The following is a 56,145-nucleotide window of genomic DNA, read 5'->3' as shown; positions in this document are numbered from 1 at the left end:
GCGGCGTTCATCGGCGGCGGCGCGACGGAAACACTGAACCTGTTCCGTGGCGGGACCACCTTGGACTTCGTGCGCGCGAGGGCCATGCACGGCACTATCGGCGACATCGACCCGTCCGCGCCGGACGGCGTGCGCTACGGGGTGGTCGAACGCATCGACTCGGCGCCCGACTTCTCCACGTACACGCTGAAGGTACGGCCAGGCGTCAAGTTCACCGACGGATCCACGGTGACCGCGCGGGACATCGCGTTCTCCTTGAACCTGCTCGCGACGAGCCAGGCAGGTGGATACGCCGCCTTCGTCTCCGATTTCGACCTCACCGCGGCGAAGGCGACCGACGATCTGACGCTGGTCCTGCCGACCAAGCGGCCGATCGCGGACGGCCGTCAGATCCTGTGCCTCGGGGCCAGTTTCGTGGTCAAGGACGGCGCCAAGGAGATCACCAAGGACACCCCCACGTGCGGTCCGTTCAGGCTGACGGCGTTCGAGCCCGGTCGTGGTTCGACCCTGGTGCGCAATGACCAGTTCTACGGTCGCGCACCGCAGTTGGACGGCCTGGAACTGCTGTCCATCGCGGACAACGCGGCTCGGCTGAACGCCGTTCGTGGCGGACAGGCGGACTTCGCTTTCGACCTCGACGCGACCCTGGTCCGGACCATCGATGGCGACCCCAGGCTGGCCGTCCGGCAGACCTCGGCGCCTTCGCTGTCCGCGCTCTACTTCTCGATGAACATCGCCTCACCGCCGTTCGACAACCCCAAGGTGCGCGAGGCGTTCAAGCTCGCGGTGAACCGGCAGACCATTGTGGACACCGCGGTGTCCGGGCGCGGCCAGATCGGCAACGACCTCTTCGGCTTCGGTTACGCGGACTACGCGACAGACATCCCCCAGCGTGCCTACGACCCGGACCGGGCTCGGGCTTTGCTGCGTGAGGCGGGTGCGGACGGTTTCAGCGTCGCCTTGACGACCGGTCCTGAGGCCGGTGGCCTGGTCGAGGCCGCGACTCTGGTCGTCGAGCAGCTCAACCAAGTCGGAGTCAAGGCGACCTTGGACCAGAAACCGGCGGGTCAGCTGTTCGCGGACCTGAACGCGTATGTGCGGCTGCCGTTCGCGAGCGCGTACTCGACACCGACGCCGCCGACGCTGTACTACCAGCTCAGCTACGCCGGTGGTGCCCCGTTCGGTCTCGGCTGGAACCGGCCGGATGTCGACGCACTGATGCTCAAGGCACGGACGTCGGCGTCGGCCGACGAACGCCGTGCCGCGGCAATCCAAGCGCAGCAAGTCCTGTGGGCGGAAGGCAACGCGATCGTGCCGGTGCTCAAGCCGTACCTGAACGTCTCGGTGAGCAACCTGGTCGGCGTGGAGAAGGGCCTGTTGGAGTCCTACCCGAGCTTCGCCGAGGCGTCCTTCCAGTGATCATGGTCTTACGGCGGCTGGTCGGTGCTGTTCTGGCGCTGATCGTGCTGTCGGTCGTGGTCTTCATCGCGACATCCGTCCTGCCCGGCGACGCGGCGAGCATCGTCGCCGGGCCTACCGCGACCGCGGAGCAACGAGCGAGGGTCGCTGCCGACCTTGGGTTGGACAAACCTGTGGTGACCCGGTACCTCGAGTGGGCCGCGGGTGCCGTGCAGGGGGATCTCGGCACGTCTTACATGGGGCGCCGACCGGTCGCGGATGCCATCGCGGACCGGCTGCCCGCGAGCCTGCTGCTGGCGGGCTTGGCGTTCGTGGTTCTGGTTCCGGTGGCGCTGATCCTCGGGACTTACGCCGGAATGCGCTCGGAACGCGTGGTGTCGACGGCGTCCTTGATGCTGGTGGCCGTGCCGGAGTTCCTGCTGGCGGCCTTGCTGGTGATCGTGTTCGCCGGGTGGCTCGGTTGGTTGCCTGCGGTCTCGTTGGTCCCGATCGGCCGTTCGCCGCTGTCTTCGCCGAGTGTCCTGGTCTTACCGGTGCTGAGTCTGGCGTTGGCTGGGGCGGCGGCGTGCAGCCGGATCGTCCGGCCGGCCGTGGCCGAGGCGATGCGCACGCCGCACGTCGAAGCGGCCCGGCTGGCCGGGATCCGCGGGACACGGCTGGTGTTCCGGCATGTCCTGCCGGGGACATTGGGACCCGTGCTGCAGATGATGTTCGCAGGCTTCGGCGTCCTGGTCGGTGGCGCAGTCGTGGTCGAGACGGTGTTCGGATATCCGGGCATTGGCGTGGAGTTGCAGCGCGCGGTCGTGACGCGCGATTTGCCCATGGTGCAAGGAATCGCGGTGGTGTTGGGTGCGGTGTCGTTGATCGCGTTGCTGCTCGGTGACTTGGTGACCAGGAGGTCACGGTGAAGTGGGGCGCCACAGCGGTGGCGCTTCTGGTTGTGCTGGTCGCGGTCATCGGGCCGTTGTTCGGCGATGCACCGAACGCGACCGTCGGTGCCCCTTTCGGACATAGTGGACTGTTGGGGACAGACGTGCTCGGCCGTGACGTCCTGGCGAGAGTGCTGCACGGTGGGCTCGCAGTGGTCGGGCTCGCAGCGGGCGCGACACTCGTGACGGTCATTGTCGGCGCCGGCGTGGGCATGTTGCTCGGACTCGCGGGCGATCGGCTGTCCGAACTGACCACCCGGGTGATCGACCTGGTGCTGGTGTTCCCGCCGCTGCTTGTGATGTTGGTCCTGGCGGCGGGGTTCCCGGGCAGTGACTTGGCAGTCATGGTCGCGGTCGCGTTGACGACCGTGCCTTTCTCGGTCCGGGTGGTCCGTGCGGCCACACAGAAGGTCGCCGCGACTGGATACCTGCGGATCGCGCGGGCTCGTGGCGACAGCGTGGCCCAGTTGATCAGGTATGACGTCCTGCCGAACGTCCGTGGTGTTGTGCTGGCGGATTCCGGGCTGCGTTTTGTCACTGCCGTGTACCTGACATCGACGGCCGGATTTCTCGGGCTTGGGCGTGGCGCGCCTGCGGCGAACTGGGGCCGCATGGTGTCGGAGAACCTGCCCGGGATCACGTTGAGCCCGTGGCCTGTGCTCGCACCGGCGCTGCTTCTGGTGGCCTTCGGCGTCTCGGTCAACCTGCTGCTGGGAGGAAGCCGGTGATCGAGGTCGAGAACCTGACGATCGGGCCGGGCGTGCTCGCCGACTTCGCCATGCGGGTGCCGCCGGGCCAGATCATGGGCCTGGTCGGCAGGTCAGGATCAGGCAAGACGGCGGTGGCACACGCACTGCTCGGACACATGCGGCCAGGGTTGAGACTGGAAGCCGGATCGGTACGAATCGACGGTCAGGATCCGTTCACGACACCGGCACTGCGCGGTCGTGTGGTGTCGTATCTGGGGCAGGACCCGGCGAGTGCGCTGCATCCCGCGCGCCGGATCGGATCGTTGCTGGCGGAGACCGTCAAAGTCCGCGGAGTTCCCGCAACGGAGATTCCCAGGTTGCTTGGGCTGGTTCAGGTGCCGTCCGACAAGGCGTTCCTCCGCCGCTATCCGCACCAGATCTCCGGCGGCCAGGCCCAACGGGTGGCGCTGGCCATCGCGTTGGCCGGAGCACCACGGGTGTTGGTACTGGACGAGCCGACCAGCGGCGCCGACGCGGTGCTCGCGTCGGATCTCGTGCGACTGCTCGCGGATGTCTGCGCGAACCCTGCGATGGCCACGGTGTTGATCAGCCACGATCGTGCGGTGGTGGCCGCGTTGGCTTCGGAGTCCATTGAACTGGATCGCGGGCGGATCGTCCGAACTGGACGCCCGGTGGCGCCGGAACCCATTGTCGTGCCCAAACCTGTGCCGTCCTCGCGGCCACGCCTGGTGGTTGATGGCTTGTCCGTCCGCACGTTGAAGGGCGTGTCGTTGACGGTGAACGAAGGCCAGTGTGTGGCATTGGTCGGCAAGTCCGGCGCGGGCAAGACGACCTTGGCGTCCTGTTTGGTGGGCTTGCTCAAGCCTGACCGCGGCGAGATCCGGCTGGACGGAAAGCGGCCCCAGTTGGTCGCTCAAGATTCCGTGGCGGCGTTGAATCCAAAGGAGACCGTGCGAGCGGCAATCGCCCGCGTCACCAAGGCTGACCTTGAGCCGTTGCTTGACCGTGTGCGCCTGCCGATGACTGTGGCGGACCGGCTGCCGTCACAGTTGTCCGGCGGGGAACGCCAGCGGGTCAACCTCGCACGAGCCTTGGCAGCTGAGCCGACTGTCCTGGTGTGCGACGAGATCACGTCGGCACTCGATCATGACACAACGGTCGCAGTCCTGGAATTGCTCGCTGAATTGCGTGCCGATCTGGGTTTGTCCGTGTTGCTGATCACCCACGACACCGCAGTCGCCGAGGCTGCGGCCGACGACGTGCTGGTGCTGTCCGACGGGGTGGTGAGGAGGCGCCTTGACCACGTTCAATCCGCTTGATCCCCGGCACACCGACGACCCCTATCCGCGGTTGGCGGAGTTGCTCGGTCAGTGCCCGGTGTCCCGGCCGTTCCCCGGGGCCAAGGTGATCGTCCGGGACGCCGACGCCCGGCAGGTGCTGCGGGACGCGTCGACGTTCTCCAGTCGTGCCAACAATACCGGCGTGACCTACGGCGAGGACCAGCTGGCTCTGTCCCAGTTGGATGATCCGTACCACGGCCAGTTGCGGGCGAAGGTCCAGTCAGCGTTCACACCAAGAGCCGTGGCGCCGCTCGAGCCGGTGCTTCGGGAGCACGCGGTGAAGTTGGTTTCCAGCTTTGGCGCGGACACCGATCTGGTACGTGACTTCACCGAGCCGTTCCCGGCGATGGCGTTGGCGTCCTTCCTCGGAATCGAACATTCCCTTGTCCGGCAATGGGTCGGCCAGTTCGCGACGCTGGTCGGATACCACGCCGCACCCGGCTGGCCCGAGTTCCGCGGCACCGTCGACGGGATGATCGCCGAGAACCGGTTTCCACAGTTCACTGGATTGTCCCCGATCGAGATCCGGACGCTGGTGTACTTCCTGGTGGTTGCCGGGGTGCGGAACGTGACCTGGTTTCTGGGCAACTTGATCCACCGCTTGCTCGCCGACGGCCTCTGGCCACTGGACTCGTCCGAAGTGGCCATTGAGGAATCGCTCCGGCACGAGCCGCCCGCGTTGTGGAGCATGCGAACCGCGACTCGGCGCTGCGAGGTCGGTGGTGTTCAGATCGAGGCAGGCGAGCGGGTCTTCGTCGTGGCCGCGGCCGCCAACCGTGATCCAGCCAGGTGGCCCGAGCCGGACTCGTTCCGGCTGGATCGCTCGTCCGGCCGGGGACACCTGGCCTTCGGGTTCGGGCCGCACGGGTGCCTCGGTGCCGCTTTGACACGGCTACAGGCCAGGGTCGCGCTGGATGTTCTGCCGGATCTGGAGCTTGTGCCCGGCTTCACCTACCGCCGGACCGGGGATTTGATCAGCCGCGGACCGGCCAGCTTGCCTGTGAGGATGAGATGAACCTGATGGCCCTGTCCGATCTCGCGTCGCCGTGGGCGGTGCGCGTGGTCGCCACGCTCCGGATCGCCGACCTGATCGCGGCCGGTGTCACCGATGTCGCCACGCTGGCCGCCCGGTCCGGTGCCGATGAGGACGCACTGCACCGAGTATTGCGGTACCTGGCGTGTCGCGAGTTGTTCAAGGAGACATCGCCGGGCGTGTTCGCGTTGACGGACTCGGCAAGGCCGTTGCTGTCGGGTCATCCTTTGCGGCTTCGGGACTGGTTCGACCTCGAAGGCGCGGGCGGACGGATGGACCATGTCTTCTCGCAGTTGCTGGCGGTGGTCCGGACCGGCAAGCCCGGGTATCCGATGCTGTACGGCCGTGAGCTCTGGCAGGACACAATGGACAGTCCAGAGATCGCGGAGTCCTACGACTCGTTGATGGCCGCTCATACGCAATTCGTCGGGCCTGCTGTGGTTTCCGGATATGACTGGGATTCCGTCGGGAACGTGGTGGATGTCGGTGGCGGAACCGGGTCGTTGCTGACGCGCCTTGCCTTGGCCAATCCGCGACTGCGAGGAACCCTGGTCGACCTGCCGGAGGCTGCCGGGGCTGCTGCCAAGGGCTTTGCTCGTGCCGGTGTGGCTGACCGGTGCCGTGCGGTGGCCGGGAGTTTCTTCGATCCGCTGCCTCCGGGTGCCGACGTGTACCTGCTGTCCTGGGTTCTGCACGACTGGAACGACGCGGACACAGTACGGATTCTGCGTCGGTGTGCCGAGGTCGCCGGGCGGGTGGTGATTGTGGAGAACCTGGACACGGGGGAGTGGCCCGAACGAGCCACCGCGATGGACCTGCGGTTGCTGGTTTTGTTCGGTGGCAAGGAACGTACGCCCGAACAGCTCGACCTGCTTGCCGGTGCGGCCGGGTTGCGTCAGCTCTCGCGGTCGTTGCTGGCTGGTGGCATTTCGCTGCTGGAGTACAGCCGGTGATGGATCCGTACAGTGCGTCCGCGGAGTTCTACGACGTCACCAGCCGGGAGCTGTGGGCGCGGAAACGTCCCCTGATCATGTCCGGGTTACGCGGCGCGACCGGGACACTGGTCGACATCGGGGCAGGGACCGGGCTGGGCACTCTCGCACTCGCGGAGACCTTTCCCTCGGCGCCCATCGTGGCCATCGAGCCATCGGTGGGTATGCGGATCGCGTTGGCCACGCGGGTCGCCATGACCGGCATTGAGGTGTCCGTTGTGGATGGTTGTGTTCCCGGGGTCGAGCTGCCCCCACGCATCGGCGGAGCGCTGTGCTGCGGGGTTCTAGGGCATTTGTCCGCGTCCGAGCGGGTCTCGTTGTGGACGGTCCTGGCCGCCCGGATGGACGTCGGAGCACCGGTGGTCGTCGAGTTGATGGACGAGACCGCGCCCCCTGCTTTCACCCTCCGCATCGCCCATACCCGCGTCGGTGCCATGGAATACGAGGTGTGGAGCACGCCGAGTGATCACGGCTGGACTCTCCGATATCGAGTCCTCAGTGCCGGCCGGTGTCTGCGTGAGCTCGACGTGCCGATGCGGTGGGACCGGATCGATGCGTCGGTTCTGGCCGCGGAGGCCGTCGGCTTCCGGTGCCGCCGGATCGCACCGGATGTCCACGTTCTGACCCGGTCAGCGGGAGTGCCCGGCTAAGGTCTGCGGCATGGCTGAGCGGATCTCGGTACGGATGGAACGGGTCGACCGCACGTGGTCGGACCCGTCCGAGGAGCAGCTGTACGACCTGATCAGCGAGCTCAACCTGAGGCACCAGTTCCTGATCGTCGACCGGGTCGACGCGCCCAACGACGAGTACTACATGCAGCTGAGGATCAGCGACGACTTCAGCTACTACGACATCGAGTACCGGGACGGCGGCCCGGACGCGCATTTCACCGCGGTCGTCAGCCGGGAGAACGAATTCGGCGCGCATGATCTTGTCGCTCAGGTGATCTCCCTGTGGGCGTCCGGCCAAGACGGTTGGCGCGAGGCGTTGCCGTGGGAGCGGTGGACGCCCGCCCGGTGTGGCTGCTGTGGCGAGCTGATCGAGACGACCGGCCAGATCGACTTCGGCTTCGACCTGCCGGACGTCGCGTACGACAAATCCGATACCGAGGTGGAGAAGGTAAATCTCCGACTGGTGCGAGTGGACGGTGAAGGAGGGTTCGTCCGCTGCGTGATGCCCGTGGCGCTGACGGATGACCTGCGACTGGTGCTCGGAGTATGGGTGCGTGTCAGCGACGCCGATTTCGAGCACGTCGTATCCGTGTGGTCGGAGCAGGCTTACCAAGATCTCGTGGTGCAGGGGACCCTTGCCAACATGATCCGGCCGTGGGGCCACGAGATATATGAGGCTCCGCTGACCGCCGCGGTGCATGAGGCCGACAAAATTCCAGTCGTGGACGCGTCCGAGCATCCGGTGTTGCACCGCGTGCTGACCGAGACGTGGGAACGTGATCATGTGCTGAGCTACTTCGCCGACGCGCTGCCGGTGAGCTTCCAGGAACGGATCGGCGAGCACTGGAGCATCGAACGCAGCGCCGGGCTGTCGGCCAGGGTGGACGACCACACCGTGCGGTTCGCCGGGAGGTACCGGACTGTCCTCATTGACCAGTTCGACGATCGGGCCGGGCGGTCGGTCGACGAGTTCCTCGACGTGTTGCTGGACGGCGGTCCGCAGCTGCCGGACGACCAGATGTGCTGGCGGCGGGCCGGGGACGAGCTGCGCCACGCGCGGTGGATGGAGACCACTGTGGATGGTCACGAGCAGAACGAGGTCCACTGTTTCGTCGTGCGTCCCGGCCGGATGTTGAGAGCGGTGTGCATCCACGACGCGCCCGCGGACCACGCGTGGGCCATGCACGTGTTCAACTCCATGACCTACCGGCCCTAGAGTCTGAGCAACCCGGCGTGCACCCGTTCGAGCAGATCCATCGACGGCCGGCTGCCCACGAGTTCCAGTTCATGCACGTGAATCAGGCCCAGTTCGACGACGTCGGCGATCAGCACCCGGGCCGCGCCCAGCGGAAGTCCAAGGTGGACAGCCAGCTCCGCGGTCGACTGCGGGGTGTGGCAGGCGAGGCAGATCGCGCGATGGTCGGCACGCAGCGTGTTCAGGTCTGTCTGCCATCCGGGTGAATACGACAGCAGCGTCTCGAGTTCGAGTGAGTGCGCCGGGCGGGTGCGTCCGCCGGTCCGGGTGTACGGGCGGACCAGCCTGCGCGGCTCGACCTCTTCTGCCGCAATGGCCTCGGCGGCGTGTTCGGCCTCCCAGGATGGGATGACCGGCTCCATGTCCGGCTGGGTCGGCGGCTGGTCCTGAGCTGGATTTTCTTCGCGCACTGGGACTTTCTCCACGGACGAACGTAATTGGAAGTCGTGATCGGCCCAGGTTCGGTAGTCGCCCCAGCCTCCGAAGAACAATCCATTGAGTCGACCGTCGTCGCCCATGGCGGACCTTCACCACCCGCGTTCGTCGAACGAAGGTGTGAGTTTAGGTTGGTTTCAGATTGTGACGCAATGGTTCATCTGGCTTTTCGTTTGACCAGCGCAGTTGGTTAGTTTGTCACGTACACGGTAGCAGTGAACTGGCCATCCGTCACCTTGTCCGACTGCCCAAGGCGCAGAGCCAATTTGTCGCTTGTGGACAGATCCCTCCCGTGTGGACAGACAGTCGGGTCAGGACGTCGTCGGCGGGGCCGTTGCCCGGTTCGCGATCACCTGCTTGATCTTCTGGCACTCGGGCGCCTGCGCGGCCGCCTGCTCCATCTCCGGCGTCTCCAGCGCGGGCTGGTTGAGCGGGTTCTTCATCCCGCCGAGGCTGGCCATCTGCTTGTTGACGTCCTGCACCGCGGTGGCCACCGCCTGCTGGTTGGTCATGTCGACCGAGTCGAGCTTCGACTTGGCGCTGTCCACGGTCTGCTTCATCTGCGCGAACGCCGACCGCATGTCGTTGACCGCTGCCTGGCCGTCGGGCACCGCGGCCGTGTTGACGTCATTCAGGTTCTCAGTGGCGTCCTGCAGGCCTTCGGACATCCGGGCCAGCTGCGTCTTGTACGAGTTCACTGCCGCGGTCTGACTGCTGGTGTCCGGACGGTAGCCCGCGGCGGGCACCACGAACTCGGCGACGGCGTCACACAGGTCGCCGACGAAGCCGACCTTGGCCGGATCGGGCGCGGCCGCGGTGGTCGGCGTGGTGGGTGCCGGGCTGGTGCCTGCCGGCTGCTGCTGGCCGCTGGTGCATGCCGTCAGAACCAACGCCGTGACCAGCGCGGGGACAGCGATCAGGCGCCGCATGAGAGCTCCTTGTCCTCTGCTCGTGGGGTGATAGCGGGGTTCCCGTCAGAAACTTTCTCAATCTTTTCGCGGCCGGATGTCGATCTGGCCTGCCGGGGATCGACGAGGAGGTGAAGAGACACCTAGGACACAGGGAGAACACGATGAAGGCGGGACGACGCGAGTGGCTGGGACTGGCGGTACTCGCATTTCCGACGCTGCTGCTGTCGCTGGACATGAGCGTGCTGCACCTCGCGGTTCCGCACCTGGCCGCCGACCTGCGGCCGAGCAGCAGCCAGCTGTTGTGGATCATCGACATCTACGGGTTTCTGGTAGCCGGGTTCCTGGTCACGATGGGAACCCTCGGTGACCGGATCGGCAGGCGGAAACTGCTGATGATCGGGGGCGCGGCGTTCGGGGCGGCATCCATCGTGGCCGCGTTCGCCGGCAGCGCCGAGATGCTGGTCGCCGCGCGTGCCGTGCTCGGCGTCGCCGGTGCCACGCTGATGCCCTCGACGTTGGCGCTGATCAGCAACATGTTCCAGGACGGCAAGCAGCGCGGCACCGCGATCGCGGTGTGGATGAGCTGCTTCATGGGCGGCATGGTGATCGGCCCGGTCGTCGGCGGCGTGCTGCTGGAGAACTTCCACTGGGGCTCGGTGTTCCTGCTCGCCGTCCCGGTCATGGTGTTGCTGCTGGTCACCGCGCCGAAGCTGCTGCCGGAGTACAAGGACACCTCGGCCGGGCGGCTCGACCTGGTCAGCGTCGGCCTGTCGCTCGGCGCGATCCTGCCGGTCATCTACGGCCTGAAGGAGATCGCGAAGGACGGCCTCGGCCTGGTCAACGTCGTTGTCCTCGTGGCCGGCCTGCTGGTCGGCTCGGTGTTCGTCAAGCGGCAGCGCACGCTGGTCACCCCGATGCTGGACCTCGGCCTGTTCAAGGTCCGCAAGTTCAGTGCGGCGCTGAGCATCCTGGCTGTCGGCGCGCTGACCATGGGCGGGTTGTTCCTGCTGGTGAGCCAGTACCTGCAGCTGGTCGCCGGGCTGGACGCGGCTGAGGCCGGGTTGTGGCTGGTGCCGCAGGCGATCGCCGTGGTGATCGGTTCGCTGATCGCGCCGAAGCTGGCGCAGCGGTTCCGTCCCGAGTTCGTGCTCGGCTTCGGCATGCTCGTCGCCTCGCTCGGGATCCTGCTGTTCACGCAGGCCGAAGGCCCTGGCGGGCTGCTTGCGATCGTCGTCGGGCTGTGCGTCGCCGCGTTCGGCATGGGCCCGCAGGGCGTGCTGTGCACCGAGATGGTCGTCGGTTCCGTGCCGCCGCAGAAGGCGGGTGCCGCGTCGGCGATGTCCGAGACGGTCGCGGAGTTCGGGATCGCGATGGGGATCGCGGTGTTCGGCAGTGTCGCCACGGCCATCTACCAGGCTGGAGTTCCCGCCGGCACGCCGGACAGCCTGGCCGGTGCGGTGCAGGCGGCAGGTCAGCTGGCCCCGTCGGCGGCTTCGGACCTGATCGCCACCGCGCAGCAGGCGTTCACGTCCGGACTGCACACCGTCGCCGGGATCGGCGCCGCGATCGTCGTGGTGTTCGCCGTGGTCGGGATGATCGCGCTGCGAAAGAAGTCCGAAAAAGTCAAGGAACTGGTGAATAGTTGATCAGTCTGGTACCAGGTGGGTCATGCGAATACCTGCGCTGGTCCTCACGGCGGCACTGACCGCCACACTGCCGCTCTCCGCCTCCGCTGTGACGTTGGCGGAGAGCGGCCTTCGTGTTGTGACCACAGGTCTGGACGGCCCGTACGAGATCACCCTCGGCCCGGACGGGTTCATCTGGACGACTGAGAAGTCCGGCTTACGCGTACTGCGGATCGACCCGAGGACAGGGGAGAAGCACGTCGCCGCGACCATCACCGACGCCGTGCACACGTCGCAGGATGGCGTGCTCGGCATGGCACTGCGGCTGCCGCACGTCTTTCTTGCGTACACCTATGATTCCGATCCCGGCCCAGCTTTGCAGCGGCGAACCAAGATCGTCCGATTCACCGCGGTGGACGGGCTGTTACGCGATCCGGTCGACGTGATCGCCGGTCTGCCAGGCGGAACGGACCACCAGTCGGCGCGGCTGGTGCTCGGGCCGGACACCAAGCTGTACTACACGATCGGCGACCAAGGCGCGAACCAGTTCTCGCAGATGTGCCAACCCATTGAAGCCCAACGGCTTCCGGTCGCCGCCGAGGTGCGGGCCAAGGATTGGTCGGCGTATCGAGGGAAGGTGTTGCGCCTCAACCTGGACGGTTCGATCCCCGCTGACAATCCAGTGCTCGACGGGGTTCGTAGCCACGTCTACACCTATGGGCACCGCAACGCCCAAGGCCTGGTCTTCGGGCCCACAGGGATCCTGTACTCGAGCGAACAAGGCCCGAAGACCGATGACGAAGTCAATGTCATCGCGCGAGGCAAGAACTACGGCTGGCCGCACGTCGCGGGATACCGTGACGACAAAGCGTATGTCTACGGCAACTGGTCGGCTGCTCCGGACTGCGCGGACCTGGACTACTCCGACTTCGTCATCCCGCCTTCGGTGCCCCAGACGACAGAATCCTCCTGGCAGTCGAGTTTCGTGCCACCCATCAGGACGTTCCACACCGTGCCGAGCTCGCACGACTTCACCGACGAGAAGTGCGCTGAGGACGAGCAGTGGTACATCTGCTGGCCGACCGTGGCACCGGCAAGCCTGGACTACGCCAGGGGAAGCCTGCTGATGCCCGCCCTGAAGGACGGCACTGTGCACCGGTTGCGGCTCAGCCACGACGGCACGCGGGTCTCTTCGGTGGAGCCGCTTTTCCGTACTGTCAACCGATACCGGGACACCGCCGTGAGTCCTGACGGCAAGACGGTCTATGTCGCCACGGACAGCGTTGGCCAGACGAGGGACGCCGATGGCAAACCCACCGACGTCCTCGCCAATCCCGGGTCGATCCTGGAGTTCAAGCTAGATTCGTAGGCCCCAGCTGCCACGGTACGTCTGGCCAGGATCAAGCGTGATCAACCCGTCGCCGGAGTTGAACGCGTTGGGCGCGGATGTCATAGGTTCGATGCTGATGCCGGCGCGTGCGGGCCGCTCGGGCGCGCCGTCATCGGTGTAGACCTGGATGAACTTGTGCGTGTCGTCGACCCAGACCTGGATCTGGTTGACCTCGGCGGTCGCTACACCGTCCTTTCTGACTAGGTCGGTGTAGCACGTGTCGAGTTTCGTCGTGCCAACCTGTTTCGGGGTACGGAAGTCGTACGGCGTGCCGTCCACACTGGCCCGTCCGATCGGGATCAGCATGTCGTTGTTAGTCAGGTATGTCTGTGCTGGCACGGTGAGTGTTGCCGCGTTGACGTCGACCTTGAAGTAGGGGTGATAGCCGGTCCCCAGTGGTGCAGGTTGTTTCCCGGCGTTGCGCGCGGTCAACGTGACGTGCACGCCTTGGTTGCGTATCGCGTACTCGAGTTGGAACTGCAGTGTGAAGGGATATCCGTACTGCGGGTGCAGTGTGTAGGCGAGGATGACGCGGTCCCGGTCGTGTTTCACCGGAGTCCACGGAACCCAGCTGACCAGGCCGTGAATGGCGTGACCGCTCCAGTTCTCGCTCGCCGGTGTCTGGTATTCGGTGCCCCTGAACGTGTACGTGGCGCTGTCGATCCGGTTCGCCCACGGCAGCAGGACTTTGCCGAAGAAGCTGTCACCGAGCTGGCCGGCGTCGTGGGTCAGCAGGAGTTCACGGCCGTCCACCTGCCAGGACCTGAGCGTCGCCCCGACTTCGGTGACCACGAGCTTCTGCTTGCCGCTCGCGATCGGGAACTGCCGCCCACTCGGCAGAACGGCTGCTTCCTGCGCGGACGCGGTGGCAGGTAAGGCAAACGGAGCAACTGCGGCCGCGGCGATGACGCCACGGCGGGAGATTTCCGACATATAGCCATCATCCCGGATAACGTTCCCCATGGCGATCGATCAGAGCATCAAATGCCGGTGGGTGGACAGCTCCTTGAAAAGCTTAGGAGCAGACGCCGGTTCGCCAGGCCCATGCGGCGACCTCACCGCGGTTGCGGACTCTGAGTTTCCGTTGGACGTTCGCCAAGTGCGTCTTCACGGTCGCCTGTGTCACGTACAACTCGGCGGCGACTTCCTCGTTGGTCTTGCCCAGGGCAACGAGCTTCACGACGCCGAGTTCCCGTTCGGTCAGCGGCTCGAGGAGCGGCTTGTCCGCGTTGTCCGGCTCTTGCCCGCGCTGCGGAGCGAAGTGCGACAGCAGTCGTACGGTCACCGCGGGCGAGATCAACGCGTTCCCGTTCGCGGCCGCCCGGACCGCCTCGACGAGCAGGGCGGGGGACATGTCCTTGAGCAGGAAGCCGGAGGCGCCGTTGCGCAGCGCCCGGTAGACGTACTCGTCCAGGTCGAAGGTCGTCGCGATCAGGACGTTGAGCGGCTCGCGCACATCGGGTCCGGCGAGCAGCCGGGTCGCTTCCAGACCGTCCAGTTTGGGCATTCGGATGTCGAGCAGGCACACGTCCGGCCGGAGCCTGCGGGCTTCCGCCACCGCTGCCTCGCCGTCGCGCACCGACGCGACGACTTCCATGTCCGGCTGTGAGTCGAGGATCATCCGGAACGCCGATCGCATCATCTCCTGGTCGTCGGCGATCAGCACACGGATCGTCATGACTTAGATGATGGCAGTACGGCCGTGACCGCCCAGCCGGCACCCGTCGACCCCGCGTTGAGGTGGCCGCCGGCGGACTCGACGCGCTCGGCGAGACCGACGAGGCCGAAGCCTCCGCTGGGCAGGCCGTTGGACGCCGCTATGCCGTCGTTGGTCACCGTTACATCCAGGGATCCGCCGGAATCGACCGCGCTGACCTCCACCCGGGTCACCTCGGCGGCGTGCCGCAGGATGTTGGTCAGTGACTCCTGGACAACGTGCTTCGCCGCGTCGAGGGTCTCCTGCGGCAGCTCGCGAGCGGCCAGGTCCGAGTCGATCGACACGGTCACCGGGGGACCGGCGAAGTTCTCCGCGGCCGCGGCCACCACCGAACCCAGAGTCCGGTGTGGACGTACCGGCGCCGAGTCGTCCCTGAGCACAGTGATCATGCTGCGCATCGACACCAGCGCCTCGGAACCGGCCTTCTCGATCCTGGCGAGCATGTCGTCGAGCGCCTCGGGGGACGGGGCCATGCCCGCCGCCGTGGTGAACCGGACGGCCTTGGCCTGCGCCACGATCGCCGTCACGTGGTGGGCGACGAAGTCGTGCAGATCACGAGCGTATTCCAGGCGCTGGGTCTGCCGTTCCAGTTCGAACCCGACACTGCGCCTGCGGTCGTACAGGCGCATGTACATGCCGAGCAACACCAAGAAAGCCATCCCGGCGACGATGACCGCGATCATGTACTCGATGCGGTCATAGTTGTCCAGGCGCAACGGCAGCACGGTGGCAGCGCCGAAGAGCAGCGTCGTCAACCACGCCGCGCGCAGTGGCCGGAACTGGATCACCACTCTGACCACGAGGATCGCCAGCCCGAGCAGTTCGATCGTGCCGAACGTGTTGTCCGGCGGCACCGGCAGCCGCGGACTGATGATCGTGAAGGCGATCGACACCGCGGCGATGCCGCTGACGACCCACGCGGACAGGGTCGACATGAGCAAGGCCGCCAGCGGCAGCAGGCCGCAGATCACGATCCCGATCGCGCCGGGCACGGCGTCGACGCTCAGTCCTTCGAAGATGACCACGGCGACCGCGGCCATGACGAGAACAGCCGTAGTGACGCGCTGTACCCAGGACAGGCGGTCGAAGAAGCCCAGCATGGCGGCAACGCTACGACACGTGTTGACCACCGGGCCTCATTCCTTCGGCTGATCGGCGCCCACATCACTCGCCAGTGTGGTTGATCCATTCGCCGATCAGCTTGCCCAAGATCGGCAGGGTCAGTTTCGGCTAGATGAGAACGGTGTGTGATGGATCAGCGAACGGTCGCCGTGGCCGACCAGCTCGGCAAGGTCTACGGAACGGGCCAGGCAGCCGTGACGGCGCTTGGCGGCGTGTCGGCTCAGTTCCGGCGGGGTGAGTTCACGGCGGTGATGGGACCGTCCGGTTCGGGCAAATCGACGTTCATGCACTGCCTGGCCGGATTGGACACCCCGACGTCGGGCCGGGCGTGGATCGGCGGCGTCGATCTGTCCTCGCTGACCGAGGCCAAGCTCACCAGGCTGCGGCGGGAGAAGATCGGGTTCGTCTTCCAGTCGTTCAACCTGCTGCCCACGCTGACCGCGTGGGAGAACATCGTGCTGCCGCTGTCACTGGCCGGCAAGCGCCCTGACCAGGCGTGGACCAAGCAGGTGATCGACGCGGTCGGGCTGGCCGACCGGCTCAGCCACCGGCCTGCGGAACTGTCGGGCGGACAGCAGCAGCGCGTGGCCTGTGCCCGTGCGCTGATCTCCCGTCCCGAGATCATCGTCGCGGACGAGCCGACCGGTAACCTCGATTCCCGCAGCGGCGCGCAGATCCTTGGCCTGCTGCAGATGTGCGCACGCCAATGGGGACAGACGGTCGTGATGGTCACGCACGACCCGATCGCCGCCGGATACGCCGACCGTGTGCTGTTCCTGGCGGACGGGCGGCTGGTGGACGAGATGGCCCAGCCGACCGCGGACCGTGTCCTTGACCGGATGCGCCGGTTCGACGCGCAGGCGGTGCGCTGATGCTGCGGATGGCGATTCGTTCGATCCTCGCCAACAAAGTCCGTTTCGCACTGCCAGTGGTGGCCGTCATGATCGGTGTCGCGTTCGTGACCGGCTCGCTGTTGTACGGCTCGTCAGTGCAGAAGGCTCTTGAGGGCGTCAAGCCGGACTATTCGGTGCAAGTGGAGGCGCGGCAGTCCGTCGAAGTGGGTGTGACCGCCGATGTGGTGTCGAAGCTGCGGAATGTGGCCGGTGCGAAGGATGTCGTGCCAGTCGCCGAGGGCGCCGCGTTCGTTGTGGACAAAAAGGGCGCGTTGGTCGGCCCGCCCTTCTACGCGAGCGGGGTCACGTTCGACGCGGCCAACTACAAGCTGACAGCGGGGCAAGCGCCCAACGGCGTCAACGAGGCCGCGATCGACGACTGGACCGCTCAACGCACCGGGTACAAGGTGGGTGACCAGGTGCGGGTCGTTGTAGGGGGCACCGCACGCACCGTCCAGGTGGCTGGCATTTTCACCGCCTCGGACACGCGGATCACCCAAGGCGGCACGCTGACCGCGTTCGATGACACGTCGTCGCGCGCCTTGTTCGGCAAAACCCCGGACAGCTACACGGCAGTCAAATTGACCGCGGCTCCGGGCACATCCGAGTCCACGCTCGCCGCGAACGTGATGGCTGTCATCCCCGGGAACGACTACATCATCGACACAGCAACCGAGACCGCCAAGCTCCAGAGCGACTCGAAGCTGACCGAGATCCTGCTGATCTTCGCGGGGATCGCGCTGTTCGTCTCGGTTTTCCTGGTGGCCAACACGTTCACCATGTTGTCGGCCGCACGTGCCCGTGAGCACGCGTTGCTCCGCGCGGTAGGTGCGGAACGCCGGTACGTGATGCGGATGGTCCTCGCGGAGGCCGTCGTGCTGGGGCTCGTCGCCACAGTCTTGGGTTACCTGCTCGGTATCGGAGTCGGTTCTTCGCTGGGCTCGCTGTTCTCGGTCACCGATGGGCCGCCGATCGACCTGGACGTGTTCGGTGTCGCGCCGGTTCTGGCCGCGCTGGGCGTCGGAATCGGCGTGACGATCCTCGCCGCGTACATCCCGGCCCGCCGTGCCGCGTCTGTTCCACCGATTGCCGCGTTGCGGACCGGCTTGCCGCCAACCAGCAAGCCCTTGCGCCGTCGCAACATCGTGGGCTTCGTGGTGACCGGCGTCGGTGCGCTGGCCACGCTCGCCGGAGCACAGTCCCAGGACTTGGTCTACATCGGTGCGCCGCTGTTGCTGATCGGGCTGATCATCCTGACACCACTGTTCGGTGTCTGGTTGGCGGCGTTGTTGCGCCGTCCGATGACTCGGATCGCCGGCATCCGCGGAACGCTGGCTGTGGAGAACACTCGCCGAAACCCACGCCGCACGGGCACGACAGCCGGCGCGCTGATGATCGGGCTGGCTATCTGTGCCGCGGTGACGGTTCCGGTCGCCTCGATCCGCGCGGAGGAGGGCAAACGCGCGGACACCGGCGACAGCGCGGACATCCGGATCAGTGCCGTGGACTACTACGCCAAGATCGGCAAGGACACCGCGAGCCAGGTCGCCAAGGTGCCCGACGTGCGAGCGGTCACCCCCATCATCTCGGTGGACGCCGGGGCGGACCGGGACACGCTGAGTGCGGCTGGCGTCGACCCGGCCACGGCCGGGCAGTTCTTCTCGGTCACCATGACGTCCGGCTCGCTCGCCGATCTTGCCGACGGGATCGCGGTGAGCAGCAAGCAAGCGAGCGCGCACAACTGGGTGGTCGGGAGCGCGGTGCCCGGCAAAACGGCCTTGCCGGTTGTCGCGATCTTCGATGCGCCCAAGGGGTTCCAGTACGATGCGCTCGTCGGGGCCTCCCACGCCGACCCGGACGCCACACCGAGCGCCGTGCTGATCAAAACCGCGCCGGGCAAGGCGGAGAGCGTTCAGTCCGCGATCCGCACCGTGCTCGACAACCCGACCCTGGTGGTACAGACGAAGGCCGAGTACGTCGACTCCGCGGGCGCCGATTTGGACATCTTCCTGAACATCCTGTACGCCCTGCTCAGCATCTCGGTGTTGATCGGCGCGCTGGCGGTGGTGAACACCATGACGATGTCCACACTGGAACGCATCAAGGAGATCGGCCTGTTGCGTGCGGTCGGCCTCGGCCGCGGCCAGGTCGGCACGATCCTGCGGCTGGAATCGGTGATCATCGCCGTGCTCGGCGCGATCGCGGGCCTGGTGGCCGGATGCGTGATCGGTGCGGTGGCTGTTTCCAGTCAGGGCGGGAGCATTCCCGTTGTGCTGCCATGGGATCGGCTCGGCTTGTTCGTCGCCGTCACCGGGGCGATCGGCATCGTCGCGGCGCTGTGGCCGGCGTGGAAAGCGACCAGGATCCCGATCCTGGAAGCGATCCACACCGACACGGAGTGAATGCGGGGACGCGGCCCCATGCCCCTTTGATGGGGCCGCGTCATCCGGGTCAGCCGACGGTGAACGTGTTGGTCGTGCCGGTCAACGGGGAAATCGCGCCGGTCCAGCCGTTCTTCCAATCACCGTTGTGGACGATCCGGTACGTGCCCGCCGGAGTGCCCGTCGGGATGGTCCACGTGATCACGGCCTCGGAGTTGGCGATCCCGACCCGCTTCCAGTGGTACCGGGTGGACCAGTCGCCGTCGTCGGCGACCCGCGTCCACGTGCCGTTGACGAGTTGTTGCACCTCAAGGAATGTGCCGTTGCGGCGCAGGTTGTTCTTCGGGTGGCCGGTGACGAACACCGTGGTGACGGTCTGGCCGGTCCGGTAGGCCGCCGCCGGTTGGGTCAGGACCTGGCCGAAGGTCTGAGACGGGGCCTTGTCGTCGAACACGACACCGGTCTGCAGGTTGATGTCGGTGAACGGCGGCTTGCCGGGTGCCGGGCCGGCGGGCAGCGCCGACCCTGCCTTCATCGAGGCGGCCAGTTTGCCGAATTCCTGTTGGTACGCCGGGGTTGTGTTGCGGCCGAAGAGGGTTGAGCCGCCTTCGTACTGCTGGAGGTCGTACTCCTCCGGGGTGGTGACGTATTGGCTGTACTCGTTGGCGTAGCCCTGAATCAGGACGTTCTCCAACGGCACACCCAGTTCCTGCGCGACACTGCGGCGGATCCGCAGTCCGGCGACGATGGTGACCTCGCCGGGCACCGCGACCAGGTGCAGCTGGCCGAGCTTGACGATCTGCAGCGGCACGATGTTCGGCGTGGCCTGGATGATCCCGGTCGGCACGAGTGAGGCCTTCGGGTACTGGCAGTCACGAAGCCATTGCGGCACTTCCATTTGCAGCGGCTCGAACAGCTTCTTCCACGGGCTGGTCATGCCTTCGTCGAACCCGGGTAGAGCGGGGCCGTCCTCGACGCTCCCGGCCATGGTCGACGCGCCGACAACACCGGAACACGTGGTCGCGGCCTTGCCGCCGGCGGCGTACTTGGGGTCGACGGCCGTGTTGCCCATGTCGACGAACCGCATCCGGTAGTCCACCGCACCGGTGATCGCGGACTGCGGTCCGTTGTAGACCTCCTGTGCTTTGTGGTTCTGCCGTTCACCGATGATCCGGGTGTTCTCCACCTCGTTCTCGGTCGGGCCGGAGCCAGGCTTGAGGTTGAGGTTCGGTGACATGTCACCGGCGTTGGTGTTCGGGAAGGCCGCGACGAAGCCCGGCTTGTTCTCCAGGTACCGCACGCCTTCGTGGTCGTGCTCCCACTGGTACGCGGCGTAACCCTTGTTGTCCGGGCTGATCAGTGTGTTCGCGTTGGTCATCGAGGTGTTGTGGGTGGCGAACCAGTTGATCGCGCCCACGTCAGTGTTGCCCTGCTTGAGCCGCAGCACGGTCATCGCGGGGTCGATAGCGTTGGGGAAGAAAGCCTTGTCCGACGCGGCATTCGCGTTGAACGCCACCCGGGAGCGGTTGACACTGGCGTTGGTCAGCTCGCCACGGCCGATCGACATCGAACCGGGCTTGAGATCCTCGTGCGCCTCGACGATCGACTCGACGATGCCGTCGGTGACGGCGTTGAGCGTCTGCGGCTGCATGCCGAGGATGGAGAGGTTGTACGCGAGGTTATGCGAGTACCCGCCGGGGCCCGCGTGCGTATGCGTCGCGGACAGAAGGAGGTTCTCCTTGGTGTACAGATCGCCGTAGCGCGGCTTCAGCTTCGCCAGCACAGCCTCTTGAACAGCCCGGAAGATCATGGCCAGATCGGCGTTGACGTACGCGACCCGCTTGTTCGTCGCCCGATCGACCACGATGTAGGCACGGGAGCGCTGCCGCTGATGGATGCCGGTGGTCTTCTGATCGAACTTGGAGTAGCCCATCATGCCGTTCTCCGCGGCGGGCCCAGTGACATCGGAAATACCCCGGCCGATCAGGTACGGCTCAGCGGCCGCGGTCGCCGGTAGTCCCGTGAACACCAGCGCCGCCGCGAGCACCGCCAGCATGCCCGACCTTCGCATCCGAACCTCCTGGCCTGTGCCGTGGATATACGCGAAAGGAATTCACCTTTCTCGGCACCCTAGGTGATCCAGACCACTCACCACAAGACACAGAGTGATCAAGGGTGTACGGCGGAGAGTCGGTTCGGGCCGCCCGGAAGGGCAAAGGACGCAAAAACTGTCGGTAGGGGTGAGTAGCCTGCGGGTATGGGGATGACGGAGATCAAGACACTCGAAGAACTGCGGGAACTTTCCGGTGAGGCGATGGGGCGTGCGCACCTGAAGATCCTCGACCACATCGATCCGCATGCCCGGACGTTGATCGAGCATTCGCCGTTCGTGCTGCTGGCGACGTCGTCGACGGACGGGACCTGCGACGTCTCACCGCGGGGCGACCCGGCGGGCTCGGTGTTGGTCCTGGACGACCGCACGCTCGTCCTCGCCGACCGGCCGGGCAACAAGCTGCATGACAGCCTCACCAACATCATCGCCAATCCGCACGCGGGCCTGCTCTTCGTCATCCCCGGGATGAACGAGACCCTTCGTGTCAACGGGCGCGCCAAGCTCGTGTCCGACGCGCCGTTCTTCGATTCCTTGGTCGTACAGGGCAAGCGGCCGCACCTTGCCATCGTCGTCCAGGTCGAGCAGCTGTACATGCACTGCGCCAAGGCTTTTCTGCGGTCGTCGTTGTGGAAGCCGGAGACGTGGCCGGATCGCTCGCAGCTGCCCAGCCTCGGCCGGATCCTCAAGGATCAGATCGCGGAGCTTCCGGTTTCCGCCGACGAACTGGACGCTACGCTGGAGGTGGGTAACCAGACCCTCCAGTACTGAGCCATCTGCGCGCCTTCTCGACCGCTTCCAGCGTGATCTGGTGGCCGCCTTGGTGGCGGTGGACGGTCACGTCCGCCGATCGTTCCCGCAGGCGTGCCACCAGTTCGTCGTTGGACGGCAACGGTGCCATCGGGTCACGCGTTCCGTTGGACAGGAACACCCTGGTACGGCTGAGATCCAGCTTGGGCGGTTCGGGCACCGGTGACATCGCGGCGAACGCGGCCATCTCGGTCAACGCGTCCGGCCGCAGCAAAACCGTTGCCACACCGATGTTCGCTCCATTGGAGAACCCGACGCCAACCAGCCGACGGTCCGCCAAGCCATAGTGTTTGACGGCCTGGACAACGAAGTCCGCAAGCTCGTTGGCCCGGAAAATCACGTCCTCGTGGTCGAAAACGCCTTCGCTGAGCCGGCGGAACCAGCGGGGCATGCCGTTCTCGCGGACCTGACCGGCAGGGGCGAGAATCGCTGAACCGGGGCTCAGCTCGGCGCCGAGGCCGATCAGGTCGGACGGGGTGCCGCCCGTGCCGTGCAACAGCAGCAGCACGGGTTTGGCCGGATCTCCTTGCTCGTAAAGGTGTTCCAGCGACAGCGACGTCATCGCGCGGCCAGCTTCTCGGCGACCTCGGGGTTGTTCTCGTCCGGCAGGTTCAGCTTCACCAACCCGGCTGCGATCTCGTCGCGGTTGGGCTCCAGCCACGGCGGCAGCTTCAGCGCGCGGCCGAGCTCCAGCAGCGGCTCGTCCACGGTGAAGCCGATGTCGTCGGTGGCCACCTCGAACAGGGTGCCGCCCGGCTCGCGGAAGTAGATCGAGTGGAAGTACTGCCGATCGAGGATCGCGGTGACGTTCACGCCGTCGTTCACCAGCTCTTCGCGCCAAGCCTGCTGAGTCGCGTCGTCCGGCACACGCCACGCCACGTGGTGCACCGTCCCGCCCGCGACCAGGCCTTTCGGGGCGTCCGGGGTGACGAGTACGTCCACCAGCGCGCCGGGGCCGCCGTCGCCCGCGGCGAACCGCAGCCGGTTGCCGTCCTGGTGCTTGAACGTCAGACCGAGGCCGTCGGTGAGCATCTTGGCGGTGTCGGCCTCGTCGGACACCGACAGCGTGACCGAGTGCAGGCCACGGATGGCGTGTTCGCCCGGCACCAGCGGCGTGTCCCACGGGTTACGGGGGTCGGCCTGCTTGTGTGCGACGAGCGCGATGGTCAGGCCGTCCGGGTCCGCGAAGGTGAGCGTGTCCTCTTCGTCGCGGGTGGTGATCCGGCTGGCCCGCACGCCGGCCTTGGCGAGGTGCTCACTCCACCAGCCGATGGAGCTGGCGGGTACGGAGAACGAGGTCGTGGTGGCCTGGCCGTTGCCTTGGCGGCCCTTGGCGACCTCGTTCCACGGGAAGAACGTCATGATCGTGCCGGGGCGGCCCGCCTCGTCACCGTAATAGAGGTGGTAGACGCCCGGGTCGTCGAAGTTGACCGTGGTCTTGACCAGCCGCAATCCCAAGGTGCGGGCGTAGAAGTCGACGTTGCGCTGCGGGTTGCTGACGATGGCCGTGACGTGGTGCAGGCCGTCCGTCTTGATCGCCATGGCTGCCTCCTGGCTCGCTCTCTGCGAAGAATCTATCCTGAAAACATCTTGCAAGCAAGATATATTCCTGTGAGCGATCGCGGTATGGTGTGCGCATGCCGGATGTCGGGGATGACGAGATCGTCACGTGGTGGGGCCTGGTGATCGAGGGCTACCAGGCGACACAGGAACGCCTGCTCGCCGAGATCGCCGGCCGCCTTGGCCTCGCGGCGGGCCCGTTCGACATCCTGCTCAGGCTGCTCCGCTCACCAGGGCACCGGTTGCCGATGACGCGCTTGGCGAAGGAAGCGGCGTTGAGCAGCGGCGGGTTCACCAAGGTTGCCGATCGGATGACCGACGCGGGCCTGATCCGCCGTGAACCCAGCGAAACCGACCGGCGGGTCACGCACGCCGTACTCACCGATCATGGCCGTGACATGGCACAACGCGCGCGCAAGGTCACTGCGGAGGTGCTGCGGGCGCGTGTGCTGGAGCCGTTGGGGGAGAAGCGTTCGACCGAGCTCGCCGACGCGATGCGAACCTTGCGAGCGATGAATGGAGTCCCGGAGTAGGGGGAGATCTGCGCGATGGATCGCCGACTGCGAACATACGAACGTGCCAATGGCGTCAGACCATGACCAGTCGCCCGCGACGGGGCTGAGTTTCGCGCTGGCAGCCGGATGGACGGCGCCCGCGACGGCGCGCAACAAGATCCGTGAGTGGCTTGAGGCGCATGAGTGGCCGGCTGCGCACGTCGACGATCTCGTACTGTCGATCAGCGAGGCCGTGAGCAACTCCGTCGAGCACGGCTACGGCGTCGCGGTCGACGGCGCATTGCCCGACCCGCCTGGCTTGATCGAGGTCGAAGGTGCGATCGTGCAGGAACCGGGTGGGTACCGGCGGGTCGTGCTCAGGATCATCGACCACGGCCGTTGGAAGAAACCCGACACCGGGCCGACCAATCGGCGACAGGGTCTGCGGATCATGCGGGCGTGCACCGAAGAGATGACCGTCGCTCACACGGCAGACGGCACGACAGTCGTCCTACGCAGCTGGCCGATCCCGATGCCATTGCCGCAGCACTGAATCAGCCGGCCTTCTCGTTGAGCGACATGACGAACCGCGCGACCATCGCCGGATCGGGCCGCTCCGCGCCGTGGAGTTTGGCCACGACGACCGTGTCCTCGCCGACGCCCGGGTCGAGGGCCGCGTGCCATCCGGTGCCCTCGTCCCATAGCAGGGCCAGATCGCGGCCAGGGAACTGGTCAAGCCGGTGGTCGAGCGCCACGTAGACCTGTGCGGGCCTGCTGGTGTCGACGCAGCACGACTCCATGCCGACGCCTAACCGTGCCGCCACTGACGCCACGTACTCCCGCAGGCCGCGACTGTACGAGTCGTAGTGGTCCACGAGCGTCTCGGTCATCGCATGCCTCCCATCCCCACTGGCCACATGAGAACATCCAGACCCCTTGTCCAAACGGGTCGCCACGATCTACGCACCTGGACGCCACAGCGATGTATGCCCGCCGCGGGAGGGGGGCCGCGGCGGGCGGGGAGACGGACTCAATCCTCCAATCGCAGGTGTGCCTGCACTGTCCTCTGTGGAACGCGATGTTCCCGAGGCGGTGCGCGTTCCCGCTCGTCCACCCGGCTTGCCGGGGCCGACGGCACCGCGGTCCACCGGTCCCGTGGCGGCACCACCGGCCAGTGTGGACGATGGGAACGTGGTGCGGGAGAAGGGAAGTTCGCCTCGACGATGGCGTCGAACTCGGCCCGCAGCCAGTCGCGGTCTGCGAGCATGATCTCCGCGAACTCCCTCTGCCGCGGCAGCACGCTCCGGTCCGGCATTCTCGATCACTCCCAGGACGGCTACACCGGGTCTTTGACCGACACTTTTCTTATAACCACCGGAGAAGAGCGTGTCAAGTGTCCAGTGAAGGTCCGGCGTCGGCCAGGAACCGTTGCACAGTGCGGAGTTCCCGGCTGGATCGGGTCCGGCTGATCCGGCCGGTCCAGTTCGCGGGCGAGTTGCCCGGCGTCGGCCATCCCGCTGGAGGAGACGGAGACCTCTCCAGCGGAGCGCCGGTGGCACCTTTTCGCCGGAATGATGCTTCGGTCAATTGAATATGCCTATATTCATCGCAACAGCTCTCCACCCAATTGAGGTTCACCGTGTTCATCGACCCGACCGCGCCCCAGGACAAGCCGGAGACCGCACAGATGCTGGTCATCCACAAGGTGTTGCGCCGTGAGTTCGCCTTGCTGCCCAAGCTGGTCGCCGCGGTCGCGGCGGGCGACGTCCGGCAGGCGAAACGAATCGCCGAGCACGCCAGCCTGATGTTGATGTTCCTGCATCACCACCACGACAGTGAGGACCGGCTGCTGTGGCCCGCGATGCTGGCCAGGGCACCGATGGACGCGTCGACCGTGGCCAAGGCCGAGAAGCAGCACGAAGTGGTGGCCGCGTTGACAGACACCGTTCAGGCGACCGTCGACCGGTGGAAGGTCGCCCCGAGCGACAGCACGCGCGACGAGCTCGTCGGTGGCCTGCACCAGCTGTACGGCGCCCTGGTCGAGCACCTGGACGACGAAGAGGCCGAGATCCTTCCGCTGGCGCACGAGCACGTCACGGTCGCCGAATGGGACGCGACCACCCGTGACGCGGCCGAGAACATGCCCAAGAACCCCAAGATCGGCCTGTTGATGGCCGGGCTGGTGCTCGAGGACGCCACCGAGGCCGAACGGGTGTGGTTCCTGCACGAGCTGCCGCCGCCGGTCCGGCTGGTCTGGCGGGCGGTCGGTCAGCGGATGTACAACCGGCACATGCAGCTCGTACGGCAGGCCCGATGACCCGTAGCTACCACTCGCCTCGGCGCGAGCTGGCCGCGTCGGTCACCAGGAACGCCATCCTCGACGCCGCCGAGGAGCTGTTCGCCGAGCTCGGCTACCCGCGGACCACGATCGCGAAGATCGCCGCCGCGGCCCAGGTGTCGGCCAACACCGTGTACCAGAGCGTCGGCGGGAAACCGCAGCTGGTCAGCGCGATCGCGGACCGGTCGGCCAACGACCCGCTGATCGAGCGGAGCCTGCGGGCGATCGCCGAGGCGACCAGCGGCCACGAGGTGATCAGGGAACTCGGTGTCTCCGGCGGCCGGCTGGTGGCCTCGCAGATCCGTGCCATCTCGGTGGTCTGGGACAACGCGATCGCCGATCCGCTGGTCGCCGCCGTGGTCGAGCGCACGAAGGAGCTGTTCTTCATGCGGCTGAACCGGATCGTCGCCCGGTTACGGGCGCTCGACGCGTTACGCCCGGGTATCGGCGACGAGCGGGCCGCGCAGATCCTGTACTTCTATTTCGGCTCGGAGTCCTGGCGTAGCCTGCGTTCCTTCGGCTGGTCGTGGGAGCAGGCCACGGATTGGCTTGTGGCACAAGCGGAAGTGGCGTTGCTGGCCGAACGCTAGTGTGCCGCGCAGGGATCGCTCTGGGGTAGCTCAGGCACGAACTGTGCCCACTCCTCAGCCGTGAGGTTGCGGGAAAGGCTGCCGCAGATGGTGCCCGCGACCCGTTCCGGATCCCTGTCCCACATGATGATCGTGCCGTCCCCGGCCGCCGTGGCCACAGTTGTGCTGTCGGGGCTGAACGCGATCGCCCGGACCCCGGCCGTGTGCCCGGTGAGCCGGGCGGACACCGTACGGCGTTCGACATCCCAGAGCAACACGGTGTTGTCCACACTGGAGTACGCGATGGTCTTGCCGTCCGGGCTGAACGCGAGCCCGTGGAAGTAGGCGTCCTTGTGCCCGGTCAGACGGGTGATCTGGGCGCCGGTGGCGACGTCCCACAGGATCACGGTCTGGTCCGCGCTGGACGAGGCAAGGATCCTTCCGTCCGGGCTGAACGCGACTGACCTCGCCCAGCCGCCGTGACCCCGTAGCTGGACGGTCCGGGTCCGAGTCGCCAGATCCCACAGGGTGACGAGATTGTCATGGGTGGCCACGGCCAGCAGACGTCCGTCCGGGCTGAACGCGGCACCGGTCGACACGTCGCCGACGCTCAGCGTGGCGAGTCTGGTGCGGTTCGGGACGTCCCACAGGATCGCCGTTTCGTCCTTGCCCACTGTCGCGGCCGTTCGCGCGTCGGCGCTCAGCGCGACGTCCATGATCCCGCTGGTGTGGCCGGTGAGGCTGGTCGGTGGCGCTGATATCGCCGCATCCCAGATCTCAAGGCTGTGGCCGGGCCGGCCGGGAGCCTCCGTGCCGGTGACGATGGTCCGGCCATCGCGGCTGATCTCGACGCCGTTCACCAAGTTGCCGCCCGCGCCCACGATCCGCTGCGGAGCGTGCGTCTTGAGGTCCCAGAGTGTGCTGTGATCGGGACCGACGGCGGCAAGGCTGCCGCCGTCCGGCATGAAGGCGAGGTCGTGCACCGGCTTGCCGGGCTGGCTGGCCAACGGCGGAGCGGCCGGGTCCCACAGGATGATCTTGCCTTCTTCGCCCGCTGAGGCGAGTTTCGTGCTGTCAGGACTGAAGGCCAGGGCGTAGACGCTTCCCTGGTGACCGACGAGCACGCCACGGGGCACGCGGTTCGGCACGTCCCACAGCCGGACGACGAGGTCGTTGCCCGCGCTGGCGACAGTCCGGCCGTCGGGGCTGAATTCGACGGCGATCACCGCCTCGCCGGTATGCCCGACAAAGCTGGTGAGCTCGGTACGGCTGGCGACATCCCAGAGGGTCACGGCAGGACCCATGCCCGCGGAGGCGAGTGTCTTGCCGTCCGGGCTGAAGCTGAACGCCTTGGGAGCGCCGATGTTTTCGGCAAGCGTGGCGACGCGCGTGCGAGTTTCCATGTCCCACAACGCGATGACCTGGTCGTCTGCGCCAGTGACGAGTGTCTTGCCGTCGGGACTGATCGCGAGCGCGGTGACGTTGTCTTTGTGGTCGGTGAATGTAGCCACGTTTGTGCGTTGTGCGACATCCCAAAGCCGCACTGTCCGGTCGTTGCCAGCCGTCACAGCGAAGCGAGCGTCAGGTGTGAACACGACCTCTCTGACGATGCCCGTATGTCCCTCGAGTGCGCCAATGGGTTGACGTTTCTCCAAGTCCCACAACACAACTCGTTTGTCGTCACCGCCGGACGCCGCGATCCTGCCGTCCGCGCTGACCGCCATGGCCTTGAGCCACGTTTCGTGCTGCGTCATCGCGGCGATGCGGGTGCGACGCACGGGATCCCACAGGGCAACGGTTTTGTCTCGCCCCACGCTGAGCAGCGTGCCGTCCGGCCGGAACGCGACATCCGACGCGGCGCCCTCGTGCGCCTGGATCTCCGTGCGGTAGTCACGGTGCGCCGACATGCTCATCAACGCACTACGCGCTTCGAGGGTCGGAGCGGTGCGATAGGCCTGCAGGCTGAGCAGCTTCGCCCGGCCTGGGTCGGACTCGGCGATCGTCAACGCCTGCGTGGCGAGTTGCCGTGAGATCGCGATTCGCTGCGCTTGCTCGGCTTCATCTCGTTCTCGTATCGCGATCACCGAGATCGCCGTGACGACCACCAGCAACACGGCCAGACCGGCGGCGAGATAGCGCAATTGCCGGGCCCGTCGCCTGTCCTTGGCGGTTTCCCGTTCCTCCTGATCGACACTCGCGTCCAGAAATGCGCGTTCGACCGGATTGAGTGTGGTGATCTCCTTGGCGGCCCATTCTTTGGCGACGACAAGCCGGGCGCCGCGATAAAGAGAACCGGGATCCTTGTCGAGTGCGGACCATTCCTGTGCGGCTTCGGTCAGATGCCGATGTGTCCGCAACCCTTCCCGGTCGGCGGCCAGCCATTGCCGCAATCGCGGCCACGCCCGGATCAACGCCTCGTGCGCGATTTCCATGGTGTTGTCGGCGACCGTGATGAGCCGTGCTTCAGCGAGTACGTCGAGGACATCGGTGGCGTCGGTGTCCACTTCGGATCGGGTGATCCTACGTTTGGTGTCCTCGGTGCCTTCGCCGAGCGCGGTCAGCCGCAGGAAAAGGTCGCGTACCAGCTGTTTCTGCTCTTCGGTCAGGCCTGAGTAGACAGTCTCGGCGGTGTGCGCGAGTGCACCGTCGATGCCACCGGCTGCCTGGAACGCGGCGAGTGTGAGCGTGTTTCCCTTACGGCGTCGCCACGTCTCCAGTAGTGCATGCGACAACAGCGGCAGCACACCGGCGTTGCCCGCCGCCTGGGCGACAAGTTCCGCCAGCAGGGCGCCCTCGACCGTGCATCCGGCCCGGACCGCGGGCTGGACAATGGCCCGCCGCAACTCATCCGTCGTCATCGGACCGACCGCGACCTGCGCATCCGCCATCGCCGCAACCAGATCCGGGTGCCGCGTGCAGTGGCCGTAGAAGTCCGCCCGCACACCGAGAACAACGCGAGCCCTGCTGTTCGGGCTGTTCACGGCGGCGAGCAGGAGTTCGACGAACCGGGTGCGTTCGGCCTCGTCGCGGCAGAGCGTGAACGTCTCCTCGAACTGGTCGACCACGATCAACACGTCTTCGTCGACGGCCATCCGGACGGCCCGGTGCAAGTTCTGGACGTCTGCCCGCAGATCGGTGTACAGCTGCCCGGGAGCGGTTCCAGCGAGCCGTGCTATGTGGACAGCCGTCTCCTCGACCGGGTGCGGGCCAGGGGTGAACAACACCACAGGTCCCGCCCACCGGGGCACAAGCCCGGCGCGCAGCAACGACGACTTGCCCGCGCCGGACGCGCCGAACACGGCCACGAATCGCTGATGGGTCATGCGTTCCGCGAGCTCGTCGACCAGTCGCTCCCTGCCGTGGAACAGATCCGCGTCCTCCGGCTGGAACGCCGCCAGGCCCACGTACGGCGACTCCGCGTCCGATTCCTCCGGCGCTACCTCGGTTTGCGCGGACTCAGCCGCGACTTCATGCCACCGCTGTTCCCATTCCGCCTCATCGCCGCCGCATGCGCGCACGTACGCCAACGCCACGTTGAGGCTCGGCAGCTGCCGGCCGTTGGCGGCGCTGGACAGCGTCGTCACGGAGAAGTGGGCGCGCTTGGCGAGCTCCCGGTACGTCGGGTTGCCGGCTTTCTGCCGCAGCAGCCGCAGGTCGGCGGCGAAGCGCAACAGCGCCGAATCGCCCGTTGCCAACGGGCGCTCAGCTCTCGGCATGGTGTTCCTCCAGGCAGCCCACATCGGCGCGCGTTGTTCCCGGTTTGTTTGTTCGGCGCGCGGCCGTCGATACGGAACAACCTATCCGCGTTTAGATCAAGCAGCGGCAGCCGGGTAGCCGGCCAGCGCCGGATCGATCGGATCTAGAGGGACGAGGAACAGATGCATTGGCAGCATGAAGACCGCGAGTGGTATCAGCGTGAAGTGGGGCTCGTCACCATCTGATCGGCGGGCGCTGGACACACCCGAGAGTGACTGGGGGTTCTCGGGTGTGGCCTGTTGGCCAGTCAGAGCCATTCGAAGGGCACAGAGTCAATTGGCCCGGGGATCCCAGTGCGGGCGCAGGAGACCCACGAGGCGCGAACCTCCCGGCCAAGCCGGTCCACCTCCTGCCACGACGCGCAGCCGAGCATCGGCGAGCCTGCCCAGGCCCGGGACGACCCGAGAACCAGTGGCAACTCGACGCAGTGGGCGGCCCCGAAGGCCGAGCCAGCCGGCCGCCAGGCCAGCCGATAAGGGAAAACCTTGGCTCCGCGAGCCTTGAGCCCGGCGGCGTAGCCCAGCTCGGGATCGGCGAACGTCCCACTTCCCATACCGCCGCCGAACGCGGCCATCTCGTCGGCGTTCCAGCCGTAGACGACATCGACCCCGGTCAGATCGCGCGGTTCCCAGCCGGTGGAAACGGGCCGGAAAGGCAGCGGAACAGTGCTGCCCGCCGATATCGGATGGGCCGATGCGACGCGGTGCAGAGCTCGAATTATTTCCTCGGCGGAAACCGATCGGGGATCGCCGTCGAGATAACCGAGAAATGCCTCGCCGATCTGCGCGGCGTCGTCCAAAGAAAGTGGCTCGGTACTCCGAGGGTCACTGTGGATAATGGCGCGCCGGAACAATCGCACGGGATGGTCGAGAAGCATTCGAATGGACATCGCCCCGGCGGACTGCCCGAAAACAGTCACCTGAGAAGGGTCGCCGCCAAAGTGTGAAATGTGGTCCTGGACCCAGTGCAAGGCGGCGATCTGATCGTGCAGCCCGAGATTGCCCGGACTGATTCCGTCCGCGAACAGATACCCGAACGCGCCCAGCCGGTAGTTGACGCTCACGACAACGACATCGCCCTCGGCGGACAGCGCGGACCCGTCGTACCAGTCGAACAACCCGGCACCGCTCATGAACCCGCCGCCGTGCAGCCACACCATCACCGGACGTCGACCGTCATCCAAGGCGGGCGTGGTGATCGAGAGGTTCAGGCAGTCCTCGCCCTGCGGGCGTACATCGTGCGGGGCGCCCATCACGTGTGCGAGGCGCGACCGGGGCTGCGGGCAGATCTGGCCGCTTGACTGACCGGTGTTTGATTGACCACCGTTCACCCGTTTCGGCAGTCCGAACCGGTCAGCTTCGGCATAACGGATCGGCCCGGTGCGGACGACCACGATCCACCTCCACTCGGGACTATTGTCGTGCCATGAAAACGCCACGCCTGCTGGACGGACGCTTGAAACTGCGGCACCTGGTGCTGTTGGACGCGTTGCTGCGCCAGGGAAGCGTGGTCGGTGCCGCGGCGCAACTGCACGTCACCCAACCGGTGGCCACCCGCGGTCTGCACGAGCTGGAGGAGATCCTCGGCGTCACACTCTTCGACCGCGGTCCACGTGGCATCACACCCACGGTCTACGGAGCCGCTTTCGCCGAACACGCGCGAGCCGTTCTCGCGCAATTGACTGAAGCGGGCAGGCACATCGTCGAGCTCGCCGACGCCGAGCGCGGCACCGTGATCGTCGGGACTCACCTCGCGGGGTCGAACGTGTTGCTGCCAAGGGCGATCACCAGGATCAAGCGCGACCGTCCATATCTGACAGTCATCGTCCGGGAGGCCGCGCCGGAGCCGCTGTTGGTCGAGCTGGTGGCCGGGCGCGTCGACATGATCGTCGGACGGCTCACCGCGGCATCGGACGAGCAGATCGAGCGGCGCAAGCTGTACGACGAGTTCGTCGACCTGATCGTCCGATCCTCGCACCCGCTGGCCGGGCGGACCCGGATCGACCCGGCCGAACTCGGCGAATACCCGTGGATCCTGCCCGGCGCGGAGACCGTGCTGCGCCGCGAGCTCGAGGAGTTCTTCGCCCGCAACGGGATCCCGCTGCCGGCGAACCGCGTCGAGACCACGTCCTTCCTGACTGTCCGGGAACTGCTGCTGGAGAACGACGTCATCGCCGCGCTGCCGAGCCTGATCGCGCGGGACGAGCCGGAACTGTCCCGGCTGGACGTGTCGCTCGAGCAGATCGGCCACAGCGTGGGCCTCACGCTGCCTGCCCGTACGCTCAGCCCGTCCGCCGAGGCCCTGATCGACAGCCTGGCGTCGGTGGCGGCCGAAATGGCGGGCGAGGAGCATCGCTAGGACAACCCGAGGAAGCGGCGCGCGTTGCGGGTCGTGATCAGCTCTCGTTCCTCGGCTGACAGGAACTCGCTCTTGAGAACCACGCCACCGGCGGGACGTTCGCCGAGCGGGTAAGGGTAGTCGCTGCCCACCATCACCTGTTCGGCACCGACCGTGTCGACCAGCAACCGCAGGGCGCGCTCGTCGAACACGACCGAGTCCACCGAGAACCGTCCAATGTAGTGCGACGGCGGGTACTGGGACGTGCCGATCACGTCATTGCGGTGGTGCCACGCGTTCTCGAACCGGCCGAGCCAGAACGCGAACGACCCCCCGCCATGCGCGAAACAGATCTTCAAACGCTCGTCGATCCGGTCGAACACGCCGCCAAGGATCAACGCCAAGATCGACAGGTGGGTCTCAGCGGGCATGCCGGTCAGCCACTGCGCCATCCACCGGTCCGAGCGAGGCGAGCTCACCATGTCCCACGGGTGCACGAAGACCGGGACACCCAACGACGCACAATGCTGCAGGAACGTGACGACGCCGACGCTGTCCAGATCCAGATCGCCGATGTGGTTGCCGATCTCGACACCACGGTGTCCATTCGCGACGCACCGGTCGAGCTCGCGGCACGCGGCGTCCGTGTCCTGCAAGGGAACCTGGCAGAACGGAAGAAGGCGGTCGCGTGCCGGTGCCACGATCTCCAGCGCGAGGTCGTTGAAGATCCGGGAGATCTTCGTCGCTTCCCCGGCTGACCGGCCGTAGTTGAAGAACGCGGGCGTGGGGGAGACGACCTGGATGTCCACGCCGTCGACGTCCATGTCGGCGAGGCGCAGACCCGCGTCCCAGCAGTTGGCCTGGATGCGGCGGAACTCCTTGGCGCCAAGCATGATCATCGCGTCGGACTCGGACTCCACCCGCAGCCACGGGGAATCGGGACCCAGATCGAGCGAAGGCCAGCCGTTGGGCACGTAGTGCGTGTGTATGTCGATCATGTCAGCCTTTGCCAGGGTGGAGCGCACCGCACTTCGGGCAGGTCCGCGCTGCTGGGGAGGAGTAGAACTGGTCGAAGACCGGCGGCAGGTCGGCGACGATGTCGCGGACCTGGAGCTCGACCTCGTGGATGAGGGTGTCGCAGTCCATGCAGTACCACTGGAACCGCTCGAGGGTGCCTTCCTCGCGGACCCGTTCGATGACCAGCCCGATGGACTCGGGGTCTGGTCGCTGCGGGGAATGGGGGATCGAGCCGGGCAGCAACCAGGTCTCGCCTTCCCGGATGTGCACGGTCCGCTGTCCCGCGTCGGTCATCAGGTTGACGTGCATGTCGCCCTTGATCTGGAAGAACCACTCCTCGTACGGGTCGAGGTGGAAGTCCGTGCGCTTGTTCGGGCCGCCGACGATCTGCACGATGAAGTCGTCACCGAGGGCCATGGTCCTGTTGTTCACCGGCGGGGCGAGCAGGTGGCGGCGTTCGTCGATCCAGCCCTGGAAGTTGATCACTGGTGGCAGCTCTGGCATGGTGGTTCACCTCGGTGTGCGTGCGATGGCCTGGATCTCGATCAGCAGGTGCGGGTGCGGGAGCTGGTGGACGGCCACGGTCGTGCGGGCCGGGCCGTCCTCGTCGAAGTACTCGGCGTAGACCTCGTTGTAGCCGCCGAAGTCGTTCATGTTCACCAGGAACGTGGTGATCTGGACGATGTCGGCCAGCTCGGCATCCACTTCGGCCAGTATCCGGCCGATGTTCTCGATCACCGCCCTGGTCTGCTCGCGGATGTCCACATTGGTCGTGCCGAACTCGTCGACCTCGACGCCCGCGAACGAGTTGTCCGGGCAGCGGGAGCTCGTCCCGGAGACGAAGATCAGGTCACCGGACACTTTGACGTGCGGGAACCGTCCGCGTGGCGTGGCGAGGCCCTGGATCGTGCGCGCGCCGGTCATGAGACCGATCCGATGAACGACACCGGCCCGAGGCCCTCGATCTGGCAGTCGACCGGGCCCGCGGTCAGCCCGATCGCCGCGGTCGCGGCTCCGGCCAGCACGATGTATCCAGCTCGCAACGGAATTCCCCTTCGCTTGGCGACATCTTCCAACGCGCCCAACGCTCGTGCCGGGTCGCCGAGGATCGCGTTCGTCGAACCCGTGACCTCTGTGGACCCGACGGACAGGCGCACCGGCCGGTTGTTGACGTCACTGAACTTCTGCCATGGACCGATCGCGTACCCGGCCGCGGAGGTGTTGTCCGCGACCACATCGGTGTACGTGAACCGGAAGTCCCGATACCGCGAGTCGATGATCTCCACCGCCGCCGCGACAGCGTCCACACAGGACTCAATCGGCACCGTTCCGTCGACGTCCCTGGCCAGCCGGTAGGCGATCTCCGGTTCGACCTTGGGATGGATGAACTGGCCGATGTCGACCATGCTGTCGTGCGAGTGCCGCATCCCGCTGGTGAGCCTGCCGACGATCACCTCGGACACGCCCATCTGGGCCATCTTGGCCTGGCTGGTGAAGCCGAGTTTGACTCCGGTCAGCGACTCCCCGCGGGCCAGGCGGCGCTCGACGAGCTCCTGCTGGATCCGGTACGCCTGATCGATGTCGATCTCGTGCGTGTCCGCGAGGCTGAGGATGTCCTTGCCGCGCACCTGCGCCTCGTCCAGCCGCTGCGCCAGTTCCCCAATCACAGGACCGTTCACAGCGCCACGCACACATTCGTCGGTTCGGTGTAGAACTCCATCGCCGACATCCCGCCTTCGCGGCCGATGCCGGACATGCCCATGCCGCCGAACGGCGACCGCAGGTCACGCAGGAACCAGGTGTTCACCCAGGACATTCCCACGTTCATCGCCTGCGCGACGCGGTGCCCGCGCCGCAGGTCGTTCGTCCACACCGAAGCCGCGAGGCCGTAATCGGTGTCGTTGGCCAGCTCGATGGCCTCTTCCTCGGAGTCGAACGGGATGAGCGCGGCGACCGGTCCGAAGATCTCCTCGCGCAGCGTCCGGTCCGTATTGGACAGACCGGTCCACAGTGTCGGCTCGATCCAGGATCCGCCGTCGAGCTCCGCACCGAGCTGCGGCACGCCGCCACCGGTCAGCACCTTGGCGCCTTCCTGTTCGGCGAGCGCCAGGTAACCACGCACCTTGTCCCGGTGCTGTTCGGAGATCAGCGGGCCGGTCGTGGTGGTCTCGTCGCTCGGGTCGCCGAGCTTGAGGGCACGGGCACGCTCGACCAGTCCGGCGGCGATGTCCTCGAAGACCGGCCGCTGGACGTACACCCGCTCGGTGCACAGGCAGACCTGCCCGGTGTTGGTGAAGATCGCCCGGCTCAGCCCGGCCACCGCTTCGTCCAGGTCGACGTCGTCGAACACCACAGCCGCGTTCTTGCCGCCGAGCTCGAACGACACCGGTCGCACGCGTGGTGCGACCGTCTGCATGACTCGCGTTCCCGTGGCCGTGGACCCGGTGAACGTCACGCCATCGATCCCGCGGTGGCCAGCGAGGGCCGCACCAGTTGCGCCGAAACCGTGCACGACGTTGTACGCGCCCGCGGGCAGCCCGGCGTCCACCAGGACTTCGGCGAGCAAGGTGGCGGTCGACGGCGTGAACTCGCTCGGCTTGACGACCACGGTGTTGCCACAGGCGAGTGCGGCGGAGACCTTCCAGGTCAACAGCAGCAGCGGGAGATTCCACGGCACGATCACCGCGACCACGCCCAGCGGTTTCCGCACGGCGTAGTTCAATGCTTGCCGGCCACCGGGGAGGTCAGTGAGAAACGATTCCTGCCCGGCCGAGGAAACGACATCGGCATATGTCCGGAAATTCGCCGACGCCCTGGCGACGTCCAGTTCTCGCGCCAGCACGACAGGTTTTCCGGTGTCCGCCACCTCGGCGGCGACGAACTCGGCAAAGCGGGCCTCGATCCCGTCGGCGGCTCGGCGCAGGACCGCGGCCCGCTCACGGACAGGGGTACGGGCCCATTCGCGTGCCGCGGCACGCGCGGCCGCGACGGCCTGGTCGACGACGGCGGCGCTGGCCTCGTGCACGGTTGCGAAGGTCAGTCCGGTCGCCGGGTTGGTCTTGTCGAAGCGCTGGCCGGGTTCCGGATCGATGAACCGTCCGCCGACGAAGGTGCGGATCGCTGTCATGCCTTCACTCTCGCCCGCAACGTCATGCCCCACAAATGCGTATCCAGGCTGCCGGTATAGCCACATGGCTATGGCTCGATATAGCCATCCGGGTATGGCTGCCGAGCCGTTGGGTATTTGTGCGGGAATGTCGTCCGGGTCAGTCTTCTCGCCATTACCGCACTCGACCCCGGGTAGGCGAACATGGGCGAATCAACCGCAACGCCGCAACGGAAGGTCGCGCTGGCGACACTGACTGGTGCGACGTTGGAATGGTACGACTTCTTCCTCTACGGCACCGCGTCGGCGTTGATCTTCAACCGGCAGTTCTTCCCGTCGCTTTCTCCGGCGGCGGGCACGCTCGCCGCGTTCAGCACGTTCGCCGTCGGGTTCATCGCCCGCCCACTCGGCGGCCTGGTCTTCGGTCATTTCGGTGACCGGATCGGCCGCAAGATGACGCTCGTGGTGTCCCTGATGCTGATGGGCATCGGGTCGACGCTGATCGGCGCGCTGCCCGGCTTCGCGGTGATCGGGGTGTGGGCGCCGATCCTGCTGGTGGCGCTGCGTGTGGTGCAGGGCATCGGTCTCGGTGGCGAGAACGCGGGCGCGAACTTGATGGCACTGGAACACGCGCCGGAGGCCAAGCGGAACAGGTACGCGGGCTTCCCGCAGATGGGCACGCCCGCGGGCCTTGTGCTGGCCAACACGGTCTTCCTGGTCACCAGTTCGGTGATGCCCGCCGCGGCCTTCACCTCGTGGGGCTGGCGGATCCCGTTCCTGCTCAGTGCCGCGCTGGTGATCGTCGGCCTGGTCATCCGGCTGCGCGTGACCGAGACGCCGTCGTTCGCCAAAGCGGTGGAACGCAAGCAGATCGTGCGGTTCCCGTTGAAGGAGGCCTTGACCGTCGGCACGGGCAGGCTGGTGCTGACCGTGCTGCTCAGCATCGCCAACTCCGCGGTGGCTTACCTGTTCCTCGTGTTCAGCTTGTCCTACGGCACCGCACAACTCGGGTTGAACCGCCAGTTCCTGCTCATCACAGTGACCGTGGCGTCGGTGTTGTGGTTCGCCACCATTCCACTGTGGACGTCGATGGCGGACCGCCGTGGCCGTCGCGGCATGTTCCTGTGGGGATCGGTGGCACTGCTCGTGTGGGCGGCGGCGTTCTTCCCATTGCTCAACTCCAAGAGCACGGCTGTCGTGGTCATCGCTCTGGTCGGAATGGGACTGATCATCCCGATCACGCACTGCGTGCAGGGCGCCATCGTGGCGGACACGTTCCCCGCTCATGTCCGGTACTCGGGTTCGTCGCTGCTGTTGCAGCTCGCCGCGTTGCTGGGCGGTGGTCTCGCCCCGGTGATCTCGACGGCGATCCTGAACTCGAGCGGCGGCACAGGCGGCGTTACCTTGTACATCTCCGGGATTTGCCTGATGAGTCTGCTGGCCGCGGTCGCCGTGTTCCGGCTCGCGCCGGTCGCGCCCAAGGCTGTGGTGAGCCCGGCGACCGCGTAGATCCCGTCGATGGGCGGCGGCCGGGGTCGCCGCCCATCTTCTCGTCGCAGAGATCCTGGTCACTTCTGCTGACCATCTGGGCCGCCGACATCCCTGCCGGGCAACGTGATCGGCAATCGACTGTCCACAAGTGACAATCGCGCTGATGTGATCTCGTCCGTCCGATATGCGAATGTGTAGGGCATGAGAGCCCTGATCCGGTCCTGGCCGCTGAGCGTCCCGCTGTTCGCGCTGGTCGTCCTCGCGTTCACGTGGGGCGTCGACCTGCCCGTCATCTTGGTGATCATCGTGGCGTTGGCGCTGGCCGGCGCCGTGTCCACGGCGGTGCACCACGCCGAGGTGGTCGCGCACCGGATCGGGGAACCGTTCGGCTCGCTCGTGCTCGCCGTGGCGGTCACGGTCATCGAGGTGGCCTTGATCGTCACCCTGATGGTCTCAGGTGGCCCGGAAACGGCGTCGTTGGCGCGGGATACCGTCTTCGCGGCGGTCATGATCACGTGCAACGGGATTGTCGGTATCGCTTTACTGATCGGTGCGACGCGGCATCGCGTGATGGTCTTCAACGCTGAAGGAGCAGGTGCCGCGTTGGCGACGGTCGCGACTCTGGCGACGCTGAGTCTGGTGCTGCCGACGTTCACGACGAGCAAACCAGGCCCGGAGTTCTCGACAGGTCAGCTCGTGTTCGCCGCCGCCGCGTCGCTGGCGTTGTACATCTTGTTCGTTTTCACGCAGACCAAGGAGCACCGGGACTTCTTCCTGCCGGTCGGTGTCTGCGCGGAGGAGGAACACGCGCCGCCGCCGGCCGCGAAAGCCGCGTGGATCAGTCTCGGGATGTTGCTGGTGTCACTGGTCGCGGTGGTCGGACTGGCCAAAGTGGAGTCGCCGGCGATCGAAGCGGGCGTGGCGGCCGCCGGGTTCCCGCAGTCCTTTGTGGGTGTTGTGATCGCGTTGCTGGTGCTGCTGCCGGAGACGTTCGCCGCGGTCCGTGCCGCCGCGCGAGACCGGATGCAGACCAGCCTCAACCTGTCCTTCGGTTCGGCGATGGCGAGCATCGGGCTGACGATCCCCGCCATCGCCGTCGCGACGATCTGGCTCGACGGCCCGTTGGTGCTCGGACTCGGGTCCACGCAGATGGTGTTGCTGGCGTTGACCTTCGTCGTCGCGATCCTGACCGTGGTGCCGGGTCGGGCGACGCGGCTGCAGGGCGGGGTACACCTCGCCCTGCTCGCCGCGTTCCTGTTCCTGGCGATAAACCCCTAGCTGCCCCAGGTGCTGTTGTTCAGCCCGGTGCCGAGGTAGACCTGGTCGAACGTGTTGCCGTCGGCGTCGTCGGTGTACGTCATGAAGATCTGGCCCCACGCGTTGACGCCGACCGCGGGTTCGTCCTGACGACCGGTCACGTTGGTGTTCGCGGTGATCCGGGGCTGGCGGCCCGCGGTCGAGCCGTCCGGGTTGAGGCCCTGGACGAAGATGTCCTGCGCCTGGGCCCAGTTCACCACCGCGGCCCGCTGGTCGTCGATGCCCACCTGCGGATCGGTACCGGGGACGTAAGTGTCCACTGTGGATGACGCCGCGCCGGTCGCGGAGAACGACCGGACACCGATCTGGCCGGTCCCGGTGTGATCGGTCTCCCAGCCGACCACGTAGTCACCGTTGAAGTTCGCCGCGATGGACGCGCGCCGCTGCTGACCGTCGCCGGTCACGTTGACAGCGGCCTGGGCCAGCTTCACCGCACCGGTCGGGGTGAAAGCCTTGCGTGCCACGTTGAAGTTGGCGTTGGCGTCAGTGTCCTCGTCCCACACCACGATGGCGTTCTGGGCCGCGCCCATCGCCACGTCCGGACGCTGGTGCGTGCCACCGGCCGCGTTGACCTGGACCTCGTACGCCTTGGCCGTGATCGAGTTGAAGCCTGACAGTCGGACGGTCGGTGCCGTGGTGGTTTGCTTGTCCTCGAACGCGACCGCGAACCCGGCGCCGTCCGGGTCGGCGGCGACCGCGGGGTTGATCTGCTGCCCGTCGGAGGTGGCGTTACCCACGGCCGAACCAGTGACGGTGCCCGCGGCGTTCAATGTGCGCACGGCGATCTGGTAGTACCCGTTGCCGTCCTTGTCATCCGCCCACACCACGACTGCTGTGCCGTCGTCGTGCAGCGCGACATCGGGATGCACGTGGCTCCAGTTGCCTTCCCCGCTGTCGGAGAGCTTCTTTTCGTACAGGGACGCCCCATCCCGGTACACGCGAATCCAGATATCGCTGTGTACCGGGTTCTCCGGTGCCGTGGTGTCGCGGTCGTCTTCCCAGACCACGGCGACATAGCCCGATCGCACGGCGGAGATCGCCGAGTTGTCCTGGTCGCCAGTGGAAGTGCTGTTCGCGGCCGCCCACGTGATCGTGCCGTCGGCGAAGGCCGTTCCGGTCAATCCGAGCATGGCGATGGCCGTGATCGTCAGTACACGCTTCATGTTCGTCCCCCTCACGGCGCCTGCAGGCCGGGGTTGCCGGCCTCGATCACATAGCTCTGCACGGTCTTGACCGGCATGTCCCGCACGCTGACCTTGTCAACGGCCCGGTAGTCCACGTTCATCCGGGTCGGCGTGATGGACGTGCGCACGTACCCGCGCAGGTTCTTGTAGAACTTCACGTGCGGGTTGGTCGGTGTGACCCCGGTGTGGGAGGCGTCGCCGTCACCGTCGGACGAGATCGAAGTGGTCACCAGCTCGGTGCCGATCACCTTGTCCTGAGTGGTGTAGTTGTTCATCAGGTTGGCCGCCCACGAGCGGTGCACGTCCCCGGTGAGCACGACGGTGCTGGTGTTGCCGCGTGCCTGCCAGCCGTCCTGGATCCGCTTGCGGTTCGCGGTGTAGCCGTCCCACGCGTCCATGCTCCGCTTGCCGTCGGCGGCGAGCCGCTGCGCGAAGAACACCTGCTGGCCGAGGATGTCCCAAGTACCGAACTTCTGGCCCATACCGTCGAGCAGCCACTGTTCCTGCGCGTTGCCGGTGAGCGAACGTGTCGGCGCGTCCGCGTCCGGGCAATTCTGCGAACCGTCGCCGCACGCCTGGTCGCTGCGGTACTGACGGGTGTCGAGCATGTGGAACGTCGCCAGGCCACCCCAGTTCACCCGGCGGTACAACTGCATGTTCTCGCGCACAGGAGCCTGCGCGGAACGCAGCGGCATGTGCTCGTAGTACGCGCGATACGCGGCCTCGCGGCGGGCGCGGAAATCCCCAGCGGGCGCTTGACCCTCTTGCCGCACAAGGTTGGCGTAGTTGTTCTCGACCTCATGGTCGTCCCACACCACAAGCCACGGCGCGGCGGCGTGCGCGGCCTGCAGGTCGACGTCCATCTTGTACAAGGCATGCCGTACGCGGTAGTTCGCGAGGTTGGTGATCTCAGCGGACGGAGAATGCGTACGCACGCGGCCGGTCGCCGCGGCGCCTTCGTAGATGTAGTCGCCTAAGTGCAGGATCAGGTCGGGGCGGTCTTCAGCCATTCGGCGGTAGGCCGTGTAGTAGCCGGTCTCGTAATGCGCGCACGACGCGAAGGCCATGGTCAGAGCGGAACCCGAGCCGAGTGCGGGCGCGGTGCGGGCGCGGCCGACCTGCGAGATGTGCCCGTCGGCCCGGAATCGGTACCAGTACTCACGATCCGGCTGCAGACCGGCGACCTCGACGTGCACGGTGTGCGCGGAGGTCTGCACGGCCGTGGCCGAGCCGGACGCGGCGAGCTGGCTGAAGGCCTGGTCGAGGCCGACCTGCCACTCGACGGTGACCGGGGTGTTCGGCATTCCGCCGAGGCCGTCGGCGTTCAAGGGTCTCGGTGCCAGACGTGTCCATAAAACGAATCCGTCAGCGGTGGGCTCGCCGGACGCCACCCCGAGGGTGAAGGGGTAGGCCAGAGCGTTCGCGGGGGTCGCGCCGATCAGCGGCGCACCCGCGGCGGCAAGGCCACCAACGAGGAACGTCCTTCGATGCAGTCGGGTCATAAGGCCTTTACTACCGGCGCTCAGCAGCCCGTGGAAGCGTCGATGCGACTATTTGCAGGACATTGCTTTCACGTACGACCAGTCGTCCCGAAGAGTCCATATAGCAATATTCGTATGTGGATACGCCCTTACGGTATGTAGGGGCGTTAGCCCTGTCAGGTCACGTGGGGTGACCGGAGTCGGTGATATCCGGTGTGGACACTCGGAAACCACCCTGAACTGGGGCTACCGTGCCGGATATGAGCCACCAGCCCGAGTTTCCCCACGTCCACAGCAGTGAAGACCGTGCGATGGGCCATGCCCGGGTCGAGTTCGCCGAGATGCTGTTCGCGGAGGCCCCGGACGTCGGCGCGTCCCCGCAACCGTCCTCGGAGCTGACCGCGCAGGTCCAGGCATCGGCGTTGCTGGCGGTCTACTACGAGATGCGGCACGGCAACGATCTGCGCGCGGCGCACATCCGTGCGTTGGAACAGCACCGGCTCGCCTTGGCGGAGTTCGCCGGGGGACGGGCCGAGGTTCCCGCGTTGGTCCCGGCCGGGTCCGGCGGAGAGCCGGAGTTGCCGCCCGCCCGCGATCCGGTCGACTGAACCCGGTCCACAACGGACTGATCAGCGCGATGACCGGCGACCCGCCTGCCCGGATTTCCGTGCCCGTGGCCGGCCTTTCTTCGCCTGCTGGAAGGGCAGGGCCTCGACGAGCTCGTCCGGCGCGGTCAGCCGCCAGGCCTCGTAGACCAGTTCGGACAGCTCGTCGGCCTCGATGCGCTCGAGGTAGACCACGACCCAGCCGAAGCCGCCCGAGGTGAACTGTTCCTCGAACACATCCGGGCGCTCGGCCACCAGCGCCAGCTGCTCGGAGATGGTCTGCTTCAGCCCGACCGTCTGCGTCCGCGGCCAGTAGTACCCGAACTTCTTGCCGTGCACGCTGAACGACGTCCACTTGCTCGCCTCGGACCGCTCGACGTCGGTCAGCCCGTCGACGATCCGGTGGAACTCATCACTGTGCACAGCCACGCCTACCCCCAAAGTCCGCCCCGGCATTTTATCGGGACCCCTCCCGGTGGTCCGTGGGTACGGTCACGCCGCGACAGGGAGTGGGTGATCGAGTGATGCGGTGGCTGGCGACCGCGGTGGTGGGTCTCGGCCTGGCCGGTGCCGGATGCGCGCCGACCGGCCAAGCGCCGCCCACACAGGCCTCGCCGCCACCGCCTCCTCCCGCGACTCAACAGCTGGTCCGCTGGTCAGACGCCATGTGCGGCACGGCGAAGGCGATCGACAGTGCTCGTCCGAGCGCCGTGCAGTTCGCGAGCTCCACACCGGATGCCACCCGCGCGGACGCGTTCATCCGTGAAGTGGCCACGTGGGTCGACGGCACGAGCAAGCAGCTGCAGGACCTCAAGCCCACCGGTATCGAGCCGGTGGACTCCCACACCTCGAAGCTCCGGACCTGGTTCACGGGCCTGGAGAAGAAGTCCGTCGACGGCATGAAGGCAGGCGAGGCCGACAAGGTGGCTCACGCCGGTCCGCTGGCCCAGGAATTCAGCACGTCGGAGCCTGCTGAAGCGGGATTGTCCGCGCTGGCCGAACGCACCCCGGAGTTGGTGGCGTCCTACAACGTGGCTCCGGGTTGCACGCCCGTTCGCCAGGCCGGGCAGGATGGGCGGGAGCGGGACCTGGTGCTGTGGGCGAACATCATGTGCGCCACGACCAAGGAGTTGTCCACGCTGCGAACCGACCCGCTGGCCGATCCGGCCGTGTCCGATCCACGGTTCCAACGGGCCGCGTGGGCGTCGCTGGGGACGTACATCAGCTCGGCGGGAAGCCCGCTCAGCGACGTCAGCACCCAGCTGAGCTCGGTGAAGCCGATCGGAATCGCCGAGGCCGACGCCTACCAGGCCGCGTTGCTGTCGGCGGTCCAGTCGGCCATGGCCAAGCTGCCGCAGGGCACCAGCTCGACAGAGCTGTTCCAGCTCCCGATCGACCAGCTCAAGGCGAAAGCCACCGAGGTGGCGGGAATTCTGGCGACGGCGAAGCCCAAGGAGCCGGGCCTGGACGCCATTGTGGCCAAGGACGAGAAACTCAAGGCCGCCCACGGCCTTGCGCCGTCGTGTGAGAGTCCTCAGCAGACGCCTGCGACGGCGGCGAACGGGACGGACCTTTCAGCGTGTCAGAGCGGGAAATGCCAGGTGCAGATCACCGGCTCAGCCGACGTGACCGCGGGCGGGCACACCTTCAAGGTCTCGGTGTCCAGCGCAGGCGTCACTGTGACGGACGCCAGCCGCGTGCTGAACCTCGGGCCGGGTGGCCAAGGGTCGTTCGGTGACGCCACCAAGACGATCGCGGTCAAGCTGGTGAGTTTGACCGGGAACGCTGCGATCGTGGACATCACGGCGTCCTGAGATGTGGACAGTGGTGCCACCCACTGTCCACATCAGACTCTCGCCTTTCCGGTACCCCACTATGGACAGACCGGTGATCAGGCTCGCGACCGGAGCTAGTGCGGCGTCACCAAGGGTTTCGACGCGTCGATGCAGTACGTGGAGAGCATCATGGTCTGCACAGTGCCGACGTTGCGGGCATTGTGCACGACGCCGGTCGGGATCAGGAACGGATCGCCTGACTTCAGGCGCAGCGGTGGCCGGTCGTCGAACTCCATCAGCACGTCGCCTTGGATGATGTAACCGACTTCCTTCCCGCCGTCGTGGGAGTGCCTGCCGGACGCTTGGCCGACCGGGATCTCGAACCTGGTCTGGATGATCTCGAAGCCGGCGAACGGTGCCTCGGTGCGCTGCAGCTCCACTCTGATCACGCCGCTGGCGGCGCCTGCTGACGTTGTTGTCGTGGGTGGCGGATTCTGTACTCCGGCGGTTGGCGAGCATGCACACGTGGCGAGGCCGAACGCGCCAAGCGCGGCAGTGCCGCCGGTGCGCAGCAACGAGCGACGGTCAATCATGAACCCAGTGTGGCGCTAGCAGGTGAATGATTTGTTCACGCGTTGTTGCCGGGCCACCCGCGGATCAGGGCGCCGAGTGCCTCAGCGGGGGCGTCCGGGATGGCTGCGGCCTGGGTGGCGGTCGCGCGTAGTTTCGACCGCTCGGCGAGCAGCCACGTTCGTGCGGCTGCCGCTGAGGCGAAGGTCAACCCGCCAGCTTCGGTTGTGTTCTCCCGGGTTGTGGCTCGTTGTAAGGCATTGTGCGCGGTGGCGGCGTAGAACCTCACGAGCCTGGTCAGAACGTCATGGCACGCGCGCTCGCCGTCGATGGCGTACGCGCGGCTACGGGCGAAGTCCCGGATCGGTGTGAGCAATCGGTAGTGATCGCCGGGGCCGGACTCGAGGAAATGGCTGTCGGCGAGCGCTTCCAGCAGGTCCTCGGTCTCGTCGACGGGGAGATCGAGCGCCACTGCCGCCGCGGTCAATGAGATGTCCGGGCCGTCCGGAATCGCCAGCAGCCGCAACGCTCGCGCCTGTTTGGTCGGCAGGTTGTGCAGAGCGGCCTCGTAGGCCGCCATACCGATTTCGGCGGTACGGAGGCGGTTTAGTGCCGTCCTCAGACTCCAACCGGGCCGTGCGGCGACTCGCGCCGCGATCGTGTGCAGCAGGTGCGGCAAACCGGCCGTTCGACGCGCGAGGAGCCTGGCTTCCTCCGGTTCGGTCTGTGTCCGTTCGACGCCGACGATGTGGCTGAACAGGTTGACGGAGTCCTCTTCGGACAGTCCGGTCAGCTTGTGCCATGCCGCGCAGGTCAAGCCGGGCAACCGGTGCCTGCTGGTGATGATGACGGCGGGCCCGTTGCTGCCGGGCAGCAGCGAGTGGACCTGTTCGATGTCCGAGGCGTTGTCGAGGAGAAGCAGAATCCGGCGGCCGGTGGTCAGCGAACGCCACAGCGCTACACGTTCGGCCCGAGAGTCCGGGATGGTCGCTGTGGAGCTGCGAAGCAGGACTGCCAACGGGTCGGCGGTCGACTCGAGGTTCACAAAGTACTGTCCATCCGGGAACGCCTTGGCGACTTTGTGTCCGATGTGGATGGCCGCAGTGGTCTTGCCGACCCCGGCGAGACCGGTGAGCCCGATGATCGGCATGGTGGTGCCGGTGTTCGTCAGCGTCGTCGCCAACTGGCCGACCAGGGCATCGTGCCCCGTGAACGCCGCCAGGTCCGGCGGGAGCTGGGCGGGACGACGGACCGGCTCGGACACCGTCAGGCCAGGGTCGGACCGCAGGATCCGATGCTGCATCCGCTGTAGTTCGGGCCCGGGATCGATGCCCAGTTCCTCGGCGAAGAGCCGCTGGGACTCCTGGTACAGCGTAAGCGCCTCGGCCTGCCTGCCCGACCGGTACAGCGCGAGCATGAGTAGCTCACGCGGGCGTTCCCGCAGCGGATGCTCCTTGATCAGCGGCATCAGGCCCGCCACGGCCTCCGCGTGCCTGCCCAGTTCAAGATCGGCCTCGGCGAGATCCTCGGTGGCCGCGAGCCTGAGCTGAGCCAGCCGAACACGCTCGGCCTCGACGTACTCGCCATGGATCCCAGCCAACGGAGTGCCCTGCCACAGCGAAAGCGCGGCCCGCAGCTCCAGTGACTGTGCCTCGAAGTCACCGACGCGCCGTGCCTCCCTGGCTACGTTGATCCGTCGCAGGAACGCCGCAAGGTCCAGATTGCCCGGATCTGATGACAGTGCGTAACCGCCCCCGACGGTCCTGAGTGTCGTCGCAGGACGGCCGTCACCAAACGCCCGCCGCAGCCGCGAGATGTACGACCGCACCATCCCCGAGACACCCGGCGGTGCCGAGTTGCCCCAGATCGCGGACACGAGGTCGGCTTGCGTAGCCACAGCACCATCGCGCAGCAACAACAACCCGAGGACCGCACGCTGCCGTGGCGTCCCGAGATCCACCTCGGTCTTGCCAATCCACGCCCGCAACGGCCCTAGCACCTCGAACCGCAGTTCACCCCGCACCGCGCGTCGCCCTCCCGGTATGTTGCCTGTTCGCGAGGGTAGGCGCGCGTTCACCGAACTGCCCAGGTGAAGCCTTACGGTTCGCTGACGTGTTGACCAAGTCTCGCCATTCGGGGACCGAAACAAGGCGTCTGGCACCCATCCCGGCAGACGGTGCCGAGATCATCGCCCGTTCGTGGCAGCGCATGGCCCGGCAGGTCGAAGGCTGGGCGCGGCTGTTGCTGTGCTGGTGCCGTGACAGGATGCGGACATGTCTCGTCGTACGTCGATTTTCTTGACGGCCTTCGGTGTGTGGTCGTGGGTTATCTGGATTACTTTTGCCAAGAACCTCTGGGACTCCGACCGGGCGTGGGCGGCTGACGGGTCGCCGACGGGATACTTCATCGTGCACGCGGTGCTGACCGTGGTTTCGTTCGTCCTCGGGACGATCATTGGCGTCATTGGCTGGCGCGGACTTCGAGCGCGTCGGCGGGAATCCGCGTGACGGTCGGCTGATCGTCGGCCATCATGTACGGCTGTGGAGTCCACTCGAGTGGACCGCTGGCTGTGGGCGGTCCGGCTGACCAAGACCCGGACGGACGCCGCGGCGGCGTGCCGTGGCGGACACGTGCGCGTCAACGGTCGGCCCGCGAAGCCCGCCACCACTGTCACACCAGGTGACGAGGTGCGCGCCCGCGTCGGCGCCACCACTCGGGTCGTCGAGGTCGTCCGGGTCATCCAGAAGCGGGTCGGCGCCCCTGACGCCGTGACCTGCTACATCGACCGCACACCTAAACCACCGCCGATCGCGAGCGCTCCGGTGGCCGTCCGCGAGCGCGGCGCCGGCCGGCCGACGAAGCGCGATCGCCGAGTCCTCGACAAGTTCCGATCAGGATTTTGATGCCAGATTCACCGCCCCCATACGAGATACGCGCGCTGTACACCGGCACGACGGTCACGGTCTACCAGGCATACCGCCCATCGATCGGCATACCGGCCGTCCGCGATGGCCGCTTCCCAGCCGAGTGGAAGCGCGACCGAATGACGTGGATCAAGCCCTCCTTTCTGTGGATGATGTACCGCTGCGGGTGGGCTGAGAAAGAAGGCCAGGAAACGGTCCTGGCCATCGAAATCACCCGCACCGGGTTCGAATGGGCACTGAGCAACGCCTGCCTGTCGCACCACAAGCCCGGCGTGCACCCCGACGAAGCCACGTGGAAACGCCAGCTCAAGACGTCACCAACCCGGGTGCAGTGGGATCCCGAACGCAACCTGCACTTGAAGCCGTTGTCGTACCGGTCCCTGCAGCTGGGCTTGGCCGGCGAGGCCGCGCACAAGTTCGCCGACGAGTGGATCGTGTCCATCACGGACGCGACACCACTCGCCCGCGAGATCCACGGACTCGTCCGCGAGAGAGAGCTGGACGCTGCCAAGGAGCTTCTGCCGAGGGAGCAGCCGTACCCGATCGCGGACGAGGTCCTGGCCCATCTGCGTTGAAGGCGCCGCGCGGCGACCACCGACGACCTGGGCGGAGCTGTTGAGGTCTGCGCGTCAGTTGCATTTACCTCGGTATCGCCGTTCGCAGTGGACTTCTTCGCTACCCGCTCAGATCGGTCAACGGCGGACCCGATAGCGCAGGTGAAGCACCCGGTTGCCCTGAATCACCACGTCAGGATCCTCCAACAGGTGCTGCGCGTGGACCGACCCGAAGTAGCGCTTGCCGGACCCGAACACGACGGGTACGACGTCCATGCGCACCTCGTCGACCAGGCCCGCGGCAAGCGCCTGGCCACCGACGTCGCCAGCGGCGACCTCGACCATGCGGTCGCCCGCAAGCGCCTGAGCCTTGGCCATGGCTGCCTCGACGCCGTCGACGAAGTGAAACGGCGCCTCAGGGTCCCAGCCCTCGGGCGCCGGCCGGTGCGTCACGACGACCGCGTGGTCGACCCCGCCCGGAGGCTTCCCGTCCCAGCCGTCGGTGATGTCGAAGACGTGGCGCCCGGCGATCATCGCCCCGATCTGGTCCCAGTACGGCCGGGTGTAGTCGTAGGACGTCTGCGACACCTTCAACACGCCGCTCTCGTCCAATGGGACGTCACCGCTGGTCAACCAGTCGAACAGTGGTCCGGGCTGGTCGTTCTCGTCGGCGATGAAGCCGTCCACCGACACCGAGGCGTACATGACCACCTTGCCCACGGAGCTCTCCTCTGCTTTGGGGTGCCCGCAAAGCTAGCGTGTCGTGGGCTGTCGCTCTTGTAAGGAATCAATCGGCAGGCAGCGGCCAGCTGTCCAGCGTGTGGCCGGGATGTTCGCGCAGGAACCGCCGCCGGACTTCGAGGTACCGGGTCGGCGTGAGCCCGGTGAACGCCCGGAACTCGTGGCCGAAGTGGGCCTGGTCGAAGTAGCCTGCGCCACCGGCGAGCTCGGCCCAGTCGATCGGTTCGGCGGGGTTGATCGTCAGCACGGCGGCGGCGAAGCGGTGGGTGCGGGCCAGCCGCTTCGGCGTGACGCCGATGAGCTCCTTGAACCGCTGTGCCAGATGAGTGCTGCTGACACCGGCTGCCACGCTCAGGTCGCCGACCGGCACCGCCCCGCCGGTCGCCGCGATGACGCTGCTCGTATGGCGGACCAGCCCCAGGCCGCGGGCCTCGCACAGCCGTCGCATCAGCTCGTCCTCGAGCAGCGTCAGCATCTCGTGCGGTCCGTCCGCCGTGGCCATCCGGTCTCGCAGCTCAGCAATGGCGGACCGGCCCCAAACCTGCTCCACGGTCACCGGCCGGTCACACAGCTCGGCCGCGGGCATCGGCAGGAACGGCGCCAGCCCCCACGGCTTGACGTGCGCGCCGACGGACCGGGTCCGGAGTGGATAGCTGAAGTCCCACGCGCGGGTGGGCGTGGTGACCACGCAGCCGTCGGCGTACTCGGCCGTCTCGATGTCGGTGCCGCCGCGGATGCGGAACGGCGCCCCGAGGTTGACGATGAGCAACGCCGCCGGCGCTGGCGGCAGCGTCAGCCGGGCATACGGCGGCGCACCCTCCAGGTAGTAGAGGTCGTCGATCAGCCCGTCCAGCGGCGGTCGCGGCACTCTGGACACGTACTTCACGCCCACAGCATCGCCGACGCCCCGCCGGCATCGCGCGCCGGGATGGTCCAGCCGCACTGCCGCAGCATCGAGCCGGCACCCATCGACTTCGCCACGAAACTTCTTGGGCACAATGACTTGACCACGTGCTCCCCGAAGCAATCCCTGCGGTGGTCTTCCGCTCGCCGCGAACGAGTGAGCGCGGTCGGATCGGTGTGCGATGGCGGCCACCCGTTCGGCGAGCCGGTCGGCCAGTTCGTTCAGTGCCCGCGATCGCAGGGACGGATCGCGGGACCAACCGTGGTGTCGAAGGTGGAGCGAGCGGCAGCGATCGCGGCCTGCGCCTCGGCGCGGCCCGCGGAAACGTAGGCACCGACGACCTCACCGGTGGAAGGGTCGATCGACTCGTGGACCGAGCCGGTATCGCTCCACTCGCCGTTGATGAGATTGCGGGCGTTGCTGGTGGTCGACATTGTTGTCCTCTCGATTCTGCTCAGACGGGGTGCCGGTCAGTTGGTATGTGCCGCGGTCGTGCGGCCACGGGTTTCTGCCGGATAGTGCTTGCGCAGGTCGGAGGTCGTCATTCGGTCGAGCATCCGGTCGGGCAGGAAGCGGAGGCACCGATGAGGAACGCGTGCGGCGAGCGCGGCGACGTGGTCAGGGTTGGTGATGTCGAGGATCATCGGCTCGACGTCCGCAGCGCGCAGGGCTTACCGTCGCTGTCGCGACGCACGCCGGCGAGGACGTCGAGGCCGCGGCGACTCCGATCAGCAGGTGCGGATCCTGGAGCTTGTCGGCAAGCATGTGGCGCAAGAACTCTGTGACGGCATCAACCTCCGCACCGTTACCGTCGACGAATCGAAAAGGCGTCAATGCGTCACCGGTCTCCTCGCCCCACCTGTCCCTGCAATCTCCAGCTTTGCCACATCCCGAACCGTCGCGCCGCGGTCCATCCATACCTCCCACAAGCCGTCATGATCAACGGCCCGAGATGACAGCAGATCTGGGCGATCACTCGCAGTGCTGCTTGTGGACGAATCGGGCTTCACCAGGGTTCACCCGTCATTGCCCGTACGCGCCAAGGGAGGCCCGAACCAACCATCTATTTCGGTCAACGGGGCATCAGGTGTCCGGTCCTGCGACCGGACCCGGCGCAGGAGTCGCGGCTGTTGGCCGTCATCGTGAACCTCTACGACCGGCTGCGCGAAGCTGCCGAGCGCGCCTGGCTTGGTGAAGCCAACGGCTTGCAGATGAGTCGCGACGCAGCCAGTCAGAGGCTCGCGCAGATGCGGAAGCTCCGGACGCAGACCACGGTTGTTGCGCTGCCTACGATGAGCGTCCCAACTTCCGTCCAGGCGCTGGCCAAAACGCCACCGAAGAAGGAACCAGCCTGTGAGCATCATCGGCAACGTAATCACCGCCGTCGTGGCTTTGCTCGGTGTTGTCATTGGCGGATGGCTGACAGTTCGCAATCAAGAGCGATCTTGGCAACGAGAACACTCCCGTCAATGGCGAGACATTCGTCTGGCCGCCTACAACGAGTTCCTGGCAGCGTGCCGTCAGTACATTGCGTTCACACTTGAGCCAACCGCCAAAATCACTGCGGTCCCGCACCCCCGAGAGCCTGGCCAGATGATGCCGTTCTTCGACGAAGCAGGGAGGCCCTACAAGGAGAAGCTGGAGTCCGCCTTCACCGCTGTCCGGCTCGTCTCTGAGCTTCCTGACACCGTCAGAACCGTCGTTACCGTCGTCAACCGTGCTCGTCAGATCGCGGCCGCAAGGGCCACCCATTCTGAGGCTGATCTTCCTTCTGAACCCTTCAAAGTTCTGTGGTCGGCAGAGCAAGAATTCTTGGTTGCTGCTCGCCTGGAACTTGGCTTGTCCGCAATGCCCCGAGCTCCAGGAACTAACTGAGCAAAGGTTCGTGGGACGGACGGACACGGGTGCGCGGGGCTCTACACCGACGAGAAGAACTTGTGTAAGACCGGGCCGAGTACCTCCGGGTCGGCGACATGGGTTTGGTTGGCGATGACCTGACGTTCGGACGCCGGTAACGCGCTGGCAAGTCGATCGGCGGCCGCGTCGAAGAAGCCGGGTTGGAGTCCGCCCATGTGGGGGTCGGGGACGCCGCCGGTGGCAACGAGGACAGGTTGCGTGATGGACTCCAGCCGTGCTGCAGGAACTGGGCCGTCGCCAATGCAAGCGGCGTCGTACGCCAAAGTGGGGGCGAGTGTCACCAGGTCGAGCCAGACCGGTGATTCGCGGGCTTCGGCGATGTCATCGGGTGAGGATCCGGCCAAGCCCATGAAGAGTGCGACGGCGTCACCACGTCTGCCCTCGGACAGCGCCGCGACGAGTTGATCAACGTACTGCGACCAGACCTGGACCATGGTTTCGTCTGCCATGTAAGGGACTTCGTACACCGCAAGGCTGGCGACGGGCAGGCCGGATGCGACCGCTTCGAGGGCGAGCGCCCCGCCTGAGGACACGCCGAACACATGGGCTGGACCACCGGTCACGGCGATCACGGCGGCAAGGTCTTCTGTTTCACGCTCCAGGGAATAGGGCAGCGTGTCGCCGCTCTCGCCGCGGCCCCTTCGCGCGTAGTTGAGCACGGTGAACCACCGCGCCAGGACGTCTGCCAGCGGCGCGTTCTCCGAACCGTCGTCGAGGCCGCCGCCGACGAGCACGACCGGCGGGCCCTCGCCGGAGACGGTGTACGCGATCCGGGTTCCGTCCGGGGATTCCAGGTGGTTCACGGTTGACTCCTCTCGGTGGATTCACGCTAGCCCAGGGGTCTGACAATCCGGCGAGAAGACGCCGATGGGCCGATCATCCCGCCAATCGTTAGCTAGGCTCACAGTGCGCGTCGCGCGCCTCAGGAGTCCGTTGTGGACATTGTGAACCTGGGATATACGAGGAGATTCTCCATGACTGACGGTTCGAACATCGGTCGGCGTAGCCTGATCGCCGGGGGAGTGGCCGCGGTGGCCGGTACCGGCCTCGCCGCGCAGGCCTCGGCGAGCACCCTGCCACCGAACGAACTGAAGGGCTACAGCCTTCCCTTGAGCGCCAAGGGCGAGGCCAACATCGTCGGCGCGCCGCCGTGGAACTACGTCGGCGATCTGGTCGGTGTGGAGTTCTGGACGACCCCAGAAGCCGCACAGGCCGCGCTGCCCGCCGGACTGACGCCCGACCCGACCACCTCGGGCCACGGCTACGCGCTGTTCATCGACTGGCAGTTCACCACCGGCGACCGGCAGGACTACCTGGACCCGGTGCGCAGCCAGTACTCCGAGTTCCTCGTCCTGCTGGACGCCCGGTTCCAGACCACGAACGTGGCGTGGTGCCCGTTCATCTGGGTCGACAACGACGCATCCCTTGCCAGGGGCTGGTTCCAGGGCTTCCCGAAGAAGATCGGCCAGGTGCACCAGACCCGCGCCTACGCCGTGGGCAGCAAGGCCGCTCCGGTGCTCGGCGCGGGCGGGACGTTCGCGGGAACGCTGTCGGCCGCGGGCCGTCGCCTGGCCGAAGGGCAGGTCACGCTGGCCAACACCATCCCGAACCTGCCCGCGTTGTCCCGGCCGATCGTCAACCTCCGGCATTTCCCGCGGTTGAAGGCCGGTCAGTACGACAACCCCGCGGTGCACGAACTCACTTTGTCTATTTTGGACGGAGTGCAGCTCGGTACCACATGGGCGGGCACCAGCAAGCTCCAGTTCTTCCCCGCCCCCGGTGAGGAACTGGCCGACCTGCGGATCATGCGCACCGGGCAAGGGTTCCGCAGCACGCTGTCCTACTCGGTGTCCGACCTGAGGATCCTCACCGGTCCCGACGCGGGCTGAGCAAAGAGGTGGGGGACCCGGGCGGGTCCCCCACCTCATCAAACTCCGACGACCTGCCAGGCGGTGAACGGGGCATCCGGCCCCGCCGCGGTCTGGCGGCGCTCGTACAACCGGCAGTCTCCGCCGACGACCAGCAGCCGCACGATCCCGGCGTTGTCCAGCACAGCGGCAGGCCCGATCTCGCAGTACCCGCCGAGATCAGTCCACGGCCCGAAGTTCCCAGCGGTGTCTTGTTTGCTCATGCTGATGCCGTAGTTGTCGTTGCGCGCGAACGCGAACACGCGCGGACCACCGCCGGTACCGGACCCGGAGCGCACACCGAATGACGGGCCGATCCCGCCTTGTCCGTTGATGTGTTCCAGTCCCGACCAAGTCCCGCCGGGGCTGCTTTCCCGGCTGATCCCCAACGCCCCGTCACCGTGTTCGCGGATGACCAGGATCCCGTTGTCGTTGCCCTGCATGGCAGGGCTCGGCGTGCCTACCGTCTCGACAGCGGGGAAGTCGAGGTCGGGGCTGGTGCCTTCGCCCGGCGGCTGCGTCCAATGCGCGATCTGGCCGTTGTTGTCCGCGAAGACGTTCAGCAGATCGTTGCTGCTGAGGAACACGGTCGGCTGGCCGAGAACGTCCGGGCCGCCGCTGATGTGGTCCCAACCGGTGATCGGGCCGTTCGGTGTGGACTGGAAGGCGTTGCTGATCCCGCCCGCCGAGTTGAGCGCGTACATCTCAAGGCAACCGCCGACGTTGCGCCCCAAGGCCGGTACTCCGATGACGTCGCCTGGCGAGCCGAGGCTCTCCCACGTCCCGAAACCGCCTCCCGGCGCGGTCTGCCGGGTGGTCCTGATGTCGAAGGTGTCCCAGCTGTACACGGCGAGCTGCACGGTGCCGTCCTGGTTGAGCTCCATGGCCACACCTGGCACGAAACTGCCCGATATCAGGATGGTCGGTGCGGACCACGTGGTGCTGCCCGCGTTCTGCCGCCACGCGATCACATTGTCACCGCCGACGACGACCGCGTGCAGCGCGCCCGTCCCGTCCTTGATGACGAACGGCTCAGTCACAGGGAACCGCTGGTGGTTGCGTAGCGCGTGCCCGTCCCACGCGTCCTGGGGCGGCTTGAGGTACTTCTTGTACTCGTTGAAAGCGGCCATTTTCGCCCCGGCCAGTGCCGGTGGCACGTTCACGGGCGAGTTTTCCGTGTTGTAGCAGCGGTAACGCAGCAGCAGGCACTGCTGTGTGGGAGCTGGGCCTTCGTAGGCCTTGACCGCGAGCTGGCCGAAATAGGCCGCCGCGATGTGGTCGACGTGGTCGCCTCGGTATCGCTGGTCCGGCGCCGGGTCCTGGATCCGGATGGTGGTCGGCTGGAAGAGCATCAGCATGTCCACCAGTACCGCGAGCAGTTCTTCGCTGTTGTAGTCCTGAACCTCGGTGACCGGGCTGCCGGTCGGCACGATCGTGATGGACCTGAAGGCCGGGTCGTCCCACATGTTCATCAGCGCGCGCAGGTACAGCGGGTCGCCGCCGTCCGGCAGGTTGATCCAGTACAGCTGGACGTGTGGGGCGCCTTGCAGCGTGTTGCGCTCGATCAGCTTGCCCGCGACGGTGATCGCGTCGATGGTCCAGTTGTTGGGCTGTCCGGCCAGCACGGCATAGGCCTCGCGGGTTCCGCCGTGCAGTCGCGCGGCGAATTCCTCCCGGGTGAGTCCCTGTTCGGGCCACCCGTTGTCCTCGTCGGCGGTGAGGTAGATGGTCCGGCTCGGCAAGCCCGCGGTGATCGAGGGGTGCAAGTCGGGGTTGATGAAGATCAGTTCGTCGTCCGAATGGGCGAGAATCGTGAGATAGCTTCCGCCTGCCGGCACCGCCATGGCGTCGGTGC

General features: G+C 66.6%; 55 protein-coding genes (1 of these 55 cut by a window edge). 27 read left to right on the top strand and 28 right to left on the bottom strand.

The window, feature by feature from the left end; genetic code table 11:
* The 8 genes in view from B9C43_RS08845 to B9C43_RS08810 are tightly spaced (at most 10 nt apart) and all read left to right on the top strand, a layout consistent with a single transcriptional unit that may run on beyond the window.
* Positions 1–1,419 carry the 3' portion of an ABC transporter substrate-binding protein gene (locus B9C43_RS08845; RefSeq protein ID WP_084425405.1) on the top strand. It extends 105 nt beyond the left edge of the window, so only the last 1,419 of its 1,524 coding nucleotides appear in the window; its start codon lies off the left edge, out of view; its stop codon occupies positions 1,417–1,419.
* A 2-nt stretch (positions 1,420–1,421) separates the two neighbouring features.
* A complete protein-coding gene (locus tag B9C43_RS08840) occupies positions 1,422–2,327 on the top strand; it encodes an ABC transporter permease (RefSeq protein WP_084425671.1) in 906 nt (301 codons plus the stop codon).
* Complete coding sequence (locus B9C43_RS08835) at positions 2,324–3,076, top strand: ABC transporter permease (RefSeq protein ID WP_084425404.1); 753 nt, start codon at positions 2,324–2,326, stop codon at positions 3,074–3,076. The genes B9C43_RS08840 and B9C43_RS08835 overlap by 4 nt, the downstream gene beginning before the upstream one ends.
* Positions 3,073–4,377 (top strand): ABC transporter ATP-binding protein, encoded by a 1,305-nt coding sequence (locus B9C43_RS08830; RefSeq protein ID WP_143446188.1) that lies wholly within the window; start codon positions 3,073–3,075, stop codon positions 4,375–4,377. Before B9C43_RS08835 ends, B9C43_RS08830 begins: the two co-directional genes overlap by 4 nt.
* Positions 4,355–5,413 carry a cytochrome P450 gene (locus tag B9C43_RS08825; protein WP_084425403.1) on the top strand — a complete coding sequence of 353 codons (1,059 nt, stop codon included), beginning with the start codon at positions 4,355–4,357 and terminating at the stop codon, positions 5,411–5,413. Before B9C43_RS08830 ends, B9C43_RS08825 begins: the two co-directional genes overlap by 23 nt.
* Positions 5,410–6,384 carry a methyltransferase gene (locus B9C43_RS08820; RefSeq protein WP_084425402.1) on the top strand — a complete coding sequence of 325 codons (975 nt, stop codon included), beginning with the start codon at positions 5,410–5,412 and terminating at the stop codon, positions 6,382–6,384. Before B9C43_RS08825 ends, B9C43_RS08820 begins: the two co-directional genes overlap by 4 nt.
* Positions 6,384–7,073: a class I SAM-dependent methyltransferase gene (locus B9C43_RS08815; protein WP_084425401.1), complete on the top strand. Its 690-nt coding sequence runs from the start codon at positions 6,384–6,386 to the stop codon at positions 7,071–7,073. The genes B9C43_RS08820 and B9C43_RS08815 overlap by 1 nt, the downstream gene beginning before the upstream one ends.
* Before the next feature lie 10 nt (positions 7,074–7,083).
* Positions 7,084–8,310, top strand: a complete 1,227-nt coding sequence (locus B9C43_RS08810; protein ID WP_084425400.1) for a DUF2199 domain-containing protein — start codon at positions 7,084–7,086, stop codon at positions 8,308–8,310.
* On the opposite strand, the gene B9C43_RS08805 is transcribed toward B9C43_RS08810, so the two are convergent.
* A complete protein-coding gene (locus B9C43_RS08805) occupies positions 8,307–8,867 on the bottom strand; it encodes a DUF742 domain-containing protein (protein ID WP_084425399.1) in 561 nt (186 codons plus the stop codon). The genes B9C43_RS08810 and B9C43_RS08805 overlap by 4 nt on opposite strands.
* Positions 8,868–9,095: 228 nt before the next feature.
* A complete protein-coding gene (locus tag B9C43_RS08800; RefSeq protein WP_084425398.1) occupies positions 9,096–9,713 on the bottom strand; it encodes a hypothetical protein in 618 nt (205 codons plus the stop codon).
* Positions 9,714–9,856: 143 nt separating this feature from the next.
* Here B9C43_RS08800 and B9C43_RS08795 point away from each other — a divergent pair, with 143 nt between their 5' ends.
* Together B9C43_RS08795 and B9C43_RS08790 are read left to right on the top strand one after the other, a co-directional pair.
* Positions 9,857–11,341 (top strand): MFS transporter, encoded by a 1,485-nt coding sequence (locus B9C43_RS08795; protein ID WP_084425397.1) that lies wholly within the window; start codon positions 9,857–9,859, stop codon positions 11,339–11,341.
* A gap of 22 nt (positions 11,342–11,363) precedes the next feature.
* The gene (locus B9C43_RS08790; protein WP_084425396.1) at positions 11,364–12,689 is read left to right on the top strand and encodes a glucose/sorbosone family PQQ-dependent dehydrogenase; all 1,326 of its coding nucleotides are present in this window, start codon (positions 11,364–11,366) and stop codon (positions 12,687–12,689) included.
* Here the strand turns inward: B9C43_RS08790 and B9C43_RS08785 are convergent.
* The 3 genes from B9C43_RS08785 to B9C43_RS08775 form a co-directional block, all read right to left on the bottom strand.
* Positions 12,678–13,643, bottom strand: a complete 966-nt coding sequence (locus B9C43_RS08785; RefSeq protein ID WP_084425395.1) for an aldose 1-epimerase family protein — start codon at positions 13,641–13,643, stop codon at positions 12,678–12,680. The two genes, B9C43_RS08790 and B9C43_RS08785, sit on opposite strands and share 12 nt — an antisense overlap.
* An 82-nt stretch (positions 13,644–13,725) precedes the next feature.
* A complete protein-coding gene (locus B9C43_RS08780) occupies positions 13,726–14,388 on the bottom strand; it encodes a response regulator (protein WP_084425394.1) in 663 nt (220 codons plus the stop codon).
* Positions 14,385–15,527, bottom strand: a complete 1,143-nt coding sequence (locus tag B9C43_RS08775; protein ID WP_143446187.1) for a sensor histidine kinase — start codon at positions 15,525–15,527, stop codon at positions 14,385–14,387. Before B9C43_RS08775 ends, B9C43_RS08780 begins: the two co-directional genes overlap by 4 nt.
* Positions 15,528–15,677: 150 nt before the next feature.
* Between B9C43_RS08775 and B9C43_RS08770 the strand changes: the two genes are divergently transcribed.
* Positions 15,678–16,421, top strand: coding sequence for an ABC transporter ATP-binding protein (locus B9C43_RS08770; protein ID WP_084425392.1), 744 nt, complete (start codon positions 15,678–15,680; stop codon positions 16,419–16,421).
* Positions 16,421–18,844, top strand: coding sequence for an ABC transporter permease (locus tag B9C43_RS08765; protein ID WP_084425391.1), 2,424 nt, complete (start codon positions 16,421–16,423; stop codon positions 18,842–18,844). The genes B9C43_RS08770 and B9C43_RS08765 overlap by 1 nt, the downstream gene beginning before the upstream one ends.
* Positions 18,845–18,893: 49 nt before the next feature.
* Here B9C43_RS08765 and B9C43_RS08760 read toward each other — a convergent pair whose 3' ends face one another.
* Positions 18,894–20,894: a neutral/alkaline ceramidase gene (locus tag B9C43_RS08760; RefSeq protein WP_200825462.1), complete on the bottom strand. Its 2,001-nt coding sequence runs from the start codon at positions 20,892–20,894 to the stop codon at positions 18,894–18,896.
* Between the two features lie 186 nt (positions 20,895–21,080).
* Here B9C43_RS08760 and B9C43_RS08755 point away from each other — a divergent pair, with 186 nt between their 5' ends.
* Positions 21,081–21,704: a pyridoxamine 5'-phosphate oxidase family protein gene (locus tag B9C43_RS08755; protein WP_084425389.1), complete on the top strand. Its 624-nt coding sequence runs from the start codon at positions 21,081–21,083 to the stop codon at positions 21,702–21,704.
* Here B9C43_RS08755 and B9C43_RS08750 read toward each other — a convergent pair.
* Both B9C43_RS08750 and B9C43_RS08745 read right to left on the bottom strand, forming a co-directional pair.
* Positions 21,667–22,305 carry an alpha/beta hydrolase gene (locus B9C43_RS08750; RefSeq protein WP_084425388.1) on the bottom strand — a complete coding sequence of 213 codons (639 nt, stop codon included), beginning with the start codon at positions 22,303–22,305 and terminating at the stop codon, positions 21,667–21,669. The genes B9C43_RS08755 and B9C43_RS08750 overlap by 38 nt on opposite strands.
* Entirely contained in the window at positions 22,302–23,285 is a 984-nt protein-coding gene (locus B9C43_RS08745) for a ring-cleaving dioxygenase (RefSeq protein WP_084425387.1), read from the bottom strand. The genes B9C43_RS08750 and B9C43_RS08745 overlap by 4 nt, the downstream gene beginning before the upstream one ends.
* A 95-nt stretch (positions 23,286–23,380) precedes the next feature.
* Here B9C43_RS08745 and B9C43_RS08740 point away from each other — a divergent pair, with 95 nt between their 5' ends.
* Entirely contained in the window at positions 23,381–23,836 is a 456-nt protein-coding gene (locus tag B9C43_RS08740) for a MarR family winged helix-turn-helix transcriptional regulator (protein WP_033386925.1), read from the top strand.
* A gap of 49 nt (positions 23,837–23,885) precedes the next feature.
* Complete coding sequence (locus tag B9C43_RS08735) at positions 23,886–24,350, top strand: ATP-binding protein (protein ID WP_160096412.1); 465 nt, start codon at positions 23,886–23,888, stop codon at positions 24,348–24,350.
* A 1-nt stretch (position 24,351) separates the two neighbouring features.
* Here B9C43_RS08735 and B9C43_RS08730 read toward each other — a convergent pair whose 3' ends face one another.
* A complete protein-coding gene (locus tag B9C43_RS08730; protein WP_084425385.1) occupies positions 24,352–24,687 on the bottom strand; it encodes a DUF6292 family protein in 336 nt (111 codons plus the stop codon).
* Positions 24,688–24,827: 140 nt separating this feature from the next.
* The gene (locus B9C43_RS08725) at positions 24,828–25,112 is read right to left on the bottom strand and encodes a hypothetical protein (RefSeq protein WP_084425384.1); all 285 of its coding nucleotides are present in this window, start codon (positions 25,110–25,112) and stop codon (positions 24,828–24,830) included.
* A gap of 324 nt (positions 25,113–25,436) precedes the next feature.
* Here B9C43_RS08725 and B9C43_RS08720 point away from each other — a divergent pair, with 324 nt between their 5' ends.
* A complete protein-coding gene (locus tag B9C43_RS08720) occupies positions 25,437–26,114 on the top strand; it encodes a hemerythrin domain-containing protein (protein ID WP_084425383.1) in 678 nt (225 codons plus the stop codon).
* Positions 26,111–26,725, top strand: coding sequence for a TetR/AcrR family transcriptional regulator (locus B9C43_RS08715; RefSeq protein ID WP_084425382.1), 615 nt, complete (start codon positions 26,111–26,113; stop codon positions 26,723–26,725). Before B9C43_RS08720 ends, B9C43_RS08715 begins: the two co-directional genes overlap by 4 nt.
* Here B9C43_RS08715 and B9C43_RS08710 read toward each other — a convergent pair.
* Both B9C43_RS08710 and B9C43_RS08700 read right to left on the bottom strand, forming a co-directional pair.
* On the bottom strand, positions 26,722–30,420 hold the full coding sequence (locus B9C43_RS08710; protein ID WP_160096410.1) for an nSTAND1 domain-containing NTPase: 3,699 nt from the start codon (positions 30,418–30,420) through the stop codon (positions 26,722–26,724). The genes B9C43_RS08715 and B9C43_RS08710 overlap by 4 nt on opposite strands.
* A 287-nt stretch (positions 30,421–30,707) precedes the next feature.
* Positions 30,708–31,853, bottom strand: a complete 1,146-nt coding sequence (locus tag B9C43_RS08700; RefSeq protein ID WP_200825461.1) for a carboxylesterase family protein — start codon at positions 31,851–31,853, stop codon at positions 30,708–30,710.
* A gap of 32 nt (positions 31,854–31,885) precedes the next feature.
* On the opposite strand from B9C43_RS08700, the gene B9C43_RS08695 reads away from it, so the two are divergent.
* Positions 31,886–32,818, top strand: a complete 933-nt coding sequence (locus B9C43_RS08695) for a LysR substrate-binding domain-containing protein (protein ID WP_084425379.1) — start codon at positions 31,886–31,888, stop codon at positions 32,816–32,818.
* On the opposite strand, the gene B9C43_RS08690 is transcribed toward B9C43_RS08695, so the two are convergent.
* The 5 genes from B9C43_RS08690 to B9C43_RS08670 are packed head-to-tail and all read right to left on the bottom strand — an operon-like array spanning position 32,815 to position 36,941.
* A complete protein-coding gene (locus tag B9C43_RS08690) occupies positions 32,815–33,795 on the bottom strand; it encodes an amidohydrolase family protein (RefSeq protein WP_084425378.1) in 981 nt (326 codons plus the stop codon). The genes B9C43_RS08695 and B9C43_RS08690 overlap by 4 nt on opposite strands.
* A gap of 1 nt (position 33,796) precedes the next feature.
* Positions 33,797–34,318, bottom strand: a complete 522-nt coding sequence (locus B9C43_RS08685; RefSeq protein ID WP_033386903.1) for a 3-hydroxyanthranilate 3,4-dioxygenase — start codon at positions 34,316–34,318, stop codon at positions 33,797–33,799.
* A gap of 6 nt (positions 34,319–34,324) precedes the next feature.
* Complete coding sequence (locus tag B9C43_RS08680; protein WP_084425377.1) at positions 34,325–34,738, bottom strand: RidA family protein; 414 nt, start codon at positions 34,736–34,738, stop codon at positions 34,325–34,327.
* Positions 34,735–35,493: a 2-keto-4-pentenoate hydratase gene (locus B9C43_RS08675; protein WP_084425668.1), complete on the bottom strand. Its 759-nt coding sequence runs from the start codon at positions 35,491–35,493 to the stop codon at positions 34,735–34,737. The genes B9C43_RS08680 and B9C43_RS08675 overlap by 4 nt, the downstream gene beginning before the upstream one ends.
* Entirely contained in the window at positions 35,490–36,941 is a 1,452-nt protein-coding gene (locus B9C43_RS08670; RefSeq protein WP_084425376.1) for a 2-hydroxymuconic semialdehyde dehydrogenase, read from the bottom strand. The genes B9C43_RS08675 and B9C43_RS08670 overlap by 4 nt, the downstream gene beginning before the upstream one ends.
* 183 nt (positions 36,942–37,124) lie before the next feature.
* Here B9C43_RS08670 and B9C43_RS08665 point away from each other — a divergent pair, with 183 nt between their 5' ends.
* Together B9C43_RS08665 and B9C43_RS08660 are read left to right on the top strand one after the other, a co-directional pair.
* Positions 37,125–38,429: an MFS transporter gene (locus tag B9C43_RS08665; RefSeq protein WP_084425375.1), complete on the top strand. Its 1,305-nt coding sequence runs from the start codon at positions 37,125–37,127 to the stop codon at positions 38,427–38,429.
* Between the two features lie 183 nt (positions 38,430–38,612).
* Positions 38,613–39,689 (top strand): calcium:cation antiporter, encoded by a 1,077-nt coding sequence (locus B9C43_RS08660; protein WP_084425374.1) that lies wholly within the window; start codon positions 38,613–38,615, stop codon positions 39,687–39,689.
* Here B9C43_RS08660 and B9C43_RS08655 read toward each other — a convergent pair.
* Both B9C43_RS08655 and B9C43_RS08650 read right to left on the bottom strand, forming a co-directional pair.
* Entirely contained in the window at positions 39,686–40,891 is a 1,206-nt protein-coding gene (locus B9C43_RS08655; protein WP_084425373.1) for a hypothetical protein, read from the bottom strand. The genes B9C43_RS08660 and B9C43_RS08655 overlap by 4 nt on opposite strands.
* Before the next feature lie 11 nt (positions 40,892–40,902).
* Entirely contained in the window at positions 40,903–42,414 is a 1,512-nt protein-coding gene (locus tag B9C43_RS08650) for an alkaline phosphatase D family protein (RefSeq protein ID WP_033386884.1), read from the bottom strand.
* A 239-nt stretch (positions 42,415–42,653) separates the two neighbouring features.
* Between B9C43_RS08650 and B9C43_RS08645 the strand changes: the two genes are divergently transcribed.
* Positions 42,654–43,001 (top strand): hypothetical protein, encoded by a 348-nt coding sequence (locus B9C43_RS08645; protein WP_143446186.1) that lies wholly within the window; start codon positions 42,654–42,656, stop codon positions 42,999–43,001.
* Positions 43,002–43,022: 21 nt separating this feature from the next.
* Here the strand turns inward: B9C43_RS08645 and B9C43_RS08640 are convergent, their stop codons facing one another.
* Positions 43,023–43,427, bottom strand: a complete 405-nt coding sequence (locus B9C43_RS08640) for an MmcQ/YjbR family DNA-binding protein (protein WP_407657077.1) — start codon at positions 43,425–43,427, stop codon at positions 43,023–43,025.
* Positions 43,428–43,519: 92 nt separating this feature from the next.
* On the opposite strand from B9C43_RS08640, the gene B9C43_RS08635 reads away from it, so the two are divergent.
* Positions 43,520–44,812 (top strand): hypothetical protein, encoded by a 1,293-nt coding sequence (locus B9C43_RS08635; protein ID WP_143446185.1) that lies wholly within the window; start codon positions 43,520–43,522, stop codon positions 44,810–44,812.
* A 95-nt stretch (positions 44,813–44,907) separates the two neighbouring features.
* Here the strand turns inward: B9C43_RS08635 and B9C43_RS08630 are convergent, their stop codons facing one another.
* Complete coding sequence (locus B9C43_RS08630) at positions 44,908–45,366, bottom strand: cupin domain-containing protein (RefSeq protein ID WP_084425369.1); 459 nt, start codon at positions 45,364–45,366, stop codon at positions 44,908–44,910.
* Positions 45,367–45,401: 35 nt separating this feature from the next.
* Positions 45,402–47,366 carry an AfsR/SARP family transcriptional regulator gene (locus tag B9C43_RS08625; RefSeq protein ID WP_143446184.1) on the bottom strand — a complete coding sequence of 655 codons (1,965 nt, stop codon included), beginning with the start codon at positions 47,364–47,366 and terminating at the stop codon, positions 45,402–45,404.
* A 250-nt stretch (positions 47,367–47,616) separates the two neighbouring features.
* Between B9C43_RS08625 and B9C43_RS08620 the strand changes: the two genes are divergently transcribed.
* Genes B9C43_RS08620 through B9C43_RS08610 form a run of 3 tightly spaced genes read left to right on the top strand, consistent with a single transcriptional unit; the run spans position 47,617 to position 48,842 of the window.
* The gene (locus tag B9C43_RS08620) at positions 47,617–47,850 is read left to right on the top strand and encodes an SCO4848 family membrane protein (RefSeq protein WP_033386864.1); all 234 of its coding nucleotides are present in this window, start codon (positions 47,617–47,619) and stop codon (positions 47,848–47,850) included.
* Between the two features lie 33 nt (positions 47,851–47,883).
* Positions 47,884–48,246 (top strand): RNA-binding S4 domain-containing protein, encoded by a 363-nt coding sequence (locus B9C43_RS08615; protein ID WP_084425367.1) that lies wholly within the window; start codon positions 47,884–47,886, stop codon positions 48,244–48,246.
* On the top strand, positions 48,246–48,842 hold the full coding sequence (locus B9C43_RS08610) for a DUF4291 domain-containing protein (protein WP_084425366.1): 597 nt from the start codon (positions 48,246–48,248) through the stop codon (positions 48,840–48,842). Before B9C43_RS08615 ends, B9C43_RS08610 begins: the two co-directional genes overlap by 1 nt.
* Positions 48,843–48,959: 117 nt before the next feature.
* Here the strand turns inward: B9C43_RS08610 and B9C43_RS08605 are convergent, their stop codons facing one another.
* The 4 genes from B9C43_RS08605 to B9C43_RS57470 all read right to left on the bottom strand — a co-directional run bounded on the left by B9C43_RS08605 (position 48,960) and on the right by B9C43_RS57470 (position 51,110).
* Positions 48,960–49,541 (bottom strand): dihydrofolate reductase family protein, encoded by a 582-nt coding sequence (locus B9C43_RS08605; protein ID WP_084425365.1) that lies wholly within the window; start codon positions 49,539–49,541, stop codon positions 48,960–48,962.
* Between the two features lie 67 nt (positions 49,542–49,608).
* Positions 49,609–50,430, bottom strand: a complete 822-nt coding sequence (locus tag B9C43_RS08600; RefSeq protein ID WP_084425667.1) for a helix-turn-helix domain-containing protein — start codon at positions 50,428–50,430, stop codon at positions 49,609–49,611.
* Positions 50,431–50,687: 257 nt separating this feature from the next.
* Positions 50,688–50,900: a hypothetical protein gene (locus B9C43_RS08595; protein WP_200825460.1), complete on the bottom strand. Its 213-nt coding sequence runs from the start codon at positions 50,898–50,900 to the stop codon at positions 50,688–50,690.
* A 36-nt stretch (positions 50,901–50,936) separates the two neighbouring features.
* Positions 50,937–51,110, bottom strand: a complete 174-nt coding sequence (locus tag B9C43_RS57470) for a hypothetical protein (protein ID WP_200825459.1) — start codon at positions 51,108–51,110, stop codon at positions 50,937–50,939.
* 709 nt (positions 51,111–51,819) lie between these two features.
* Between B9C43_RS57470 and B9C43_RS08585 the strand changes: the two genes are divergently transcribed.
* Entirely contained in the window at positions 51,820–52,341 is a 522-nt protein-coding gene (locus B9C43_RS08585) for a hypothetical protein (protein WP_084425364.1), read from the top strand.
* Positions 52,342–52,382: 41 nt separating this feature from the next.
* Here the strand turns inward: B9C43_RS08585 and B9C43_RS08580 are convergent, their stop codons facing one another.
* Positions 52,383–53,186 carry an alpha/beta fold hydrolase gene (locus tag B9C43_RS08580; RefSeq protein ID WP_084425363.1) on the bottom strand — a complete coding sequence of 268 codons (804 nt, stop codon included), beginning with the start codon at positions 53,184–53,186 and terminating at the stop codon, positions 52,383–52,385.
* 171 nt (positions 53,187–53,357) lie between these two features.
* On the opposite strand from B9C43_RS08580, the gene B9C43_RS08575 reads away from it, so the two are divergent.
* Positions 53,358–54,272, top strand: a complete 915-nt coding sequence (locus B9C43_RS08575; RefSeq protein WP_084425362.1) for an acetoacetate decarboxylase family protein — start codon at positions 53,358–53,360, stop codon at positions 54,270–54,272.
* Between the two features lie 38 nt (positions 54,273–54,310).
* Here B9C43_RS08575 and B9C43_RS08570 read toward each other — a convergent pair whose 3' ends face one another.
* Complete coding sequence (locus B9C43_RS08570; RefSeq protein ID WP_235038500.1) at positions 54,311–56,134, bottom strand: DUF8189 domain-containing protein; 1,824 nt, start codon at positions 56,132–56,134, stop codon at positions 54,311–54,313.
* Positions 56,135–56,145: the final 11 nt, after the last annotated feature.

It is taken from the genome of Kibdelosporangium aridum, from assembly GCF_900176515.1.
Classification (GTDB): domain Bacteria; phylum Actinomycetota; class Actinomycetes; order Mycobacteriales; family Pseudonocardiaceae; genus Kibdelosporangium; species Kibdelosporangium aridum.
This window is presented reverse-complemented; position numbering and strand designations above follow the sequence as displayed.

Bases quoted from the DNA above. Each gene is read 5' to 3' on its own strand.
- B9C43_RS08840 (WP_084425671.1), top strand. From the start codon at position 1,422: ATGGTCTTACGGCGGCTGGTCGGTGCTGTTCTGGCGCTGATCGTGCTG.
- B9C43_RS08820 (WP_084425402.1), top strand. From the start codon at position 5,410: ATGAACCTGATGGCCCTGTCCGATCTCGCGTCGCCGTGGGCGGTGCGC.
- B9C43_RS08815 (WP_084425401.1), top strand. From the start codon at position 6,384: ATGGATCCGTACAGTGCGTCCGCGGAGTTCTACGACGTCACCAGCCGG.
- B9C43_RS08810 (WP_084425400.1), top strand. From the start codon at position 7,084: ATGGCTGAGCGGATCTCGGTACGGATGGAACGGGTCGACCGCACGTGG.
- B9C43_RS08805 (WP_084425399.1), bottom strand. From the start codon at position 8,867: ATGGGCGACGACGGTCGACTCAATGGATTGTTCTTCGGAGGCTGGGGC.
- B9C43_RS08800 (WP_084425398.1), bottom strand. From the start codon at position 9,713: ATGCGGCGCCTGATCGCTGTCCCCGCGCTGGTCACGGCGTTGGTTCTG.
- B9C43_RS08795 (WP_084425397.1), top strand. From the start codon at position 9,857: ATGAAGGCGGGACGACGCGAGTGGCTGGGACTGGCGGTACTCGCATTT.
- B9C43_RS08790 (WP_084425396.1), top strand. From the start codon at position 11,364: ATGCGAATACCTGCGCTGGTCCTCACGGCGGCACTGACCGCCACACTG.
- B9C43_RS08785 (WP_084425395.1), bottom strand. From the start codon at position 13,643: ATGTCGGAAATCTCCCGCCGTGGCGTCATCGCCGCGGCCGCAGTTGCT.
- B9C43_RS08780 (WP_084425394.1), bottom strand. From the start codon at position 14,388: ATGACGATCCGTGTGCTGATCGCCGACGACCAGGAGATGATGCGATCG.
- B9C43_RS08775 (WP_143446187.1), bottom strand. From the start codon at position 15,527: ATGCTGGGCTTCTTCGACCGCCTGTCCTGGGTACAGCGCGTCACTACG.
- B9C43_RS08770 (WP_084425392.1), top strand. From the start codon at position 15,678: ATGGATCAGCGAACGGTCGCCGTGGCCGACCAGCTCGGCAAGGTCTAC.
- B9C43_RS08765 (WP_084425391.1), top strand. From the start codon at position 16,421: ATGCTGCGGATGGCGATTCGTTCGATCCTCGCCAACAAAGTCCGTTTC.
- B9C43_RS08760 (WP_200825462.1), bottom strand. From the start codon at position 20,894: ATGCGAAGGTCGGGCATGCTGGCGGTGCTCGCGGCGGCGCTGGTGTTC.
- B9C43_RS08755 (WP_084425389.1), top strand. From the start codon at position 21,081: ATGGGGATGACGGAGATCAAGACACTCGAAGAACTGCGGGAACTTTCC.
- B9C43_RS08750 (WP_084425388.1), bottom strand. From the start codon at position 22,305: ATGACGTCGCTGTCGCTGGAACACCTTTACGAGCAAGGAGATCCGGCC.
- B9C43_RS08745 (WP_084425387.1), bottom strand. From the start codon at position 23,285: ATGGCGATCAAGACGGACGGCCTGCACCACGTCACGGCCATCGTCAGC.
- B9C43_RS08740 (WP_033386925.1), top strand. From the start codon at position 23,381: ATGCCGGATGTCGGGGATGACGAGATCGTCACGTGGTGGGGCCTGGTG.
- B9C43_RS08735 (WP_160096412.1), top strand. From the start codon at position 23,886: ATGGCGTCAGACCATGACCAGTCGCCCGCGACGGGGCTGAGTTTCGCG.
- B9C43_RS08730 (WP_084425385.1), bottom strand. From the start codon at position 24,687: ATGACCGAGACGCTCGTGGACCACTACGACTCGTACAGTCGCGGCCTG.
- B9C43_RS08725 (WP_084425384.1), bottom strand. From the start codon at position 25,112: ATGCCGGACCGGAGCGTGCTGCCGCGGCAGAGGGAGTTCGCGGAGATC.
- B9C43_RS08715 (WP_084425382.1), top strand. From the start codon at position 26,111: ATGACCCGTAGCTACCACTCGCCTCGGCGCGAGCTGGCCGCGTCGGTC.
- B9C43_RS08710 (WP_160096410.1), bottom strand. From the start codon at position 30,420: ATGCCGAGAGCTGAGCGCCCGTTGGCAACGGGCGATTCGGCGCTGTTG.
- B9C43_RS08695 (WP_084425379.1), top strand. From the start codon at position 31,886: ATGAAAACGCCACGCCTGCTGGACGGACGCTTGAAACTGCGGCACCTG.
- B9C43_RS08690 (WP_084425378.1), bottom strand. From the start codon at position 33,795: ATGATCGACATACACACGCACTACGTGCCCAACGGCTGGCCTTCGCTC.
- B9C43_RS08685 (WP_033386903.1), bottom strand. From the start codon at position 34,318: ATGCCAGAGCTGCCACCAGTGATCAACTTCCAGGGCTGGATCGACGAA.
- B9C43_RS08680 (WP_084425377.1), bottom strand. From the start codon at position 34,738: ATGACCGGCGCGCGCACGATCCAGGGCCTCGCCACGCCACGCGGACGG.
- B9C43_RS08670 (WP_084425376.1), bottom strand. From the start codon at position 36,941: ATGACAGCGATCCGCACCTTCGTCGGCGGACGGTTCATCGATCCGGAA.
- B9C43_RS08665 (WP_084425375.1), top strand. From the start codon at position 37,125: ATGGGCGAATCAACCGCAACGCCGCAACGGAAGGTCGCGCTGGCGACA.
- B9C43_RS08660 (WP_084425374.1), top strand. From the start codon at position 38,613: ATGAGAGCCCTGATCCGGTCCTGGCCGCTGAGCGTCCCGCTGTTCGCG.
- B9C43_RS08655 (WP_084425373.1), bottom strand. From the start codon at position 40,891: ATGAAGCGTGTACTGACGATCACGGCCATCGCCATGCTCGGATTGACC.
- B9C43_RS08650 (WP_033386884.1), bottom strand. From the start codon at position 42,414: ATGACCCGACTGCATCGAAGGACGTTCCTCGTTGGTGGCCTTGCCGCC.
- B9C43_RS08645 (WP_143446186.1), top strand. From the start codon at position 42,654: ATGAGCCACCAGCCCGAGTTTCCCCACGTCCACAGCAGTGAAGACCGT.
- B9C43_RS08630 (WP_084425369.1), bottom strand. From the start codon at position 45,366: ATGATTGACCGTCGCTCGTTGCTGCGCACCGGCGGCACTGCCGCGCTT.
- B9C43_RS08620 (WP_033386864.1), top strand. From the start codon at position 47,617: ATGTCTCGTCGTACGTCGATTTTCTTGACGGCCTTCGGTGTGTGGTCG.
- B9C43_RS08610 (WP_084425366.1), top strand. From the start codon at position 48,246: ATGCCAGATTCACCGCCCCCATACGAGATACGCGCGCTGTACACCGGC.
- B9C43_RS08595 (WP_200825460.1), bottom strand. From the start codon at position 50,900: ATGTCGACCACCAGCAACGCCCGCAATCTCATCAACGGCGAGTGGAGC.
- B9C43_RS57470 (WP_200825459.1), bottom strand. From the start codon at position 51,110: ATGATCCTCGACATCACCAACCCTGACCACGTCGCCGCGCTCGCCGCA.
- B9C43_RS08575 (WP_084425362.1), top strand. From the start codon at position 53,358: ATGACTGACGGTTCGAACATCGGTCGGCGTAGCCTGATCGCCGGGGGA.
- B9C43_RS08570 (WP_235038500.1), bottom strand. From the start codon at position 56,134: ATGGCGGTGCCGGCAGGCGGAAGCTATCTCACGATTCTCGCCCATTCG.